General features: G+C 64.9%; 51 protein-coding genes, 1 tRNA gene and 1 pseudogene. 28 read left to right on the top strand and 25 right to left on the bottom strand.

The features are described from left to right. Positions 1-125: 125 nt before the first annotated feature. A tRNA-Leu gene (locus QNN99_RS12260) sits at positions 126-207 on the top strand. On the opposite strand, the pseudogene QNN99_RS17525 reads toward QNN99_RS12260, so the two are convergent. From QNN99_RS17525 to QNN99_RS12235, 5 genes and pseudogenes are all read right to left on the bottom strand, one after another. Then, a pseudogene (locus QNN99_RS17525) lies at positions 159-1,077 on the bottom strand (integrase core domain-containing protein); the annotation flags it as partial. The gene QNN99_RS12260 and the pseudogene QNN99_RS17525 sit on opposite strands and share 49 nt — an antisense overlap. Before the next feature lie 392 nt (positions 1,078-1,469). Next, positions 1,470-2,189 carry a sulfite exporter TauE/SafE family protein gene (locus QNN99_RS12250; RefSeq protein ID WP_229966742.1) on the bottom strand — a complete coding sequence of 240 codons (720 nt, stop codon included), beginning with the start codon at positions 2,187-2,189 and terminating at the stop codon, positions 1,470-1,472. A gap of 637 nt (positions 2,190-2,826) precedes the next feature. Further along, positions 2,827-3,081, bottom strand: a complete 255-nt coding sequence (locus tag QNN99_RS12245; RefSeq protein WP_229966741.1) for a hypothetical protein — start codon at positions 3,079-3,081, stop codon at positions 2,827-2,829. 15 nt (positions 3,082-3,096) lie between these two features. Further along, positions 3,097-5,712 carry a beta propeller repeat protein gene (locus QNN99_RS12240; protein WP_229966740.1) on the bottom strand — a complete coding sequence of 872 codons (2,616 nt, stop codon included), beginning with the start codon at positions 5,710-5,712 and terminating at the stop codon, positions 3,097-3,099. Then, on the bottom strand, positions 5,669-5,953 hold the full coding sequence (locus tag QNN99_RS12235) for a hypothetical protein (protein ID WP_229966739.1): 285 nt from the start codon (positions 5,951-5,953) through the stop codon (positions 5,669-5,671). The genes QNN99_RS12240 and QNN99_RS12235 overlap by 44 nt, the downstream gene beginning before the upstream one ends. Before the next feature lie 345 nt (positions 5,954-6,298). Between QNN99_RS12235 and QNN99_RS12230 the strand changes: the two genes are divergently transcribed. Next, positions 6,299-6,547 carry a hypothetical protein gene (locus QNN99_RS12230; RefSeq protein ID WP_229966738.1) on the top strand — a complete coding sequence of 83 codons (249 nt, stop codon included), beginning with the start codon at positions 6,299-6,301 and terminating at the stop codon, positions 6,545-6,547. A gap of 1,766 nt (positions 6,548-8,313) precedes the next feature. On the opposite strand, the gene QNN99_RS12225 is transcribed toward QNN99_RS12230, so the two are convergent. The 3 genes from QNN99_RS12225 to QNN99_RS12215 form a co-directional block, all read right to left on the bottom strand. Continuing rightward, on the bottom strand, positions 8,314-8,628 hold the full coding sequence (locus QNN99_RS12225) for a hypothetical protein (protein WP_229966737.1): 315 nt from the start codon (positions 8,626-8,628) through the stop codon (positions 8,314-8,316). A 204-nt stretch (positions 8,629-8,832) separates the two neighbouring features. Next, positions 8,833-10,095 (bottom strand): FG-GAP-like repeat-containing protein, encoded by a 1,263-nt coding sequence (locus QNN99_RS12220; RefSeq protein WP_269439218.1) that lies wholly within the window; start codon positions 10,093-10,095, stop codon positions 8,833-8,835. Between the two features lie 601 nt (positions 10,096-10,696). After that, the gene (locus QNN99_RS12215; protein ID WP_229966736.1) at positions 10,697-11,635 is read right to left on the bottom strand and encodes a 5'-3' exonuclease; all 939 of its coding nucleotides are present in this window, start codon (positions 11,633-11,635) and stop codon (positions 10,697-10,699) included. A 221-nt stretch (positions 11,636-11,856) separates the two neighbouring features. Between QNN99_RS12215 and QNN99_RS12210 the strand changes: the two genes are divergently transcribed. Continuing rightward, the gene (locus QNN99_RS12210; protein ID WP_229966993.1) at positions 11,857-12,342 is read left to right on the top strand and encodes an NUDIX hydrolase; all 486 of its coding nucleotides are present in this window, start codon (positions 11,857-11,859) and stop codon (positions 12,340-12,342) included. Positions 12,343-12,529: 187 nt separating this feature from the next. Next, positions 12,530-13,942 carry an ABC transporter permease gene (locus QNN99_RS12205; RefSeq protein ID WP_229966735.1) on the top strand — a complete coding sequence of 471 codons (1,413 nt, stop codon included), beginning with the start codon at positions 12,530-12,532 and terminating at the stop codon, positions 13,940-13,942. A 66-nt stretch (positions 13,943-14,008) separates the two neighbouring features. On the opposite strand, the gene QNN99_RS12200 is transcribed toward QNN99_RS12205, so the two are convergent. Both QNN99_RS12200 and QNN99_RS12195 read right to left on the bottom strand, forming a co-directional pair. Beyond that, complete coding sequence (locus QNN99_RS12200) at positions 14,009-14,596, bottom strand: helix-turn-helix domain-containing protein (protein ID WP_229966734.1); 588 nt, start codon at positions 14,594-14,596, stop codon at positions 14,009-14,011. A 145-nt stretch (positions 14,597-14,741) separates the two neighbouring features. Beyond that, a complete protein-coding gene (locus QNN99_RS12195; RefSeq protein ID WP_229966733.1) occupies positions 14,742-15,404 on the bottom strand; it encodes a TetR/AcrR family transcriptional regulator in 663 nt (220 codons plus the stop codon). A gap of 156 nt (positions 15,405-15,560) precedes the next feature. Between QNN99_RS12195 and QNN99_RS12190 the strand changes: the two genes are divergently transcribed. After that, positions 15,561-17,762 carry an ABC transporter permease gene (locus QNN99_RS12190; RefSeq protein ID WP_229966732.1) on the top strand — a complete coding sequence of 734 codons (2,202 nt, stop codon included), beginning with the start codon at positions 15,561-15,563 and terminating at the stop codon, positions 17,760-17,762. A 314-nt stretch (positions 17,763-18,076) separates the two neighbouring features. Here QNN99_RS12190 and QNN99_RS12185 read toward each other — a convergent pair whose 3' ends face one another. Beyond that, positions 18,077-18,625: a hypothetical protein gene (locus QNN99_RS12185; RefSeq protein ID WP_229966731.1), complete on the bottom strand. Its 549-nt coding sequence runs from the start codon at positions 18,623-18,625 to the stop codon at positions 18,077-18,079. Positions 18,626-18,903: 278 nt separating this feature from the next. Between QNN99_RS12185 and QNN99_RS12180 the strand changes: the two genes are divergently transcribed. The 7 genes from QNN99_RS12180 to QNN99_RS12150 all read left to right on the top strand — a co-directional run bounded on the left by QNN99_RS12180 (position 18,904) and on the right by QNN99_RS12150 (position 26,736). After that, on the top strand, positions 18,904-19,854 hold the full coding sequence (locus QNN99_RS12180) for an ABC transporter substrate-binding protein (RefSeq protein WP_231712861.1): 951 nt from the start codon (positions 18,904-18,906) through the stop codon (positions 19,852-19,854). 98 nt (positions 19,855-19,952) lie between these two features. Then, complete coding sequence (locus QNN99_RS12175) at positions 19,953-21,476, top strand: sugar ABC transporter ATP-binding protein (protein WP_229966729.1); 1,524 nt, start codon at positions 19,953-19,955, stop codon at positions 21,474-21,476. Continuing rightward, on the top strand, positions 21,473-22,504 hold the full coding sequence (locus QNN99_RS12170; RefSeq protein WP_229966728.1) for an ABC transporter permease: 1,032 nt from the start codon (positions 21,473-21,475) through the stop codon (positions 22,502-22,504). Before QNN99_RS12175 ends, QNN99_RS12170 begins: the two co-directional genes overlap by 4 nt. Beyond that, entirely contained in the window at positions 22,504-23,517 is a 1,014-nt protein-coding gene (yjfF, locus tag QNN99_RS12165) for a galactofuranose ABC transporter, permease protein YjfF (protein ID WP_229966727.1), read from the top strand. Before QNN99_RS12170 ends, yjfF begins: the two co-directional genes overlap by 1 nt. An 87-nt stretch (positions 23,518-23,604) precedes the next feature. Next, positions 23,605-24,573, top strand: coding sequence for a bile acid:sodium symporter family protein (locus QNN99_RS12160; protein WP_229966726.1), 969 nt, complete (start codon positions 23,605-23,607; stop codon positions 24,571-24,573). Positions 24,574-24,675: 102 nt separating this feature from the next. Beyond that, the gene (locus tag QNN99_RS12155) at positions 24,676-25,869 is read left to right on the top strand and encodes a hypothetical protein (RefSeq protein ID WP_229966725.1); all 1,194 of its coding nucleotides are present in this window, start codon (positions 24,676-24,678) and stop codon (positions 25,867-25,869) included. 39 nt (positions 25,870-25,908) lie between these two features. Continuing rightward, entirely contained in the window at positions 25,909-26,736 is an 828-nt protein-coding gene (locus QNN99_RS12150) for an SDR family NAD(P)-dependent oxidoreductase (RefSeq protein WP_229966724.1), read from the top strand. On the opposite strand, the gene QNN99_RS12145 is transcribed toward QNN99_RS12150, so the two are convergent. Further along, positions 26,733-27,737: a sugar-binding transcriptional regulator gene (locus QNN99_RS12145; protein ID WP_442860529.1), complete on the bottom strand. Its 1,005-nt coding sequence runs from the start codon at positions 27,735-27,737 to the stop codon at positions 26,733-26,735. The two genes, QNN99_RS12150 and QNN99_RS12145, sit on opposite strands and share 4 nt — an antisense overlap. A 112-nt stretch (positions 27,738-27,849) precedes the next feature. Here QNN99_RS12145 and QNN99_RS12140 point away from each other — a divergent pair, with 112 nt between their 5' ends. After that, on the top strand, positions 27,850-29,622 hold the full coding sequence (locus QNN99_RS12140; protein ID WP_229966723.1) for a glycerol-3-phosphate dehydrogenase/oxidase: 1,773 nt from the start codon (positions 27,850-27,852) through the stop codon (positions 29,620-29,622). Between the two features lie 223 nt (positions 29,623-29,845). Here the strand turns inward: QNN99_RS12140 and QNN99_RS12135 are convergent, their stop codons facing one another. Beyond that, positions 29,846-30,337, bottom strand: coding sequence for a CarD family transcriptional regulator (locus tag QNN99_RS12135; protein WP_229966722.1), 492 nt, complete (start codon positions 30,335-30,337; stop codon positions 29,846-29,848). A gap of 325 nt (positions 30,338-30,662) precedes the next feature. Between QNN99_RS12135 and QNN99_RS12130 the strand changes: the two genes are divergently transcribed. Both QNN99_RS12130 and QNN99_RS12125 read left to right on the top strand, forming a co-directional pair. Continuing rightward, positions 30,663-32,369: an MDR family MFS transporter gene (locus QNN99_RS12130; RefSeq protein WP_229966991.1), complete on the top strand. Its 1,707-nt coding sequence runs from the start codon at positions 30,663-30,665 to the stop codon at positions 32,367-32,369. Then, a complete protein-coding gene (locus QNN99_RS12125; RefSeq protein WP_229966721.1) occupies positions 32,366-32,863 on the top strand; it encodes a MarR family winged helix-turn-helix transcriptional regulator in 498 nt (165 codons plus the stop codon). Before QNN99_RS12130 ends, QNN99_RS12125 begins: the two co-directional genes overlap by 4 nt. Before the next feature lie 85 nt (positions 32,864-32,948). Here the strand turns inward: QNN99_RS12125 and QNN99_RS12120 are convergent, their stop codons facing one another. Both QNN99_RS12120 and QNN99_RS12115 read right to left on the bottom strand, forming a co-directional pair. Continuing rightward, positions 32,949-33,224, bottom strand: coding sequence for a hypothetical protein (locus QNN99_RS12120; RefSeq protein ID WP_229966720.1), 276 nt, complete (start codon positions 33,222-33,224; stop codon positions 32,949-32,951). Between the two features lie 12 nt (positions 33,225-33,236). Then, entirely contained in the window at positions 33,237-35,099 is a 1,863-nt protein-coding gene (locus tag QNN99_RS12115) for an ABC transporter ATP-binding protein (RefSeq protein WP_229966990.1), read from the bottom strand. 157 nt (positions 35,100-35,256) lie between these two features. Between QNN99_RS12115 and QNN99_RS12110 the strand changes: the two genes are divergently transcribed. From QNN99_RS12110 to QNN99_RS12085, 6 genes are all read left to right on the top strand, one after another. Further along, positions 35,257-35,736 carry a MarR family winged helix-turn-helix transcriptional regulator gene (locus QNN99_RS12110; protein WP_229966719.1) on the top strand — a complete coding sequence of 160 codons (480 nt, stop codon included), beginning with the start codon at positions 35,257-35,259 and terminating at the stop codon, positions 35,734-35,736. 593 nt (positions 35,737-36,329) lie between these two features. Then, on the top strand, positions 36,330-37,145 hold the full coding sequence (locus tag QNN99_RS12105) for an alpha/beta fold hydrolase (protein WP_229966718.1): 816 nt from the start codon (positions 36,330-36,332) through the stop codon (positions 37,143-37,145). Next, entirely contained in the window at positions 37,138-38,754 is a 1,617-nt protein-coding gene (locus QNN99_RS12100) for a PAS domain-containing sensor histidine kinase (RefSeq protein ID WP_229966717.1), read from the top strand. Before QNN99_RS12105 ends, QNN99_RS12100 begins: the two co-directional genes overlap by 8 nt. 25 nt (positions 38,755-38,779) lie before the next feature. Beyond that, positions 38,780-39,382 carry a GNAT family N-acetyltransferase gene (locus QNN99_RS12095; protein ID WP_229966716.1) on the top strand — a complete coding sequence of 201 codons (603 nt, stop codon included), beginning with the start codon at positions 38,780-38,782 and terminating at the stop codon, positions 39,380-39,382. Positions 39,383-39,386: 4 nt separating this feature from the next. After that, entirely contained in the window at positions 39,387-40,517 is a 1,131-nt protein-coding gene (locus QNN99_RS12090; RefSeq protein ID WP_229966715.1) for a serine hydrolase domain-containing protein, read from the top strand. Positions 40,518-40,662: 145 nt separating this feature from the next. Beyond that, the gene (locus QNN99_RS12085; RefSeq protein WP_229966714.1) at positions 40,663-42,216 is read left to right on the top strand and encodes an LTA synthase family protein; all 1,554 of its coding nucleotides are present in this window, start codon (positions 40,663-40,665) and stop codon (positions 42,214-42,216) included. Here QNN99_RS12085 and QNN99_RS12080 read toward each other — a convergent pair. Next, the gene (locus tag QNN99_RS12080) at positions 42,198-42,725 is read right to left on the bottom strand and encodes a luciferase domain-containing protein (RefSeq protein ID WP_229966713.1); all 528 of its coding nucleotides are present in this window, start codon (positions 42,723-42,725) and stop codon (positions 42,198-42,200) included. The genes QNN99_RS12085 and QNN99_RS12080 overlap by 19 nt on opposite strands. 117 nt (positions 42,726-42,842) lie before the next feature. Next, complete coding sequence (locus tag QNN99_RS12075; RefSeq protein ID WP_229966712.1) at positions 42,843-43,859, bottom strand: zinc-dependent alcohol dehydrogenase; 1,017 nt, start codon at positions 43,857-43,859, stop codon at positions 42,843-42,845. Between the two features lie 121 nt (positions 43,860-43,980). On the opposite strand from QNN99_RS12075, the gene QNN99_RS12070 reads away from it, so the two are divergent. Next, positions 43,981-45,195 carry a hypothetical protein gene (locus QNN99_RS12070; RefSeq protein ID WP_229966711.1) on the top strand — a complete coding sequence of 405 codons (1,215 nt, stop codon included), beginning with the start codon at positions 43,981-43,983 and terminating at the stop codon, positions 45,193-45,195. Positions 45,196-45,206: 11 nt separating this feature from the next. Here QNN99_RS12070 and QNN99_RS12065 read toward each other — a convergent pair whose 3' ends face one another. After that, positions 45,207-45,959: a glucose 1-dehydrogenase gene (locus QNN99_RS12065; protein ID WP_229966710.1), complete on the bottom strand. Its 753-nt coding sequence runs from the start codon at positions 45,957-45,959 to the stop codon at positions 45,207-45,209. A 203-nt stretch (positions 45,960-46,162) separates the two neighbouring features. Here QNN99_RS12065 and QNN99_RS12060 point away from each other — a divergent pair, with 203 nt between their 5' ends. After that, positions 46,163-47,008: an aldo/keto reductase gene (locus QNN99_RS12060; RefSeq protein WP_229966709.1), complete on the top strand. Its 846-nt coding sequence runs from the start codon at positions 46,163-46,165 to the stop codon at positions 47,006-47,008. Here the strand turns inward: QNN99_RS12060 and QNN99_RS12055 are convergent. From QNN99_RS12055 to QNN99_RS12045, 3 genes are all read right to left on the bottom strand, one after another. Continuing rightward, on the bottom strand, positions 46,995-47,567 hold the full coding sequence (locus QNN99_RS12055) for a hypothetical protein (RefSeq protein ID WP_229966708.1): 573 nt from the start codon (positions 47,565-47,567) through the stop codon (positions 46,995-46,997). The two genes, QNN99_RS12060 and QNN99_RS12055, sit on opposite strands and share 14 nt — an antisense overlap. Continuing rightward, positions 47,564-47,809, bottom strand: a complete 246-nt coding sequence (locus QNN99_RS12050) for a hypothetical protein (protein ID WP_229966707.1) — start codon at positions 47,807-47,809, stop codon at positions 47,564-47,566. Before QNN99_RS12050 ends, QNN99_RS12055 begins: the two co-directional genes overlap by 4 nt. A gap of 106 nt (positions 47,810-47,915) precedes the next feature. Next, on the bottom strand, positions 47,916-48,878 hold the full coding sequence (locus QNN99_RS12045) for an alpha/beta hydrolase (RefSeq protein ID WP_229966706.1): 963 nt from the start codon (positions 48,876-48,878) through the stop codon (positions 47,916-47,918). Between the two features lie 216 nt (positions 48,879-49,094). Here QNN99_RS12045 and QNN99_RS12040 point away from each other — a divergent pair, with 216 nt between their 5' ends. Together QNN99_RS12040 and QNN99_RS12035 are read left to right on the top strand one after the other, a co-directional pair. Then, positions 49,095-51,005 carry an FAD-binding monooxygenase gene (locus QNN99_RS12040; protein WP_229966705.1) on the top strand — a complete coding sequence of 637 codons (1,911 nt, stop codon included), beginning with the start codon at positions 49,095-49,097 and terminating at the stop codon, positions 51,003-51,005. Beyond that, complete coding sequence (locus QNN99_RS12035) at positions 51,002-51,703, top strand: IclR family transcriptional regulator (RefSeq protein WP_284015896.1); 702 nt, start codon at positions 51,002-51,004, stop codon at positions 51,701-51,703. Before QNN99_RS12040 ends, QNN99_RS12035 begins: the two co-directional genes overlap by 4 nt. 53 nt (positions 51,704-51,756) lie before the next feature. Here the strand turns inward: QNN99_RS12035 and QNN99_RS12030 are convergent, their stop codons facing one another. Continuing rightward, positions 51,757-52,542 carry a hypothetical protein gene (locus QNN99_RS12030; RefSeq protein WP_229966704.1) on the bottom strand — a complete coding sequence of 262 codons (786 nt, stop codon included), beginning with the start codon at positions 52,540-52,542 and terminating at the stop codon, positions 51,757-51,759. 261 nt (positions 52,543-52,803) lie between these two features. Here QNN99_RS12030 and QNN99_RS12025 point away from each other — a divergent pair, with 261 nt between their 5' ends. From QNN99_RS12025 to QNN99_RS12015, 3 genes are all read left to right on the top strand, one after another. After that, positions 52,804-53,619: a carboxymuconolactone decarboxylase family protein gene (locus tag QNN99_RS12025; RefSeq protein WP_229966703.1), complete on the top strand. Its 816-nt coding sequence runs from the start codon at positions 52,804-52,806 to the stop codon at positions 53,617-53,619. A 74-nt stretch (positions 53,620-53,693) separates the two neighbouring features. Further along, complete coding sequence (locus QNN99_RS12020) at positions 53,694-54,404, top strand: maleylpyruvate isomerase family mycothiol-dependent enzyme (protein WP_229966702.1); 711 nt, start codon at positions 53,694-53,696, stop codon at positions 54,402-54,404. Positions 54,405-54,460: 56 nt separating this feature from the next. Next, positions 54,461-55,180 (top strand): TetR/AcrR family transcriptional regulator C-terminal domain-containing protein, encoded by a 720-nt coding sequence (locus QNN99_RS12015; RefSeq protein ID WP_229966701.1) that lies wholly within the window; start codon positions 54,461-54,463, stop codon positions 55,178-55,180. A gap of 168 nt (positions 55,181-55,348) precedes the next feature. Here the strand turns inward: QNN99_RS12015 and QNN99_RS12010 are convergent, their stop codons facing one another. From QNN99_RS12010 to QNN99_RS12000, 3 genes are all read right to left on the bottom strand, one after another. Continuing rightward, positions 55,349-55,582, bottom strand: a complete 234-nt coding sequence (locus QNN99_RS12010) for a hypothetical protein (protein ID WP_229966700.1) — start codon at positions 55,580-55,582, stop codon at positions 55,349-55,351. 49 nt (positions 55,583-55,631) lie between these two features. Beyond that, on the bottom strand, positions 55,632-56,285 hold the full coding sequence (locus QNN99_RS12005) for a maleylpyruvate isomerase family mycothiol-dependent enzyme (protein WP_269439211.1): 654 nt from the start codon (positions 56,283-56,285) through the stop codon (positions 55,632-55,634). Between the two features lie 69 nt (positions 56,286-56,354). Then, on the bottom strand, positions 56,355-56,905 hold a 551-nt coding region (locus tag QNN99_RS12000), incomplete at its 5' end, for an oxidoreductase (protein ID WP_442860526.1).

Genomic DNA, 56,905 nt, shown 5'->3' with positions numbered 1-56,905 from the left:
TGCTCCTCAGAATGCGGTTGGACTGCCGTGTGCGAACTGACAGTTCACAGAAATAGCCTATCCGCATGTAGAGTAGATTCGCGCCCAACACGGATTGTGAACTTGTGATTCACGCCGCAGGGCTGGCCCGAATGGCGGAATTGGCAGACGCGCTGCACTCAAAATGCAGTATCGAGAGGTGTGTGGGTTCGAGTCCCACTTCGGGCACCGTTGGAATGAGTCGAGATCGTTTCCGGATGAGTCGCGACATAGGTAGCACCCCGGTCTTCGGACCGGGGTGTTTTCTTTTGCCTGGCTTGGTAGCCCCGGGGGTGGTCCAAGGTCAGTTCGCGCAGGATCTCTCCGGCGGCTGTTTCCGTGATGACGATGTCCGTTTCGTAGATGAGCATGAGGATGTTTTGCCCGGTGGCATCTAACCGGTCCACGCGTACCCGCCAATGACCTCCCTGCCTGGCTGTCAGCGGAACCGCTTTGACGGTGGCGTTGTAGGTCTGTGCGGGAGTTTGCCGGTCCAGCGCCCGGTGCGGGCGCTCATGGTTATAGATGTGGCGGAACTTCTACAGTTGGGGGGGATCCTCCAGGGTTTGTGCCCGGGGCTGTCCGCTGAGCCATTTCTTCAGGGTTTGCTGGAAGCGTTCGATTTTCCTGGGTTGCGGGTGTCCCGGTGAACCGTTTTTCTGGGTGATTTTCAGGGCGTGCAGGAGGTTCTCGAAGCTGTTGCGGCAGCCTTTGCCGCCGGCGAAGCGGGAGGTATAGACCAGGCCGTTGTCGGTCAGGGTGGAGGCCGGCAGCCCGTAGCGGTTGGCGGCTTTGAGAAAGGTCTCACTGACAGCGGCTCCGGTGACGGGCCGGTAGGCGGTGCAGGCGAGCAGATAGCGGGAGTGGTCATCGAGGAAATCCAGGATCTCGGTATCCGTGCCGTCGGCCAGCGGCCAGTGGATGAAGCCAGGTCTCCTTCGGCTGCGCGGCTTCGAAGCGGTGCAGCGAGGACTTGGAGCGTTTATTTGGTTCGGCGGTGATCAGTCCGGCGGCGGGCAGGAGTCGGCGAATGGTTGAAGTATGGGGTGGCGCTGAGCCACCCAGCGGTGAGAGCACTGAGTATGTCCTACGTATCAATTGTTTAGAGGGGCAGCAGTTGCCGTAGTCCTTGCCGTCAATCGCATCGTACGATTCCCGGCAGTCGAAATAGACATCGCTGGGGCGGATGCCAGGGGGTGCACGAAGTCTGCTTTCCCAGAAGCCCGATGAGATCCGTCGCTGACGACGCGTACGTCCCAGCGCATTCGCAGTGCAGCGAATTCCGTGGGGTCGACGATCCAGAATTTGACGTGGCCGACGATCAGGTAGACGGCCTGGTCCGATCGTTTTCGGACCACGCTGACATTCTCCCACTGCGCACCTTGACTTCCCTCGTCCCTGAAAAATGTGTGACCGTCCGTCGCACCGTGGGCCGTGACGACCGTCCGGGCCTACGGTGCAAAACCGAGCAGTCTCAGGGAGTAGCCGCCCATGACGGTCCAGAAGAGGACCGCATAACCGCGCTCTCCGACCCTTGAGTTCAGATACCGGCCGAAGAAGGTGCTGGCGATCATGACGGGGAAGAGCCCCGTCATCAACAGCAGGGACTGTGTGCTGAGCAGTCCTGCCCCGGCGTAGATGCCTGCCTTCATCGCGTCTCCGGCCAATGAAACAATCGACGCAGCACCGACCAGATGGCTTCGGTCCAAGTTAAGCAAGCGCAGGGCAACCCCTTTCAACGGTCCCGACGTTCCCGAGAACCCGGAGGTCGCGCCCGAGGCCAAGGCAAGTACGGGGGCTCCGACCTTCCGCACCGCGTTGAGTTTGAGACGCTCGGCACCCAACCCCAATACAATGCTCAAGACCACTGCGGCGCTGACCCATGTTTCGGGGGCGGCGATGAGAAGGGCAGCACCCACGGCGGAACCGATCACCACCAAGACCAAGACGATCAGAGATTTCCCCCAGGGGATGGTGCCACGGTAAGCAACAAGTTTGACCAGGTTGTTAGCCGCTAGCAGCAGGGCTGCAAGAGCCACGCCCTCCTTCGTGCCGATGGCCAGCGCAAGCATAGGCACCAGAACGAGGGAACCGCCCAATCCGGCCGAAGCGGACAGCGTGCAAGCCAGAGCAGTTCCCAACAGCGTTAGTAGAATGATCTCCGATGTCATGGCGTAGATCTCCGTGTCATTCCGACGACCCACCCCATTGGAGTAAGTCCCCTCATGGCAAGGGAGCTACTTCTTCCCATGGTCGGGTTCTTCTCCTGAAGTTCTGGCTTCCGCTCCGGGTGGCTCAGGCTCCTCGGCTGTCTCTTTTTCCGCGGTTCCGGTACCGGTTATGGTGGTCACATAATCATCGGTGCCCGGCTCCATGGGAGCGGGGCCCGCGGACATATCAACGGCGAGGTTTGGGAAGTGCCAGTCGGTGAGAACTTCGCCTTCGGCGAAGGCCGCAGATGGGGGCGCCCCGGTAAAAGATGGCGGCGCTGCATCAGGTGGCGGGGCACTCGGTGCTGGGCCGCCATCAAGCGCCCCCACAGTCTGCGCTCTGGCCAGCAGGCCGGACGACGGGGCCGGTCCCGGTTCTCCTTGTGCTCCGGCGGCCCCGCCGTTAAGCGCGTCCAGCTCAACGAAACCCCGGGCCATTGGTATCTGCGGGTCCGGAGCTGGCCAGGCCGGGACTGACCCGGCGGCCGTATCCCGGTTATCAGTCGGTTCCCGCGACGTATTCCCTGTATCCAGGCCAATGGCTGGTTTGTCGTCCCCGCTGTCAATTTGAATTACGACATACATGGGGCTGTTCTCCTTAGTTCAGGACCGCGTAGCGGGCTTCGAAGCTCACGGTCTGATTCGTGAGGTTCTTCACGGTGATCCAGTACGTGCATTGGGTGGCATTTGCCCGTTCAACAGCCACGTCCCAGTCCACCTGCGGATTTCCCCCTTGGGGCGAGGTGGGCATCAGGTACCAAATAACGTGCCAGGCCGTGGGCCAGTTGAACGTAAACCACCTGTTGGAGGCCCCAGGGCCTAGAGAACCGGTGAACTGGATGTTGGTCCACATATCTTTGTCCTTTGCTCAGTATCGGCTCAGAATGCTGTACCGGCCCTCAAAAGTGAGCGGGGCGGCGGTGAGATTGCGTACGGTGATCCAGTACGTGACGTATTCGGCAGTGGCGCGCTCCACCTGTACGGTCCAGTTGACCTGCGGTGAGCCGGGCCGGGGGGTTACCGGCATGACGGTCCAGATGATGTGCCAGGTGGCGGGCCAGTTGAAGGTGAACCAGCGGCGGGTCTCGTTGCTGGCGAGAGAGCCGGTGAACTGGGTGCCGTTGTGGGGCTGGGTCTGCCAGCCGTCCACGGGTATCTCCCAGATTCCGCGGTTCCGAGTGCCCGCACGGAGCACCCGTGCGTGCGGGTGGAATATCAGGTCGCCAATCATGGAGTTCGGCAGCGCGTTTGAAAAGTCGGCCCATGAGGCACCTGCATTGAGAGACTGGGACACGCCGACGTCCGCTGCCACCCAGATCCGGTTGGCGTCACCTGGGTCGATTTCGATGGCGTTGATCGGCAGCGGGGGAAGACCGGCGGACCGGTCGGTCCAGGTGGAGCCGCCGTCATCGGACCGGAACACGCGTCCGCCGCTTAGCGTTGTCGACGTCGCCCAGATCCTGGTCCCGCCCGGCTGGACGTGCAGATCGCTGACATTTGCATTGGCGCGGGGCGAGGCTAGTGCCGTGAGCGTGCCCCAGGACGTCCCGCTCCAATGGCTGCAGAATATGCCTCCATTGGTGGTTCCCACGTAGACATCATCAGGACCGGGAATGTACAGGGCGCTGGAACGGGCTGCCGAGGGGAACGCCAGGCGCGTCCAGGCGGTTCCGTTGTTCCGGGAGATGTACAGCGAGTCGCCTCCCATCGCTATGGTGTCTCCCGTGGTCGCGCTGGTTTCAAACGGAGGATAAAACAGGCTGCCCTCTCCAGCGGGTACTGGCGGGAAAATGTCGGTCCAGGTCCCGAAGCCGCCCCGCGTCGTGGACCGTTGGGGAGTCATGTTGTAGTAGGTGTGGAATACCGTGTTCGGATTTGTTCGGTTGACCCCGCAGTCACCGCCGTCACCGTCCGCCACGTGTTCCATAGTGGAGGGCCCAGTCCAGCGCTGAGTGCCGTTGTCCTGGGTGCCGCCGATCAGCCAGCGGGAGGATCCGTGGTCCTGACCGAGATACTCGAACTCGCTGATGACGAGACCGTTGTTGCAGTGCTGCCATGTGATGCCCCGATCAGCACTTCGAAACAGGCCACCGTCGTTGCCGATGTAGATCCTAGCGGAGGCACCCGGTTCGAATGCGATGGCATGCTGGTCAGGGTGAATAGACTGTCCGGTCGCGCCTTTATTGCTGAGGTTACGCCAAGACCAGTCTGTTCCGGCGAGGTCACCGCGGTGGACCTCAATGGCACCGCAATATATTTGGGTGTCTCGGTCTGGTGAGACAGCCAGAAACCAGTCATACCACGCCTGGTTGACCCTGACGCCGGGTGGGGTGCCGACCGCGGTCCATGTAGCGTTGGCACGTCGCCACAGGTATGCGGCAGCACCCGCGGCTCCCCACGCATAGGCGACGTTGGGATTGGACGGTGCGATTGCCACTTCGAGCCGGTCAAATGTACCGGGTGCACCCGGGAGAGCGACCGCATTCCACTCGGTACCGCCGTCTGTGGACCGATGCAGCCCGTCACGACAGGCCGCAAGTATCTCAGCCGCTGCACCCCCCGCGGGAGCCATCGACATCGACCATGTACGGACGGTGCGCCGGCGCGTCCAAGTGACGCCGCCATCTGCGGATACGTACAACCCGTGGGTCGTACCGGCCAGCAGATGGCGCCGGTCGGCACGGTCGATCACTAGGTCGTAGAACCCTTGTCCCACGAATGGCGTTGTACACAAGGGCGACCAGGTGCTGCCGCCATCGGTTGAGCGGAGTATCCCGGCCCCCAGCCACCAGTAGAAGTTGCCCTCACCCGTACCGCAGAATACTGTTCTTGAATCCGTCGGATCGAACACTACGGCCCCGACGGCGAGGGTTGCCGCGTAATCCGTACGGGGCGCCCAGCTGACACCGCGATTGAAACTCTCCCATACACCGCCCTGCGCTGCACCGACCAGAACATGAGCGGGATTGGCCGGATCAACGGCCATCGTGGACACACGCCCGGAAACATTCACCCTGTTGGAACCGTACGTCTGACCGTTCGGGATGGTCCAAGGACCCAGTGAACGCCATTGCGGCCCGACCGCAGTGGGTGGACCCATCAACTCGACCGCCTCCCCAAAGGCCTTGGCGAGGTTTTCCTGCTGGCTTCCGGCGGAGTCCCGGGACGTTCCTGCATCCCACTGCTCAGGATGCGCTACCGCCGTGTCGCCCGTGGGCGAGGACGTGAAACCTCCCAGTACCCGGCTCATTCGACTCTGCTCTTCCCCCTGCACGGCCATGGCAATGGTTTCGGCCGCCACGTCGTCAAGACCCTCGCGCTCCAAGATCTGCATGAGTCTCAGCAGCACCTTCCCTCCCGGCAGCCCGGTGTCGGCCGCATCCTGTTCCGCTCCTTCGTCATTGCCGAAATCCAGCCGCCCCTGGCCCGCGTCGTCCACTTCACCCTTCATCGGGTGCTCCTTCGTCTGATTGTTCTTCCTCATCAGGGGAAGACGCCTCTGAGGGCGGAGTTTCCGCCATTGATTCCTTGCCGGGCTCCTTTTCGGAACTCAGCTGGTCAGGCACACGGTGGGAGATCATCTCATCCAGGCGTCTCCGGGCGTGGCCGCCCTCACCGTCATCCTGCTGACTGCCGCTTTTACCGGCGTAATAGTCGCTGTCTTTCTCCGAGGCGCCGGTGCCGTTGCCGCCCTGATGCGATTCGTGTTCGTGCTTATCATTCATGGGCTCATACCGCCTTCAGGAAAACCGGTGTACCGATCGCAACGTTAGTCAGCAAGCGTTACATCTGCGTTACTGTGGCGTGCTAGGCCCACCCAGGGGGTGTGTCCGTAACTACGACTGCCCGGAACCCCGGGAAACTTCGAGGCTCACACTGGTCTGATTAGTTGTTTTCGATCACGAACGCAGAAGGGCGGAGCCCGTGCCGGAAAGGCGATAAGTCGAGACAGGCCAGCGCGTGGCCGCACTTACGGCCCTACCCAGGTTCTCCAACGCATTGAGCTTCTTCAATGCTTTACCGTGTAATGGCGCACTGCACTTTTTGGAAGCCAAGGTCAGGCTAATGTCATGACCCGCGGATACAGGTTCACACGGTTTCCATTGATCTATCATGTGCGCCGGATCTCAGGTGCTTCCCTCGAAGGGTTGACGGCGCTGCTTGGTCATGAAGACCATCCTGCAATCCGGTCTTGGCGGGTTTCAAAACCGCTTGGTGCCGAAAAGCAAGCGGCTAAATTTGATCTGCCAAACCTCGAGAGCCATGCCCTCGTGAAGGTCATGCCGCACCAGAAGAAATTGCCCAACTTCCCGGTATAAGCTTCCGAGAGTTCGAATGGCGCCGGCCACGCCAAATGGCTCCTTGTCGCTGCATGCCACTCACGCTTCGTCAAGTCCATCACGCAGTGTGGGGACGACCCTCCGACGCATTCGTCAGAACGGACAGCTTCGTCAAAACGTGATCCGGTTTTCCTCTTTCTCCGGCTAGGCGATAAACGTCGCTACGAGCACGCCCACCCGGGGATCGTCCATACTCGTTGAGCGCGTCGAGGCATCTAAAGACGACATAGTCCCGTTGACATCTTCTCCAGTGTGCGGCAACTATGCGCACGGCCTCTGCTTTCATAGCTGCCGCTGTCTCGACCAGCGCGCACACAACGCGTATGCGAAAGCCGGGCCGCATCATCCAGCGCAGGTTCCTTAGCATCGCGGGCAAAACCAGGTAGAGCGGAAACGCCAGACCTTGTCGCCGCGGTTAGTTCGGATTATCACCCCGGAGTTCCCCCGGATTGGAATCCTAGGACACTTGCCAACCGCATTCTGCCAATTCACCCGTCATTTCAGTGTTACTGGACGCACGAACGCGGATGGCAGCCCAACCACCATGCAGAAAACGCAACCCGACTCAGCGAAAAACCCGTTACCACCGGTGAACGTCGGCATGCCTCCTGAGCCGACATTTCCGTTCAGCACGCGTTCGTACTTCGCCGCCCCCTCAAAGACTCACCTTCGGTTGGCTGCACGACTCTGGGGCGGTAACGCAGTAGTAACGCCGGGGGAGGTCTACTTCAGGCTAAGAAGGCGTCGTAACACCTTCCAGAGTTCTGCACCGGACCTTCAGGAAGTGATAAATGAAAATGGAATGACCGTTGATGAGGCACTGTTTCTTTAAAGAAATGAGTACGTGCGGGCCAGCAGAGGAGGCACCGGCCCCGGAACAGTCGATCCTGGAACTGGGATGGCCCACCGAATTCGGTTCTTGATGAGAAGGGGATGACCTGTTTCCTCAGGCAGTGACGAAAAGATGATTTCTACTCGGGAGTAAAAATCTGGATGACAGCCGGCAGCGCTTTGGCATCTGCCCGTGTCCGTTGGGAGTTGTTCATGGCCGCGTCGCAGGAGCATGTTTCTGGTGCCACGCCAATGGGGGGTGGCTGGTGTGGCAAACGGCGCGACGTTCCGGGTTCGGGCCCCAGGTGCGGACCATTTGTACGTGGCATTAAACGGGGCGGACGACTACACGCCCCGGGACCAGGATCAACTGGTCAAGGACGTTGGAACCGGGCACTGGACGGGCTTCTTCCCTTCAGCTTCTGACGGCACGAAATACCGGTTCTACGTGGTGGGACAGGGCGGAAAAGGATTGAGGCGCAATCCTCGGGCGCGGGAGCTTGAGCTTTCTGCGTACCCGCCACGCTGTGACTGCATTCTCAGGCCAGTGGACAGTTACCCGTGGCGCGATCAGGAGTACCGCTCCCCGGCGTTCAGCGATCTTATCGTCTACCAGTTGCATGTAGGCCCTGCGGACGCCCGTCAATGCTCATTGACATCTTTCTTCTCTGATTGAAGGTACTTCGGGAGGTGTCGGGCACCGCTCCCCATCTCTGGATTACTCCTGCTGCGTTATTGCCGCGTTACCGTCACCGCAGCCGATTCAACTTTCCGGAACGGCACCATCTCTCCCACGGCACAACTGCCATCGACCCTCAGGGCGGATCCAGAGCGAACACGAATCAAATCACGGGGTGCAGGCGGATCCCGGAATCAACGCCACCACCAATGCCAGGCGGAAGATCCGGAGCGCGTCAGTGGCCTAGCACCAGCTTCTCCGGCGTGCAGTCCAGCACGCGGAGCAGCATAGGTTGAACGAGGCCTTCCTCCATGGTGAGGCTGACCCTGTCGGCGCCCTCAAGGACCCAGCGTCCAGGCACCTTGGTTGATCCATCGGCAGCCGCAATCCCCAAATAACTCGCCCGGCCGTCGGCTTCGAACTCATAACCTGTCCGGCCCCTAGCCGGTGGGAATGCGTAATCAGCCGGGCGATAAACCTCCATTCCATCGGAATCCTCCTCATGGGAGTGCATCCAACGGCCGAGGAGGCACGTGCGTAAATCGGTCATGGTGCGGCCCTTCTCTGATGGCGACTGTGCCGATGATACTGGCCCGCCGGTATCCGGCGTCGAGGGTGTGCCACAGCCGGCAGTGATCAAAACCAGGAGAAACAACGTAAGGAGACTTGAAGCTGAGGGAACTGATATATCGGGGTGATGGTGGAACCGCCGGTCTCGAAGTGGTGAGCTCATTCTGGTCTTCTGTCCGGGTTGTTAGCTGCCGATGGAGCCCGGGCCTGGGACGAAGCGGGGGTGTTTCTCGACCCGCCAGTCGCCGGCGGTGTAGGCGAAGTTATCCACTACCTTGGCCGGGGCCTTGAAGGTCCCGTCGCCGTTGTTCAGGGAGACCCAGACTCCGCCGTCGCCGAAACCGATAATGTCGGCCCGGCCGTCTCCGGTGAGGTCGGCCAGGAAGCGGGGGTGTTTCTCGACCCGCCAGTCACCGGCGCTGTAGGCGAAGTTATCCACTACCCTGGCCGGGGCCTTGAAGGTCCCGTCGCCGTTGTTCAGGGACGCCCAGACTCCGCCGTCGCCGAAACCGATAATGTCGCCCTTCCTGTCCCCGGTCAGGTCAGGGCCGGCACTGCTCACCCCAGGCACCACCTCAGCACCAATCGAGGCGCGCGGACCATCCAGTGTGGCCTGCGCCCGGATCACCTGCCCTGCGGTGAACATGAACATGCCGGCATCGTCGGTGTAGTCCATATAGTTCACGAACATGTCGCCGTCGGGACCGTTTGAACACGTAACGTGAGGAAAGACCGGCCGCCCAAAATTGGGCCCGGCGGCATTAGGAGTGTCATCGACCTCGTCGGAGCCGTTGCATCCGGTACCGTCATCGCCCCAAATATGAAACAGGTTCAGCCAATGACCGATCTCATGGGTCGCGGTCCGGCCGCGGTCGAAAGGTGCCTGCGCGGTGCCGGACGTTCCGAAACCTGAGTGAAGAATGACCACACCGTCAACGGCCGTCGGTGCTCCAGGGAACGTCGCGTAGCCCAACAGTCCACCCTCGAGTTGACACACCCACATGTTCAGATACCGGTCCGCAGGCCACGGATTGGCGCCACCCGTCGCTGCGGACTTAACGGGGTCTCCCACGTGACCGAACCCCTTCACCGTGGTTGGTGTTCGGGTTATCCCGCTCGTGGGGTTCCCGCCAGGATCCACTTTTGCCAATTCGAATTCAATCCGTGGGTCACCAATCCTGGATTGCCAGACAGCGGGAACGCCGCTGATGTCCGCATTGGCCGCCCGGAAGTCCCGGTTAAGCACATCAATCTGACTCTGGATTTGTTCATCGGAGATGTTCTCGTTCGGCTCATGCCACACCACGTGCACCGCGACAGGGATCCTTGTAATCCCTGGCCGCGCCGCTGTCCTTCGCTGTGCGAAACTTCGTGCTGCCGTCTCAATGCCCGCACGCGCCGAGGCGTAGGAAGAGTCTTCATTCAACAGACGACGATGCTCCTCCATGGTCGCGCAGGACCGTCGCAGGGGCTGGTCTGGGGTCATAACCTCGGTCACTTCTATCTCCTATCAAGTTCTGCCTCATGAGGGAGCGGAACGCTGTCCACTGATTAATTTGCGACTGCTGCTGTCACTTGAAGTTCCACGTACGAATGATTGATCACAGGTTGACAGAGCGACCGTTACTGACGCGTTATGGCCGCGTGGATCACGGGTACGGGTTTCGATGACCGCGAAGGCTGTGCCCGGCGCTCCGGGCGACCTTTCACCCGCCGATCTGGGGTGGAACGCTCACACCTACCATCGGGGAGCCGTTGCCAGCACAAGCCGGGCACTCCAGGGGCGCAATCCTTCTAGGTGCCTGCCGCGCCTGCAGCGGCCGATGACACCCCCGCTAAGGCGGGGTGCTTAAGAATTACGGGTAATGCCTCAGAAACACCAGCAAGCGCACGATTAACGACGCACGGACCGGTCATGCAGTTTCCGGATAGTGACCCCGGGGCAGCGCAAAGCTGGCCGACGCCGGTTCCCACCCTTTAGGGCTGCTGAGGTCAGAGGGGAAACGCGAGCCCCACGAGTGCACAAAGAGCGGGAAACCGTGCGGCGCTCACGCAAACCGGTCAAAGGCTTCAAGCAGGCGCGTCACCGAACCGCCCAGGTTCCACTCAGCGCCGAGCTTCTCCAGCTCGGCCCGCGCGTCGCCGGTGATCGGGCGCAGCTGGGCTCCGGCGTCGTCGGGCGTTGGCAGGTCCAGATCGCGGACCACCTTCACGACAGTGGGCGCGACCTCGAGGTAATCCGCTGCGGCAGCCAGCTTGGCCCGCACCGGCGACGACAGTGAACTTTCCGGGTTTCCGGCCGCAGCCAGCAGCGCATCGAGCGTGCCGTACTCGCCCAGCAGCGACGCCGCCGTCTTCTCGCCGATCCCGGACACCCCCGGCAGGCCGTCGGATGCATCGCCGCGCAGGGTGGCATAGTCCGCGTACTGGACGGGCAGCACCCGGTATTTCTCGACGATGGAGGCCTCGGTCAGGACATCGAGGTTTTTCATGCCGCGGGCGGTGTAGATGACGCGGACGGAGCGGTCGTCGTCGATCAGCTGGAACAGGTCGCGGTCACCGGTGACCACATCCACCGGCAGGTCGGCGGAACTCGCGTAGGTGCCGATCACGTCGTCGGCCTCGTGCTCGGGAGCGCCGACGACGGCGACGCCGGCCAGTTCCAGCGTCCGGCGGATCATCGGGATCTGTGCCTCCAACGGATCCGGCACCACCTCGACATCGGGTCCGGCGGCCACCACCTCGGCCACCCGGTGCGTTTTGTAGGTCGGGAGCAGGTCCACCCGCCATTGCGGCCGCCAGTCATCGTCCCAGCAGGCAATCAGGTGAGTGGCCTCGTAGTCGGTGGTGAGCCGCGCGATCATGTCCAGCAGGCCGCGGACGGCGTTGACCGGAGTTCCGTCGCTGCGGCGGATGGAATCCGGCACTCCGTAGAAGGCGCGGAAGTACAGGGACGCGGTGTCGAGCAGCATCAGGCGGGAGGGCATACGCCGATCCTTGCATGAAAAGGGGCAGGGAAGGGAGGAAGTTCCGCGGACGGTCCCGATGCTCGCAGCAGACGACGGCGCCGCCGTCGTGGGTTCCCTGGCGTCCCGGCGCATAGCGGGACGGCAAGCGTCGCTGTCATGCTGTCACCTACGATGGGACCGTCCGCGTGAGGAATTTGGCGACTAAACCCCAACACATCCAGCAGAACAGGGAGCACACCATCATGGTCACCAGCGCAGGCATCCTCCTGTACCGGCGGAGCGCTCCTTCCGGCGTTGAGGTGTGGATCGGACACATGGGCGGGCCATTCTGGGCGCGGAAGGATTCCCACGCGTGGTCCATCCCCAAGGGTGAATACCTCGACGAGGAGCCGCTGGCGGCGGCGAAGCGGGAATTCGCCGAGGAAATGGGCTCTCCGGCCCCGGAGGCTGACTACGTCCTGCTGGGCAGCTTCCGGCAGTCCTCGAAAAAGACCATCGCGGTCTTCATCGCCGAGGCCGACTTCTCGCCGGAGCGGATAACGAGCAATACGTTTGCGCTGGAATGGCCGCCGGGCTCGGGCACGGTGCGGGAGTATCCCGAGATGAATGACGCCGGCTGGTATGCCGAGCCCGAGGCCCGCAGCAAACTGGTCAAGGGACAGGCTCAGGTCCTGGACGCGCTGCTCCGCCGCCTGGCCGGGACCGCTCCGGCACCCGGGACGTAGCCTTCCCGCACTGGTTCCCATCGTAGGAGCACTCGCGGGGCCGGCGGGACCACGGCAGTGCACTTCTTTCACAAAGGGTGGGACCCAGTGCGCGGTTTTCCAGCCCAAGCGTTCCCGCGGCACCCCTCCGCGGATACGCTCACAGGACAGGACTGTGCGAAAACTCCGGCTTCTGGAGGTACGCCCCATGCCCGCAAGTACCGTCGACACCGGGTCCGGGAATCGAAGGACCCAGCACGCCACGGAATCTCCCCGCTACTGGTCTCCCCGGCTGTGGCTGCTGCCGCTGCTGGTGCTTCTGCTCCTGGGCGGAACCGGCGCCGCGCTGTACATCGGCGGTCTCGGCAGCCCGGGCGCAAACCTGAACCACTTTCCGATCGCCGTGGTGAACGAAGACGCCGGTGCCGAAGCGCCCGACGGCGGCGGCAGGGAAGACCTCGGCGCCACCATAACGGAGCAGATGCAGCAGGGCTTCGCGGCGAACGACGAGATCGACCTGCGGACGCTGTCCTGGGACGAGGCCCAGGACCAGATGCGCACCGGCCGCATCCATGCCGCCGTCGTTATTCCCCCATCCTTCTCGGCGGACGCACTCGCCCTGGTCAGCGGAGCCCTCACCGATACGGAGGTGTCCCGGCCAGCCGTGAGCGTCTACACCAATCCGCTCGCCGGACCGCTGGCCAGCAGCCTGGCGACCGCCGCCGTCGACCCCGCCCTGGAACAGGCCAACGAAAACCTGGGCGAACAGCTCACCCGCTCGGCGCAAGGCGCCCGGGCCGAGGCGCAGGAAGAACTGGACCGGCAGCTCAGCAGCCTCGACCTTCCGGCCCAAGTGGAGCAGGAGGTATCGCCGGACGTCTCCGGCACCGCGGCGGACCTGCTGGCCAGCCCGATCCAGGTCACCACCACTGCCTATCAGACGCCGCAGGAGGGGACCGCGCTGGGCATGGGAGCGTTCTTCTACTCGGTGCTGCTCATGATCGTCGGAATTGCCGGTTCGGTGTCGATCCACTTCCTCGTGGACTCCCGGCTGGGCGTGCTTCCGGTCGAACTGGGCCCGCGCTTTAGCCTGGGACCGCCGGCGCGGCCGGCCCGCTGGGCCACCTTCTTCACCAAGTGGGGGATCGTGGTCCTTGCCGCCCTCCCCACGGCCGGACTGATGATGTGGGTGGCAGCGGCCGTCGGCATGCCGCTGCCGCACGGCGGCTGGTACTTCCTTACCACCTGGCTGTCCATCATCACCGTGTCCGCGGTGGCCTTCGCGCTGATCACCGCGCTGGGCAGCGCGGGCATGATCCTGTCAATGATCTACGTGGTGTTCATGGGGCTGCCCTCGGCCAGCGGCGTGGTGCCGCTGCAGGCGCTGCCGGCCTTCTTCCGGTTTATTGCCCCCGGTGAACCGCTGTATCAAATGACCATGGCCAACCGCGCGGTCCTGTATTTCGACGCCGATGCCGACGCCGGACTGCAGAGTGGCATTATCGGCATGCTGATCCTCATCGGAATCGCCGTGGCGGTCGCCATGGTCTTCGCAGTGCTCTATGACCGGATGCTGGGCCGGCGGGGAGCGCAGCTGGCTCCCTCGGCGCCGGGCCGGTGACCTCACAGCCCGGCGCCGCGCAGGCAGCTCGGCGCGGCGCAGTTGACGAGCAGTTGACGCACAGAATCAGTGACCCTTCGCCGGGCGGGCCCGCAGGTGCGCACGCTCACCCTGCGGGCCGAAGAGGGCGATGAACTCGACGGCGCCGAGGTCGGCACTGCTCATCCAGTGGGGAAGGCGGGTGTCGAACTCAGCGGCCTCGCCCGGCTGCAGCACCAGCTCGGTGCCGCCGAGGATGAGCCGCAGCTTCCCGCTGAGGACGTAGAGCCATTCATAGCCTTCATGGGTGCGGGGTTCCGGCACCGCGGGCCTGCTGCGGGCCGGAAGGATGTACTTGTAGGCGCCGATTCCGCTGGCCTTTTCGGTCAGCGGAATGATCGTGGCACCGTGGCGCCTGATGGGCTGCATATGCACCCGGGGATCTCCGGTTGACGGCCCGCCCACCAGCTCATCAATGGTGACGCCGTAGATTTTGGCCAGGGGCAGCAGCAGCTCGAGCGTTGGGCGCCGCTGCCCCGACTCCAGCCGGGAAAGAGTGCTCACCGAAATGCCGGTGGCGGCCGACAACGACGCCAACGTGATGTTGCGGTCGGACCGCAGCGACCGCAGCCGGGCGCCGACGCCGTGCAGGGCGTCCTTCTGTTCATCCGTCATGGGTCGAGTTTGCCATAGCGGCAAAAATCGTTGCTGCTGCACCGGCACGGTTCCACACTGGAGGAACCGGCCCGGTGCCGCCACGGCTGGCCTCGGCGCGGCGGCGGCTATCAACGCGGATCTGATGGCCGAGGACACCCGGCGGTCAGGGCAGGTAGAGCGGCGACTGTTGGGTCAAAAAATCGCCGGGATGCGTCACCGGAGCCGAGAGCATCCCGGCACAGGAATCGATCAGGAAGTACCCGACGCCGGTCCAGTTGGCCGGCTCGGTGCCGTCCTGGATCCTTGCCTCATACTCGGAGCACACCCCGAGCACCATATTGCCGAGGATCCAGGACCGGCCATGGAGCACGGTCCGGGGCGTCGTGCCGAGCAGGGCCTCGATGCGTTTGACGAGGGCATCGGTGGCGGGACTGGCCACGGCGGACCGGGAGAGCACCTCGTGCATGGAGGGGACAGTCCGCATCTGGTGAATGAACCGCGCCCGCCAGCTCGGCACCGGCAGCGCGGCCAGATGTTCGGTCCAGGGCAGGACCAGGCACGCCAGCAGGTCCGACAGCCCGGCGTCGTCCGCCAAGGTGGAGACCAGCGCCGTCCTGCGGCGGTCCGTGTCAACGGTATGCCGGGTGATCAGGGCATGCAGCAGTTCGTCGCGGCCGCCGAAGTGATAGGCGACGGCTGAGTGGTTGGCGGTGCCGGCATGCTCGGCGATGCGTCGGTTGGAGACCGCATCGATGCCGAAACGGGCGAAGAGTTCCTCGGCTGCGTCCAGTAAAACCTCGCGTGCGTGCTCGCCGTGCTGACCCATGAACCGTGCCCCTCGTCCCGCGGCGTATGCGCCTCGATTAACCAAATTACGCCACATGGCGTAATTTTGACGAGTCGGCCCCACTGGCCGCGCATTTGGCCCAGCGGTCAGTGCGTTCCTCGCACCACCATCGAACCACAGCACAGGAGCACGACCTTGAGCCAGACTTCCCCCACGTCCACCGACTATCCACCGGGCGAGGATCCAGCGGCGCAGAGCGAGGCCCCGGCAACTGCTGACGCGGACCTCGAAGCTGCTGCCCTGAAGCGGGCCAAGGCAGAGAAGATCGGGCGCTACGTTGCCATGTTCCTCATGCCCCTTCTGATGGTGTCGATGCTGGTCGGCGGCTATCTGGCAGCCATGCACGCGCCGACCCCGCATGACATGCCGATTGCCGTCGCCGGCTCCGCGCAGCAGGCGGAGCAGTTCACCGATGCCCTGGAGTCCAGCGACCCGGATGCCGTCGAGGTGCGGATGGTCGACTCCGAGCAGGAAGCCCGCCAGCTCATCCTGGACCGTGAAGCATCCGGCGCCGTCTCGCTCTCGGAGGGCAAAGCCACCGTTTACACCGCCGGTGCCGCCGGCGCCTCCCAGTCCAGCAGTGTCACCGCACTGCTGGCGCCGCAGGTCCTCGCGCAGGGCCTGGCCCTGACGACCGAAGACCTCGCACCGCTGCCGAGCAGCGACATGGCAGGCCTGGGCGCAATGTTCATGACCACCGCGCTGATGCTTGCCGGCTACATGCCGCTGAGCCTGATCCTCTCCAACTCGCCGGAACTGCTGAAGTTCCGCCGCTTCGTTCCCCTGCTGGCCGGATGGTCGGCACTGATTGCCGCCCTGGTTTGGACCGTCGTCGGCCCCATCATGGGCATAGTTGAGGGGCACACCGCCGCCGTCCTGGGCATCTGCGCACTGGCCGTGTTTGCGGTCGGCAGCGTCCAGCTGTTCCTCACCCGCATCCTCGGCCCGATGGCCGTGCTTGTGGGCATGCTGTTCCTGATGGTCCTGGGCGTTCCCGCGTCCAACATGAGCATGTCGGTGCACACCATGCCGTGGATCTACCCTTACCTGCACGGCTTCCTGCCCGCGGCAGCAACCGGCGAATCACTCCGCGCAGTGCTCTACTTTGACGGAAACGGCGCCGGCGGCCACCTGTTGGTGCTGGCGATCGGCACCGTGGCCGCCCTGCTCCTCACGCTGGGGATCGACGCCCTCAAACGCCGCCGCAAGCCCAACGCGGCCCCGCCGGCGATCAACGTGGCGTCCCTGCACGGCGGACCCCGGCCGAAGAGCCGGACCTGGCGTTACATCGCCCTGGCCGGTTTCCCGCTGGCCATGGTCACCATGATGCTGTCCCTGATGCTCGGTGCCATGTACCAGCCGGAACCGCGGAACATGCCCGTCGCCGTCGTCGGCTCCACCGCCGAGCAGGCGGAACAGGCGGCCGCCGGACTGGACGAGAATATGTCCGGGCTCTTTGACCTGCAGCCGACCGACTCCGCCGATGAGGCCCGCGAGCAGGTGCAGGACCGCACGGTCGTGGCTGCGTTTGTGCTGCCGTCGGCGGAGAACCCCGCCGCAACCCTCATCACCAACGAGGCTGCCGGCATGAGCGCGCAGCAGGTTGTCCAGTCTGTCTTCGGCCAGATCGCCGCCGGACAGCAGGCGGAACTGACCACCGAGAACGTGGCTCCGCTGAAGGACTCCGACTCCATGGGCATGGCCACCATGTACCTGGCCATGGGCTGGATCATGGCGGGCTTCATGATCATTGTGGTGGGCTCGACGGCGGCTCCGGCCAGCCGTCCGCTGCGCCGGCTGATCCCCATCGTTGCGGCGTGGGCCGTCGGAATGTCCGCCTTCCTCTGGGTCATCGCCGAGGTCTTCGTGGGCGCCATCGACGGCCATTTCCTGCCGCTCTGGGGTGCCGGCGCCGTCGCGATCTTCTGCGTGGCCCTGTTCACCGCAGTCTTCGACCGGCTCATCGGCATGCTGGCGATCCTGCCGGTCATCGGCATCCTGATGTTCCTGGGCGTTCCGGCTTCCGGCGCGGCCATGTCCATCTACATGGAGCCGGAGATCTTCCGCTTCCTGCACGAATTCCTGCCGATGCCCGCCGCCGTCGAGTCGATCCGCTCGATCCTGTACTTCGGCGGGGACACTGTCGGCACGCATCTGCTGACGCTTGGAATCTGGGGAGCGGTTTCCCTGGTGCTGCTGGTCATCATTGACCGGTTCAAGCCGGTTCGAACGGAACCGTACCCCGTTGACGTGCCGGAGAGTGCAGCTGTCGGTGCGCCGGATGCTTCGGCCGGTGCCGCGAAACGGAAGCGCGGAAAGCACGTCGCTTCCGTATAGCCGGCTCCGCCGGAACCGGGCATGATCAAAACGAAGGGCCGCTGCAATCGCAGCGGCCCTTCGTTTTGGGGATTTCGCAGTACGCCCCCGATGGTCTCAAATCGAAGGTTTCCTGCGGGGCTGCACATCCAGGGTGTCCCAGGGGAAGTGCCACCGTTTTTTGCGGGTGTCTCTAGTTCCCGCAGGAATACACTCTGCCTTGCTTCTCTGCTGTTTTTCCTCAACTTTGGCTCAAGATTGCCGCAGGTGGATCTGGAAGGCAGTCTGCTGAGGTCCCAGCAGTGCCCGCGCTGCGAAGGCATTGGGTTTCGGCGCTACCTGTGCTGCAGCCAGGCCAGGCCGGCGTGCAGCGTATGCACGGCGGTGAAGACCGCCCCGGCAGCCAAATACATCCACGGCCGGTACCCGGGGACAAACCGCAGGCTCGAACCCCAGCCGATTCCCGCAAGCCAGAGCAACGAGGTCCACGCCGGCGCCGTGAAACCTATCAGGCCGGTGCTCCACGGGCTCTCCGGAGCCGCCATAACCGCCAGCCAGGCGCCGGCGTAGGCGGCCAGGCCTGTGCCGTAGAGCCAGAGGCCTCCCCGCCGAGGAGTCAGCGGCATGAAGGCCGGGGCTGCGCAGAGCAGGGCCCGCAGAACGTTTTCAGCGATGATCAGCGCCGCCGGAATGCCGGCCGAAAAGGCCTGCGGGCCGTAGGGCGGCGGCAGGTATGGGGCTACGGCGGCGTTCAGGGCAAGGACCGGCAGCACCAGCCAGAAGCGGTTCCAGAGCCAGGCAGATCCAGGGATCCGGTTCCTTCCAGCTCCATCACCTCTTCGGCGCTGGGAAGGGCCTGCAGCGGAATCGTCGGGTCCAGACATGGCGTCTCCTCGGACGGGGTACGTGCACAAAGTACCATTAGCGCCCGCTCCTGCCCGCCGGCCCCGCCCAATCGCCGCCAACGCCGCCAGCACCCCGAAACGGGCAGTTCTGCAGCGAAAACGGACACTTGCAAAATTGCATCAAAACACTCTTGACCGGCAAATTGTTAGCGTTCACAATTGCGCTCAGGGCGTTCAAGCCCCCGCAGCGATGATGGTGCAGTTGCTTGTGGCTGCGGTCCGAATTTCAGGAGGCAGCAGTGTTCAAGAAGACTCTTATGACAGCCCTGGCCGTCTCGGCCCTGGCTCTCTCTGCATGCGGTAGCTCGGACGCCGAAACCGGCTCGGACGAGGGCATCACCATGGGCTTCGCGCAGGTGGGGGCCGAGAGCGGCTGGCGAACTGCCAACACCAAATCCGTCCAGGACGCCGCCGAGGCCGCCGGCGTCGACCTCAAGTTCTCGGATGCCCAGCAAAAGCAGGAAAACCAGATCAAGGCGATACGTTCCTACATTCAGCAACAGGTGGATGTCATCGCCTTCTCACCGGTCGTCGAATCCGGATGGGACACCGTCTTGAAGGAAGCAAAGGACGCGAATATCCCGGTGATCCTGACCGACAGGGCAATCGATTCCGCCGACACGTCGCTGTACAAGACGTTCCTCGGATCTGATTTTGTCGAGGAGGGCAAGAAGGCCGGCGACTGGCTCGTCCAGGATTCAGCTGCAACGGACGGTCCGATAAACATTGTGGAACTGCAGGGGACCACCGGGGCGGCACCCGCTATTGACCGAAAGGAAGGTTTCGAAGCAGCCATCGCGGCCGATCCCGACCTCAAGATCGTGCAATCCCAGACCGGTGACTTCACCCGCAGCGGCGGAAAGCAGGTCATGGAGGCGTTCCTCAAGAACACTCCCGACATTGACGTTGTCTATGCCCACAACGACGATATGGGGCTGGGAGCGATCGAGGCCATCGAAGCTGCCGGAAAGGTGCCCGGCAAGGACGTCAAGATCATCACTGTCGATGCGGTCAAGGACGGGATGACCGCCCTCTCCGAGGGCAGGATCAATTACATCGTGGAATGCAACCCGCTCCTGGGAGTGCAGCTCATGGAGCTCGCGGAAAAAGTGGTTGCCGGCGAAGAAGTGCCAGCCCGCGTGGTGACGGAAGAGACTGCGTTTACCCCCGAACAGGCAAAGGAAGTCTTGGCAACCCGCGAGTACTAGTTCAGGACACACCGCACGCGATAAGAGTCCGGACCGATCAGTGACTGGAATGCGGTGAGTGTGCGCTCACCGCATTCCAGTTACAGGAAGACAGAAACATGAACGAGACCGTTCCAGTGGTGGAGATGCACGGAATTTCGGTTGAGTTTCCCGGGGTGAAGGCACTTGACCGCGTGGACTTCCGACTGTTTCCGGGTGAAGTGCATGCCCTCATGGGGGAAAACGGCGCGGGAAAATCAACGCTGATCAAGGCACTGACCGGGGTTTACGCCGTCGACGGCGGTGCCATCACCGTCCTGGGTGTGACCCACGAATTCGCCACGCCCGCCGAAGCGCAAAATGCCGGCATCAGCACCGTTTATCAGGAGGTGAACCTCTGCCCGAATCTGTCGGTCGAGGAGAACATCCTCCTGGGACGGGAGCCCCGCAGGCGGGGGAGCATTCATTGGAGGGAAGTCCGCAGAAAAGCCCGCGAAGTACTCGAACTGCTCCAACTCGGACACATTGACCCGGGCTCCGTACTTTCCACGCACTCCATCGCGATCCAGCAGCTGGTCGCCATAGCGCGTTCAGTTCAGATCGACTCAAGGGTGCTCATCCTCGATGAACCCACGTCCAGCCTGGACCTCGACGAGGTGCAGCAGCTCTTCACTGTTATCCGCACCTTGCGGAACAGGGGAGTCGCAATCCTCTTTGTGTCCCACTTCCTTGAACAGGTGTATGAAATCTCCGATCGCATGACGGTTCTCCGGAATGGGAAACTGGTGGGGGAATACCTGACCTCCGAATTGCCGCGGATGGGACTGATCTCGAAAATGATCGGCAAGGAATTGGAAGTCCTCGCTGAACTCGACCGGACCGAATCCCAACCCCGGCCGGAAAACGTGGACGCCGTCCCCTTCCTCCAGGCGAAGAATCTTGGGCGAAAGGGCTCCGTCGGGAACATCAACCTCTCCATCGAACCGGGGCGGATCCTTGGACTGGCGGGGTTGCTGGGATCAGGGCGAACTGAAACGGCGAGGCTGCTCTTTGGCGCCGACCGCGCCGACCAGGGTGAGCTGATCCTCGGCGGCACGAGCCGGAGCCTGCGGAACCCGCGTGCCGCGATCAACCGGGGAATTGGATTCTCATCGGAGAACCGCCAGGCGGAGGGCCTTGTCGGTGATCTCTCGGTTCGGGACAATCTGGTCCTGGCCATGCAGGCGAGCAAGGGATGGCTGCGGAAGATTCCCCGCCACCAGCAGGATCAGCTCGCCGGGAAGTTCATCGAAACTTTGGATATCCGTCCCGCCAACAAAGATGCCCTGGTCCGAAACCTCAGCGGCGGCAACCAGCAGAAGGTGCTCCTCGCGCGCTGGCTGATCACCAACCCCAAGCTTCTCATTCTCGATGAACCCACCAGGGGCATCGACATCGGCGCGAAAACCCAAATCCAGCTGCTGATCAGCAACCTGGCTGCCGAGGGCATGGCGATTGTCTTCATTTCCGCCGAATTGGAGGAGGTGCTTCGCCTGAGTGACCACATTGCGGTCCTCAAGGACCGGGAAATGGTGGCGGACCTGCCCAACGACGGCGTCTCCATGGAGGATGTCATGACGATCATCGCGGGGACTCCGGCATGAACGCCGTCATTCGGCACCGGCTTACCTGGCCAGCTCTGGCCCTGGTTCTGCTGCTGCTCCTCAACCAGGTGTTCAGAAGCGATTTTCTCGCGGTTCGGGTCCAGGACGGCCACCTCTACGGCAGCCTGATCGATATCCTCCGCAACGGAGCACCCACGATTCTGATCGCCCTCGGCATGACTCTGGTGATTGCATCGCGGGGCATCGACCTTTCAGTGGGGGCAACAGCAGCCATCGCCGGCGCCATCTCGTGCACCTACATCTACAATGCCGCGGATCCCGGGTCCGCCCAGACCGCACTCACCGGAGCGGCGATTGCGGTGGGTGCCGGCCTGGCCTTGGGAGCGTGGAACGGTTTCCTGGTCGCCGTGATCGGGATCCAGCCCATCATCGCCACCTTGGTCCTCATGACGGCGGGCCGCGGCCTGGCCCAGCTCGTCACCGACGGCCAGATCATCACCGTCTCCAATGACCCGTACCACGCCATCGGCGCCGGGTTTTTTCTGGCGCTCCCCATCTCGATTCTCATTGCGGCCGCCGTATGTGCCGCAGCGGGATTGTTAACCCGGCGAACGGCGCTGGGGACTCTTATTGAGGCCGTAGGCATCAACCCGGTGGCGAGCCGGCTGGCCGGGCTTAACGCCCGCACCATCACCTGGATCGTGTACATTTTCAGCGGCTTTTGCGCCGCGGTTGCCGGGCTGATGATCAGCTCCAACGTCACGGCGGCGGACGCGAACAATGCCGGGCTCTTTATCGAGATGGACGCGATCCTCGCGGTGGTGATCGGCGGGACCTCGCTGGCCGGCGGCCGGTACAGCCTGGTGGGGACACTCATCGGTGCGCTCATCATCCAGACCCTGACGACAACCGTCTACACCCTCGGCATCCCGCCTGAGGTGACGCTGGTCTTCAAGGCCCTCGTTGTCATCGTTGTCTGCCTGCTGCAGTCGCCGAAGGCTCGGACACTGCTCCGGCAGCGCAAACGCCCGGCAACTACAAGTTCGAAACCGAAGGTGGCCATCTGATGTCAGTCCTCACCAGCCCCTCGGCCCCCGCCACCCACAACCGAACGAGCGGTCTGCAGGGAAAGGCGAAATACGCACCGACCCTTGCAACCATCGGACTGTTCCTTGCCATGTTCGCAGCCGGCGCGCTCATGTACCCGGGGTTTCTCTCCGGGCAGGTTTTCCTTAACCTCCTGATCGACAACACCTTCCTGATTGTCCTTGCCGTCGGCATGACCTTTGTCATCCTGACCGGTGGAATCGACCTGTCGGTGGGGTCCGTCGTCGCCCTCTCGATGATGATCGCCGCAGCGCTGCTGCAAGCAGGGTGGAATCCGTTCGCGGTTATCGCCGTCGTCCTACTGACCGGAGCCGTCTTCGGACTGGTCATGGGAGCCATCATCCAAGTCTTTGAAATCCAGCCCTTCATCGTGACCCTTGCGGGACTCTTCCTTGCCAGGGGGCTCTGTTACGTCATCAGCCTCAACTCGATCACTGTCACGGATCCGTTTTTTACGTCCATGGCCCAGGCCCGCATTCGGCTGCCCGGGAACCTGTTCGTGTCGCCCGGTGTCATCATCGCGCTGCTGGTGGTCGCCGCCGCAGTCTATGTCCTGCACCAGACGCGTTTTGGCAGGACGGTTTACGCCGTTGGCGGCGGCGAAGCCTCCGCGGTGCTGATGGGCCTGGCAGTGCCTCGGACGAAAATACTCGTCTATACGATCAGCGGCTTCTGCGCCGCAACCGCCGGAATCCTCTTTTCGTTCTACAGCTTGTCCGGATACAGCCTGGCGGCCACCGGCATGGAACTGGATGCCATCGCGGCGGTAGTGGTTGGCGGGACGCTTCTCACCGGCGGATACGGCTACGTCGTCGGCTCCCTGGCGGGAGTCCTGGTTCTGGGAATTGTCCAGACCTTCATCTCATATGAGGGAACGCTCAGCTCGTGGTGGACGCGCATCGTCATCGGAGCGCTTTTGCTGGTCTTTATCCTTCTCCAGAAACTCTTCTCCCGGAAAGTGAAACTCGCCTAGCGCCCGCCACGCCCGGCCGGGCTGGCGGCAACTGTAGCGCCGCGTCACAAATCAGCTGGAGGGGGACGGAAGTGCCAGCATGTAGGGATGTCGCCGAACTCCGCCACCGCAGCTCCGAAACGTCTCCAAACCGCCGAAGAGCGCAGTGCGCGCATCGCCGTAACGGTCTTTCCCCTGCTGATCCTTGCCGGGGGAGCGGTGGCCCTGTTCTTTCCGGATCCATTCACCGGGCTGTCCGGATACGTCAATCCCGCCCTCATGCTCATCATGTTCGGCATGGGTCTGACCCTGACCTTGCCGGACTTCGCCCTGGTCGTCCGGCAGCCGCTCCCGGTGCTGCTCGGCGTTGTGGCGCAGTATGTGGTCATGCCGCTGCTCGGCCTTGCGGTCGCCTGGGCCCTGCAGCTGAGTCCGGAACTCGCTGCCGGCGTGATCCTCGTGGGCTGCGCCCCGGGCGGAACGGCATCCAACGTGGTGACCTATCTGGCGCGCGGCAATGTGGCCCTCTCCGTGGCGATGACCTCGGTGTCCACCCTGCTCGCGCCGATCTTCACCCCGCTGCTGGCCCTGTGGCTGGCCGGCAGGTACATGTCCGTCGACGCCGGCTCCATGGCCCTGTCCATCGTCCAGATTGTGCTGATTCCGGTGGTGCTCGGCCTGGTCATCCGGTACGTCATGCCGCAGCTGGTTGACCGGGTGCTGCCGGCGCTGCCCTGGATCTCCGTCATCGCCATCACCTTCGTTGTTGTCGCAGTGGTCTCGGGCAGCGCGGCCGCCATCTTTACCGCCGGCTGGCTGATCCTGCTGGCCGTGATCCTGCACAACGGCTTGGGCTTGGGCCTGGGCTACGGTGTGGCGAAACTGTTCCGGCAGCCCCTGGCCGCGCGGCGCACGATGGCCATTGAAGTGGGCATGCAGAACTCCGGCCTGGCCGCCGGGCTCGCCCGGGACTACTTCACTCCCGAGGCGGCCTTGCCGGCCGCGGTGTTCTCGGTCTGGCACAACGTCTCCGGCGCCCTGATGGCAGCTTTCTGGCGGCGCCGGCCGTCGGGCTGAGCGGCGCGGTACCGGACCAAGGTCACCGGGAGCGCCGGGCCGTAGGATTATGGCCGGGTGCCGGCCGGAGGGCTGGCCTGTCGTCACTGGGGGAACAGCGTCATGGTGAACATCTTCGACGATGAGAGTTTAAAGGCGCTGCGCCGCGAGAAGCGCGCGATGCAGATCAGGCTGATGATATCTTCATCGGTTATGTTCATGTTGGCCGGAGCCCTGGCATGGCTGATCTATTGGGTGAATCTGCTGGCCGCGTTTTCGGGTTGGCCGGAAACCGATGTTGATACTGTCACGTGGGGCTTTCTCCGATGGGCAGGAAATACCTCCTCCAACTTCCGCGACGATTTTCAACCCGGTGCGTTGCTGGTTGCCCTTGCGGCCTTGTCAATTGCACTCTTCTTGGCGCTCAGTGCCGTGCCGACGCCCCCTGAGGAAAACGATACGATAAATAACCGCGCAGCGAGGATGGCGCTGGACGACTTTTCCGTGGTGGTCGCAGGCGTGTCGGCGGTGCTCGCATGGCTGTCGCTGCTTAGCGTTGATCCGCTGCTACCGGCAAGTCTTCCCGATGTGATCATTGCCGCCGGCACGGGAATCCTCTGCTCGGCGATCATCCCGTTGCACAGGGTGCGCGCCGACGTCCATCGGCTGACGCTCTTCGAGGCCAGACAACAACTGGCCGTTTTTGAAGACGCGCTGAATAAAGTGAATGAACGGCCAACCAGCCTCAGCAACTTTTCCAAAAATCACGTTAAGGCATCGTACGCGTTATGGTGTGCGGGTGCCGGAATATTATCGGTCGTCTTCACCGTCTTGTGTGTCCGAATCGGCTCCACGGTTCAGCTGGAGTGGAATGCCCTCCTGTACCTGCTGCTGTGGTTTATTGCCGCAGGGTGGGCGCTTGTGACAACTGAGATGTATCTCGCCGTCGAGGAGTTCCGTAGGAAGAAGCAGTGTGCGTCCGCCGTTTTTTACGGTTTCTTTTACGTGTTCTTTGTGGGAATGATGTTTCTCGTTACTTGTTCCATATTGACCACGATGCTGGACTTCGCAGTAGCTTCGCTGGCGACGCTCTGTGGATTGGCAGTTCCTGCCTGCCTGTTTGCCTATGACGCCCGGCCCAGCGGGCCACGGCTTTTGACCGGTGTCAAAATTCGCCGCATCAAGTCAGCGGTCGGCCGGTTCAAGGGAACCATCTCGAATTCGGAACGACGGCTCGCCGAAGCCGCAGCTCCGGACGCAGCCCGGGATCCATCCAACGTGGACCACGAGGTATCGCTGGCAGAACAGCACCGCTAGGGTAATTGCTTCCGGGTCCTTCAAGGAAAGCGGGCTGCCGTGGCTCCCAAGACCATTGTGATCACCGGCGCGAGCGGGGGCATCGGCGCGGCCGCCGCGCGGCAGCTGGCCGGGGACGGACACCAGGTGGTGGTGGTCGGCCGCTCGCCGGAACGAACCGCGGCCGTGGCCGATGACACCGGCGGGCAGTACATCCTGGCCGACTTCGCCGATCTGAACAGCGTGCGGAATCTGGCCTCGGAGATCCTTCAGCGCTTCCCGCGGATAAACGTGCTGGCGAACAACGCCGGAGCGATGTTCGGCAAGGAACGGCAAGTGACCGTCGACGGGCACGAGAAAACACTACAAGTGAACTACCTTGCACCCTTCCTCCTGACCCGGCTGCTCACCGACCGGCTGCTGGAGTCCCGGGGAACGGTAATCAACACTTCCAGTTCCGCAAACCTGTTCGCACGGGTGGACCTGGAGGACCTGGAACAGGAAAAGGGCTACAAGCCCTTCCGGGCCTACGCTGCCACCAAACTCGAGCAGATCCTGTTCACCGGGGAATTTGACCGGCGCTACCGCTCGCACGGAGCAACGTCCACTGCCTTCCACCCTGGACTGGTGGGCTCGGCCTTCCTGAGCACGCAGAGCCCGCTCATCCGGGCCGCCTACCGCTCGCCCGTGCGCCGGCTGGCCCGGACTCCCGAAGCGGGAGCACGCACGCTCGTGTACCTCGCCGAGGGCACTCCCGGTGAGGACTACCCGACCGGCAAATACTTTCGGCGGAACAAGGTAGCCCGGCCCAACCGCCAGACCGGCGACGGCGTGCTGGCCCTGGGGCTGTGGAACCGGTCGGCGGCGATGCTGGAGGGCGCCGCCTAGCTGGAGGCCAGCCGGCGGGCGGAATTCTCGTCCAGGATCAGATCCGTCACCAGGCCCGCGCGGAGCGCACCCAGGAGACTGGTGGTTTTCGCTTCGCCGGCCACGACGCAGATCCGCCGCGGCACCTGGCGCAGTACGTGCAGATCCGGTCCGGTGCTGCGGTCATTGAGCCGGATGCCGTCCCAGGTGCCGTCGGCCCGGTAGAACATGGTGGCGACGTCGCCCACCACCTCCTCGGCCAGCAGGTCGTCCAGATCCTCCTCGTCCAGGTAGGCCCCGTTGTATACATGGCTGGGCACACCGGCCTCCATGGACCCGACGCCGAAGATGGCGGTGTTCATCCGTGCCTGCAGATCCAGGACACGCTTGACCGGCCGTTCCCGCCACATGGCCTCCTTGGTTTCGGTGTGGTCGAAGAAGGCGGGCACCGGGAACTGCACCACGCGGGCGCCGTAGGCGTGGCCGAACCGCTGCAGGATCTCGCTGGCGTAGGTGATGCCGGAGGTCCGGAAGTTGCCCGCCCCGTTCATCTGCACAATTGTGCTGTCGTGCGTGTTCTTCACGGAGAGGTGCTGGCTAACCGCGGTCAGCGTGGAGCCCCACGCAACACCGACGATCGCGTCGGAATCGATCAGCGGATTGATCAGGTGCGCCGCCTGCACGGCCACGCGCTGCAGGATCTGTGCGGGGGAGACCCCCTCGGCCACCGGAACCACCTTGGCCTGGATGCCGAAACGGGTGCTGATTTCCTTCTCCAGCGCCGGGGCCCGGTCTGCGGCGCTCTTGATCCTGATCTCCACCAGCCCGGTGCTCCGCGCATGGGACAGCAGCCGCGACACCGTGGAGCGCGAGATCCGCAGCTCCCTGGCAATCGCTTCCATGGTCAGGTTCTGCAGGTAGTACATCTGTGCGGCCCGAAGCGCGTCTCTGGTCCGGGTTTCCGACTCTGCCCGAACCGTCCCGCCGCCCGGCTGCTTCTCCGGCCGCGAACTGACACCAATGTTCACTTTTGCTCCGACTGAACCGCTGTGTTGGTCATGCATCCATTATGTCAGGCTGCACGTTTGTGCATCCGGTCGATCCGCGGGCCTCCCGGCTTCGAACATTGAGGGAATGGCAAAGCCGCCACAGAAGCGTTTGGAGATAGTCGTGGACAATTCCGTGAACCCCAATAAGGGAAAAACCGCCGCCCGCCCGGTGGTTCAGCAGCTGAAGGACCGCCCCCGGGCCTCGGTGCTGATCGTCGGCGGCGGCATTAACGGCGTCGGTACCTTCCGGGACCTGTCGCTGCAGGGCGTGGACGTTGTCCTCGTTGAGCGTGGAGACTACTGCCAGGGCGCCTCCGGTGCGTCCTCCCACATGATCCACGGCGGCATCCGCTACCTGGAAAATGGCGAGTTCCGCCTGGTGCACGAGTCCGTCGTCGAGCGCAATGCGCTGCTCCGCCTCGCACCGCACTATGTTAAGCCGCTGCAGACCACCATCCCGATCACCAGCACCTTTGCCGGCATCACGGCCGCGCCCATGCGCTTCCTGACGCACAAGCAGGGCAAGCCGAACGAGCGCGGCGCCCTGCTTATCAAGGCCGGCCTGATGATGTATGACTTCTTCTCCCGCGGTGGGCGCGTTGCCCCCAAGCACAACTTCGTGGGCAAGAAGAAGTCCCTGCAGGAACTGCCCAAGCTGCGGTCCGACGTCAAGTACACCGCCACCTACTTTGACGCCTCCGTGCACAACCCGGAGCGCCTGACCCTGGACGTGCTGCGCGACGGCCTCGAAGCCAACCCGCAGTCCCGCGCCAGCAACTACGTGTCCGCTGTGGGAACCACCGACGCCGGCACGCTGCTGCGCGACGAGCTGACGGGCGAGGAATTCCTGTTCGACGCCGACGTCGTCATCAACGCCACCGGCGCCTGGGTCGACGAGACCAATGACTCCTTCGGCAAGCGCACCTCCTTCATGGGCGGCACCAAGGGCTCACACATCGTGCTGGACCACCCGGAACTGCTGGAGGCCTGCGCCGGCCGTGAAATGTTCTTCGAGCACACCGATGGCCGCATCGTCCTGATTTACCCGATGGGTGACCGCGTACTGGTGGGCACCACCGACATTGACGCCGACATCAACGAGGACTCGGTCTGCACCGATGACGAGATCGAGTACTTCTTCGAACTCGTCGCCCACGTGTTCCCGAGCATCGACGTGCGCCGCGACCACATCGTCTACACCTTCTCCGGGGTTCGCCCGCTGCCGAAGCATGACGACACCTCGCCCGGCTTCGTGTCCCGCGACTACCGCATCGAGAAGCGCATCGACAGCCGCGGCGGCAAGAACGTCACCACGCTGAGCCTGGTGGGCGGCAAGTGGACCACGTTCCGCGCCCTCTCCGAGACGCTCGCCTCCGACGCGATGACCGCTCTGGGCATGCCGCGGAAGACGACGACGACGGAACTTCAGATCGGCGGCGGCAAGAACTTCCCGCGCACCGACGCCGAGGAGCGCCTCTGGGTGAACCGCACCGCAAACGAGGTTGCCGACCGCGACCGCGTCCGCGTGCTGCTGACCCGCTACGGCACCCGTGCCACCGATGTGCTGGCCTTCCTGGCCCAGGGCGGAGACCAGCCGCTGGCCTCCACCCCTGAGCTGAGCACCCGCGAGCTGACCTACATGGTGGAAAACGAGCAGGTCACGCGCCTCTCGGACATCCTGATCCGCCGCACGTCTCTGGCCTTCCGCGGCCTGGTGACCGCAGAGATGCTGAACGAAATGGCTGACCTGCTGGCTCCGCAGCTCGGCTGGGACGACGCCGAGGCACACCGCCAGGTCAAGGCTTGCCGCGACCTGCTGGTGAACATGCACGGCATGAAGATCGCAGCAACGGTCTAAGTACGACCGATTGATCGAAAGGACCGGCCGGAGCAGATGCTCCGGCCGGTCCTTTTTGCCGTCAAGCAGGTTGGTTCTGCGCCGCGCACGCCGGTGGAAATCATCCGGGTCCGGCGGCGATCCGGGGCTCCCGGGCCGCCATGGGGCGGGGGCGACCCACGAGGAGCCTAAGCTACCAGCCGGATTGCCCGGGGACGCCGCGTTTGTCCTGTCCGGAATGCACCTAGGCCAGCGCCCGGAACGGCGGCCATGTGCTGTCGAGCCGCACGCCGGCGTCGTCCTGGGAAATGCCCAGAGCCAGCGAAATTTCGGTCAGCAGGGGCCGGCGTGCCTGGCGGAGCATGTCCCGTTCGGCTTGGGAGAGTCCGTCGGCGGCGTTCCGGAGCATGAGATTGCGGACGACGGCGGCGATCACCAGCGGATCCCCGGTGGCGATTTTTTCGGTGTTGTCCTTAAACCGCCGGGACCACTGGGTGTCCTCCTGGTCAGCGGGTGCGCCCAGGACCCGGAACAGGGCCTCCAGCCCGGCGGCATCCAGCACCGGCCGCAGGCCAACGCGTTCCACCTGATCCACGGGGACCCAGACCATCAGGCGGGAGGACTGCACCTCGAGGACAACACATTCCTTTTTCAGGCGCGGATGGATTTGAAACGCGGTGACGACGGCGGGGCCATGGTGGGGATGGACCAGAATCTGGCCCTTGGAAAGTGGCAATGCGCTACCTCCGACCACACGATATCCGCAGGACGGTTCGGACGGAACTGTCATCATCTGCGGGTTGGTGAGTCTCCATTTTACTCCGTCGGGCTCCGCGGTCACCGGTGCGGAGCCCCTGGGTGCCGGGCGAGAGGAGAAAAATGTGCCCGGGGCTGTGGGTTTGGACACTTAATAGTTGATGGTTGGCAACTACTTATATAGTTGACGTAAATCAACTATTAGCAGGAGCCAGATGTCCCCCGAATCGCGTCACGTGCAAACCAAGCCCAAGAAGGAACGGAAGGGCAAGGCGCCCAGGCCGACGGCGTCGCCCGACGGCTCCATGACGCACAAGCAGGTGCTGGAGTCGCTGTCCGGCCTGCTGCTCGGCATGTTTGTCTCGATCCTGGCCGGCACCGTGGTCTCCACGTCGCTGCCGCTGATCATCTCGGACCTCGACGGCGACCAGTCCGCCTATACCTGGGTGGTGACCGGAACGCTGCTGGCGACCACGGTCTCCACGCCGCTGTGGGGCAAATTCGCTGACCTGTTCAACCGCAAACTGCTCATCCAGCTGGCCCTGGGCATCTTCGTGCTCGGCTCGGCGCTGGCCGGCTTCTCGCAGGACACCAGCACCCTCATTGTCTTCCGCGTTTTCCAGGGCCTCGGTGCCGGCGGACTCGCCGCATTGAGCCAGATCATCATGGCCGACATCATCAGCCCGCGTGACCGCGGCAAGTACGCCGGCCTGTTCGGCGCCGTGATGGCGCTCGGCACCGTCGGCGGTCCGCTGCTGGGCGGCGTCGTCACCGATGCGTTCGGCTGGCGCTGGAACTTCTTCATCGCCCTGCCGGTCGCCGTCGCCGCTATCATCCTGCTGCAGCTCACCCTGCACCTGCCCAAGCACCCCAAGCGCAAGGTCCACATCGACTACTTGGGTGCGGTCCTGATCGCCGGCGGCGTGTCGCTGCTGATGATCTGGGTGACCCTGGCGGGCAGCCAGTTCGAATGGGCCTCCCTGGCCTCGTTCCTGATGGTCGCAGGCTCGGTGTTGCTCCTGATCGCCGCAGTCCTGGTCGAATTCAAGTCTCCGGAACCGATCATTCCGCTCTCGATGTTCAAGAACCGGACCTTCACGCTCTCCGTGGTGGCCAGCATCGCCGTGGGTGTTTCCATGTTCGGCACGTCGGTCTTCCTGGCCCAGTACATGCAGCTGGCCCGCGGCGCCACGCCCACCGAATCCGGGCTGCTCACCATCCCGATGATGGCCGGCCTGCTGATCTCCTCGACCTACTTCGGCCGGGTCATCAGCCGCACGGGCAAGTGGAAGGCAGTGATGATTTCCGGCGCCGTCCTCACCCTGGTGGGCACCGTCATGCTGAGCACCCTGGCCTATGACACCAACCTGGTGCTCGTGGGAATCTACATGGCCCTTCTCGGCGCCGGGCTCGGCATGCTCATGCAGAACCTGGTGCTGGTGGTCCAGAACTCCATCGAGGTCAAGAACCTCGGCGTGGCCACCAGTGCTGTGACCTTCTTCCGCAGCCTCGGCGGCACCGTCGGAGTTTCAGTCCTCGGTTCCGTCCTGGGCACGATTGTGGCCTCAGAAATCAAGAACGGCATCATGACACTGGCACCGGCGGATCAGGCCGCTGCCGCTGCGGCACTGGGCAGCGGGACCATTCCGCAGGTTTCGACCCTGCCGGATGCCATCGCCGTCGTGGTGGAAAGCGCCTACGGCGTGGGTGTGGGCTCGGTCTTCCTGTACAGCGTTCCGCTTGCCGCCATCACGCTGCTTGCCGTGATCTTCCTGCCCAACGCTCAGCTCGGACGGAAGAACGCCGTGCAGCTGAAGAATGCTGCCGCCGGACGCGCGGGGGCTTCCGCCGCCGGAACGGCCGTTGCGCCGGAGGAGGCTGCCCGCCGCCGGGATGTGGAAAAAACCGCTGCGGACCTCACCCTGGCCGACGTGGCCACGGGCGCCGTGGGCCTTGTGGATCCGCTCTCACCGGTCGCCGGCTCCGGAACGGAAAACGGGCGCCGGCCGTGACAGCCCTTGCCGAAGGCCAGGGCGACCGGAAGCGTGAGGAAGACGCCCGGGCCTCAGCGATCAGTGATGTGGAGGAGTCACTGCGGCTGCTCACCGAAAGCGTCCGGGCCAGCATGCGTGACGCCGCCAAGGGTATTGACCCGGCGCTTCCGCTGTTTGGGCTGAAGATCCTGCAGCTGCTCAAGCGCGTTGGGGCCACCCAATCCGGTGCCGTGGCCGAGATGATGATGGTCGACAAGAGCGTCATCAGCCGGCACTCACGGCATCTGGAGGAGCTGGGCCTCATTGAGGTCAAGCCGGATCCGAAGGACGGCCGGGCCCGGCTGCTGGAGCTGACTCCGGCGGCCGCCGAACGGGTCCAGGCCATTCAAACCGGGATCATGCTCGACCACGACATCCTGCAATCCTGGTCCGCGGCCGACCTCCGCCAGTTCTCCGGGTATCTCTCCCGGCTGGGTGGGCGCAGCGGCCCGCCTCCGGACGGCTCAGAATAGGCCGTACTTAGGTCATCAACAGACAAGCCGGACCCCGCGGGGTCCGGCTTGTTGTTTCTGCGCAGTCTTACTCCGCAGTGTTTTCTTACTCCGCGCTGTTGTGCGGGTCGGTCCGCGGGCTGGCAGGCTTCGGCTTCTTGCGGCCCTTGCCCGCCAGCATCGAGTAGGCGGTGCTGAGCACGAAGATCTCGCTGACGTAGCCCATGGGGCTGGCCGGCAGGGGAGCGAACTGGTGAAAAAGCACCAGCGCTGAGACCGCGAGGATGACCGGATGGGCCTTCAGGATCCATGCGGCGGGTACTTCCCGCGGCCAGGGGAAGAAGCCTTCTTCGGCGGCGGTGTCGGCACGGGATGTCTTCATGTCTCCATCCTCTCAGAGGGAGCGGGTTCCCGCCGTGTCCATCCGCGCGGCAAGTCGGGCAAAGGCACCGTGCCCGGCCCGCAGTTCCTGCGCGGTTCCGCGCTCCACGACGCGGCCGGCGTCAAGGACCACCACCTGCTCGGCGTTCTCCACGGTGGAAAGCCGGTGCGCGATGGTCAGCGTGGTCCGCCCGGTCGACAGCCGTTCGAGCGCCTGCTGCACCTGCGCCTCCGTGGTGTTGTCCAGGGCGCTGGTCGCCTCGTCCAGCACGAGCACCGGAGGGTTGCGCAGGATGGTCCGCGCTATCGCCAGGCGCTGCTGCTCACCGCCGGAAAACCGGTGCCCGCGCGCGCCCACGAGGGTGTCCAGGCCCTCCGGCAGCGCGCCGATCGCATCGGCAATCCGCGCGGCAGCGAGAGCCTGCCAGAGCTGGTCGTCGGTGGCGTCCGGGGCGGCCAGCAGCAGGTTCTCGCGCACCGAAGCGTGGATCAGATAGGTCTCCTGCGACACCACTCCGACAATCCGGGCCAGGTCTTCCGGCGCGATCTCGCGCACGTCGACGCCGTCAATGGTGACCCGCCCGGAGCTGACTTCATTCAGGCGCGGCAGCAGTGAGGCCAGGGTGCTTTTGCCGGAACCGGTGGGCCCGACGACGGCGGTGGTGGTGCCGGCGGGCAGCGTCAGGTTGATGCAGCTCAGGACTTCAGTGCCGCCTCCGGGACCGTCCCCGGTCCCGCCGTCGTACGCGAACCGCACGCCCTCGAACCGGACCTCGCCGCGCACGGTGGCCGGATCCAGCCGGACCGGATCCGTCGGCGCCGTGATGGCGGGCACCAGGTCCAGGTATTCAAAGATCCGGCTGAAGAAAGCCAGTGCGGTCACCCACTGAACGCCGATGTTCAGCAGTCCCATGACCGGGCGGAAAATGGTCGCCTGCAGCCCGGTGAACGCCACCAGGGTGCCGACGGTCATGCCGCCGCTGGTGGCCGGGAACCCGGCCGCGAGGTAGATGACCGCCGGAATTGCCGCGAAGACTATCTGCATGGTGGCCATCCGCCAGCTGCCGGCGAGCTGGCTGCGCAGCTCCAGGCCGACAAGCTTTTCGGAGCGGGTGCGGAAGCGGTCGGCGTCGCGCGGGATGGTGCCCAGCGTCTTGGCCAACCGGACGCCGGAGACCGACAGCCCCTCCTCGACCTGGGTGTGCAGGGCGGCGAGTTCGCGCTGGCGCTCGTCAGTGACGGTTCGGCGGATCTGCGCCACGCGCCGTGACAGCCAGATCGCCGGCGGCAGCACCACCAGCGAGATCAGGGCGAGGCCGGGGGAGAGGGCGGCCATGGCAACGGCGGTGGCCACAGCGGTGGTGAGGTTGGACGCGACGCCGGTTGCGGTGGTGGTGACCACTGACTGCATGCCGGAAATGTCGTGCGTGAGCCGGGACTGCACCTCACCGCCGCGGGTGCGGGTGAAGAAGCCCAGCGACTGGGCCTGCAGATGCGTGAACAGGTTCACGCGCAGGGTGTGCATCACGCGCTGGCCCATCGCGGTCGCCATCCAGGTCTGCACCACCCCGACCACTGAGGTCAGTGCCGCCACGGCCACCATCGAGGCGGCCAGCACGAGGAGCAGGCGGATGTTTCCGGACGGAAGCGCATCGTCGATCACGGCCCGGACCAGGAACGGCTGGGCCAGGTTGATCACCGAGGCCAGACTGATCAGCAGTACGACGACGGCGATGGTTCCCTTGTGCGGGGCGAACAGGGCGGCGATGCGGCGCAGGCTGACCGGATGCCGGGAGAGCTGCTTCTTGTCGGCCGGGTTCAGCCGGGCGGGGCCGCCGCGGCCGCCGCCGGAGCCGGGACCGCCGGCCTCGGGCATGCCGCCGCCGCGATTGCTGTTTCCGCCGTTTCCGGTGCCCGTGCGGACGCTGTTGGGAATAGCCATGGTTCCTCCTGACGGTGCCGGTATGGTGCACGGCAACCAATAGAGAGGTTACCTCACTATGTGGCTACCACAAAATGGGTAGACTGGTGACATGCCGCTTACAGATGATGCCGACTCGGCCCTGGACAACTCCGCCGGACTGGGCGAGCTCATGCATGCGACGTTCCGCGGGCTGCGCGGGCGCTGGATGCAGCAGCTGGCCCCGTTTGGTCTGACGCCGCATCAATTTCGCGCCCTCAACGGCGTGGGACGGAGCGCCGATGCCTCGGGCCCCGGCGTGCGCCTCAAGGACCTGGCAGAGTGGCTCCGCATCGCCCCGCGGTCCGCGACGGAAGTGGTCGATCAGCTCCAGGAAAAGGGTCTGGTGGAACGCACCCCGGACCCGAACGACCGCCGTGCCACGCGAATCTCCCTGAGTGAGGCCGGACAGGAGCTGCGGACCCGGATCCGCAGCGCCCGGCGCCGGGAAGCGGACGAGTATTTTTCAGTGCTCTCTGCTGAAGACCGGACTCAGCTGGCGAGGATCCTCGGGCAGCTGACGACCGACGGGCGGAGAGGGATTCAGGGTTGAGCTGATTTTCGGTATTGCAATGGATGGTTCTTCTCGGGCCGGCCAATTCGAAACTCGAGTTCTTCTCGAGGAAGGACCGATGGGTCATTGATGCGGGCATGCGGGAATCGTTAAGGCATGGGAAGTGGGAACTCCATCCAGTTGCCGTGCCGTTGATCACAGGGACCGTGCACCGAGTGGGCTCCGTCTGAGAAACGCAGCCCACTTTGAAGCTTGCGTCCCATGTCAGAGGGCTTTTCTGGTTTAGGCGTGGATAATTCTTTCGCAGAGCGGCCGGAGTATGCAATTACCGGGATTTCACCTCGAGCGGATTCCTCTGTTACGTTTCCCCGGGGAATCAAAGCGCTTCTCACGCGCCGCTCCGCGCCGGTAATCTCATCGGTGACAAACAAAATCGAATTATTAGGTCTCTGCTTCCATGCGTAGAACAACGCGTATTCCTCTTGCCTTCGGCACGCCGGCCGCTCTGCTCTGTTTGGCTGCCTTTACCGCTTCGGCAGAAGTCTGATGACCGCAGGTTTTTCTTCGGTAAAATCAGGCAGTGAATCCAACCGGCAGCATGGGTGCAATCAGTCAAGATCGGAAAACAGGATATGAACACCAGCGCAGTCATTGAACGCAACAACGTCCGCGTGCTGGGACGCGCGGACGGACCGGTGCTGGTGCTGGTGCAGGGCTTTGGCTGCGACCAGGTGATCTGGAACCGCATCCTGCCGTTCTTCACGGAGACCTACAAAGTGGTGCTGTTCGATCATGTGGGAACCGGCGGAGCCGATCCCGAAGCTTACGGCGCTGCCAAATACGCCGTCCTGGAAGGTTACCTGCAGGATCTGATCGAGCTCCTGGATGCCTTGGACGTGCAGGATGCCACCGTCGTCGGGCACAGCATCGCTGGCACCATGGCGCTGGCTGCCTCGACGCGGAGTCCGCGGATTGCGCGTCTCGTCCTGCTCTGCACCTCACCCTGCTATGTCAATGACGACGGGTACGTCGGCGGCTTCCGGCCGGAGGACATTGAGGGTGTCCTGGCTGCTGTGGAGGCCAATTACCCCCTTTGGGCCAGGGCGATGGCCCCGAACATAGCGGGAGAGGACCCTGATTCCGAGATCAGCACCGAACTGGCCGAGGACATGTGCCGGTTGCGCCCAAAGTACGTTCGCGACTTCCTGCAGATGTCCTTCGCCGCGGATGTCCGGCAGCTGCTGCCCCAGGTTCCCGTCCCGGCCTTGATCCTGCAATCGCGGGGCGATCCGCTAACCCCGGAATCGGCCTCGCTGTTCCTGGACAAACAGCTTCCCAGCAGCACCCGTGTGGACCTGAAAGCCCTCGGAAACATGCCGCACCTCAGCTCACCCCGGGAGACGGCGGACGCCATTCTCGGTTACCTGAAGGCGAGTGCCAATGCCTAGCGCTCCCAAGCACGGCAAAGTCCCGGAAAGCGCCGCCACAGCGGGTGGCACCGACTATGAGGCACATTTCCATCACGCGGCCTGCGGATATCTCGTCTTGACCACGGATGGATTCATTCTCGATGTTAACCGGACGCTTCTGACCTGGACAGGGCATTCCCGGGAAAAGCTGTTGGGCACAAATGTCGTGGATCTCCTGCCCATTGGAGATCAGGTGCTCTACGCCGCCTACGCGGTGCCCCAGCTGGCGGTGTCGGGGTGCTACAACGAAATGGCGGCGGAACTGGTGTCCGCGGCCGGAGAGCACATTCCGGTGCTCCTGTCCGGTGTGCGCTCGAAGAGCGAAAACAAAGGCGACGACATCGACGTCGACCGGATCGCAGTCTTCAACGCCTCCGAGCGCAGGCGCCATGAGCGGGAACTGCTGGCAGCCCTGCGGAAGGCTGAGGCGGCAGAGGCGGCGCGTGCCGCAGCCGAGGAGGAACTGCGGGAAAAGCAGAAGGCCCTGGTGGAAAAGGACCGCGTCCTGAAGGCCAGCCTGGCTGCGAGCAAGGAACGTGAGGCCTTGCTGAACACGGTCCTGAACGCTGTGGACGTGGGCCTGCTCGTGGTGGATAAGGACGGCGACGTTGTGCTGACCAACGCCCATCTGAAGTCCGCCTGGACCAGGGTCGCGGGGGAAATCGCCCCGGGCCGGGCACGGCCGTTTTTTGGTCCGGACCGCGTGACACCCCTTTGCGACGCCGAGAGCCCGCTGCGGCGGGCCGCCGCAGGGGAGTCCTTCTCGAATCAGCTGCTCTGGTTCGGCCCCCTCGACGGGGGACACCAGACTGCCCTCAGCGTGTCGGCCCGTCCCATCAAAACGGACGGAGCGCTCTCCGGATCGGTGGTGGCTTACACCGACGTTAGCCCGCTGGTCACCGCCCTCGCAGCGCAGGAGGAGTTCGTGGCCAGTGTCTCCCATGAGCTGCGCACCCCGCTGACGTCGATCATGGGCTATCTGGACCTCGCGTTGGACGAGGAGGGCTCGTCTCCGGAGGTGACCTCCGCGCTTCAGGTTGCACTGCGCAACTCCGAACGGCTGCTGGCCCTGGTTTCCGATCTGCTGTCGGTGGCATCCGGAGCTCAAAAAATCGACCGTCGGCCGGTGAACCTGGCCGAAATTGTCCGGTCCGGTATCGTCTCGATGGCGCCGAAAGCCCGTGCCAACCAGGTCGACCTGGTGACGGAGATTCCCGAGACCTTGACAGTGGAAGTCGATCCGCAGCGCCTGGCCCAAGTGGTGGATAACCTGCTGTCCAACGCCGTCAAGTATTCGCCCGACGGGGGCACCGTGAGGGTGGCGCTGTCCGAGGAGGGACAGGAAATCCGGCTCGAGGTGAGCGACACGGGGATCGGGATGGATGAGGGGGAACAGGACAAGGTTTTCACCAAGTTCTTCCGGGCGCACCGGGCTGTGACCTCGGCTGTTCCCGGTGTGGGACTGGGGCTGGTGATCACCAAGAGCATTCTGGAAGCACACGGCGGGGGCTTGAGTTTTGTCAGCAGTCCCGGGCAGGGAAGCGTGTTCACGGTTTCCCTGCCCCTGACCGCGGAAGGGCGGACGTAAGGCGCAGCCGTGCAAAGCTGTGACCATGGATCCGAAGACCGCAACTCTGCTCTGGCCCGCCGTCGACCCGGCTCACGGCAACGTGCGCCTGCGCAGGTTTCGGGACGAGGACGCGGGAATGGCCCGGGAGCTGTCCCTGGACGACTACGTCCCGACAATCGGCACCCTTCCGCCCCGGGCCACCGCGGACCAGGCGCTGGCGTGGGTGGAACGTCAGCGCCGGCACCATGTTCGGGGAACCGGGTTTGCCTTCTGCATCGCCGACGCCGAATCCGACCGGCCCCTGGGGCAAATCGGACTGTGGACCCGGGAGCTGGCCGCGGGCCGCGCCCATGCCGGCTACGGCGTCGCACCCTTTGCGCGCGGCCGCCGTGTTGCCGCCAGTGCGCTGCTGGCCCTGCTGGACTTCGGCTGGACGATTCCAGGGCTGCATCGGGTGGAGCTGTTTATCGAGCCGTGGAACACAGCTTCCACCAGGAGCGCTGAATACGCCGGTTTTTCCCGGGAAGGCCTGCTCCGCAGCCACCAGGAAATCGCAGGTGAGCGCAGGGACATGCTCCTTTATGCGGCCATACGGGATGCGGGACGGCCCGCCATTGACTCCCCAGCCGCAACTCCCGGACAGTAGGTCCATGCCGGAAACCGCCGCACCGCTGTGGGACAGCCTGGCCGCGGCCGTGCGCTCGGGCTGGTGCCCGGGGCTGGTGGCCGGGGTCCGGATCAATGGACGAACCGAAATCTTCGCCACCGGATCCCTGGACCTGAGCCGAACGCAGCCCATGGCCGAGGACACCCCCTTCCGCATCTCCTCGCTCAGCAAGATCATCGGCGGCGCACTCGCCCTGACCCTGGTGGCGGACGGCACGCTGGGACTGGACGACGACGTCGCCCGCTGGCTCCCGGCCCTGGCCAACCCCCGCGTCCTCGCCACCCCGGATGCCCCGCTGTCGATGACCGTTCCGGCGCGCGGACCCATCACGCTGCGGCACCTGCTGACCTTCACCGCCGGCTTGGGCATCGACTACGCGGCCACCCCGTACGCCGCGGCCACCCGGGACCTGCTGTGGGGCCCCGCTCCGCCGGCCATGACCCCGGAGGAGTACCTGACCCGGGTAAGCGAGCTGCCGCTGGCCCACCAGCCGGGGGAGCGCTGGATGTATCACGCCAGTGCCGACGTGCTCTCGGTGCTGCTGCCCGCCGCAGCCGTTCAGCCGCTGGGCCAGCTCGTGCAGGAGCGGATCAGCGGCCCGTTCCGGTTGACCGCCACCGGCTTCCCCACCGGAACCGAACACTTTCCGACGGTTTATGAGGCCGACGACGACGGTCGGCTGCGCGAGGCAGTGACCTACCGCGACGCGCTGGCCGGCCCGCCGCGGTTTGAGTCCCTGGCCGGAGGAATGGTGTCCACGGTCCCTGATTTCCTGCACTTCCTGACCGCCCTGGCGAAAGACACGGTGCTGCCGCCGGCACTGCGGCAGCAGATGACCGCGGACCAGCTGACCTCTCCGCAGCGGGCCGGCATGGCGGAAATGGCAGGGCCCGACGAGTCCTGGGGCTTCATGACCGCCGTCCAGGTCGGTCTGGGGGCGCCCTGGTCTGAACCGGGAATGTGGGGCTGGGCCGGCGGCTCCGGCGTCAGCGCCGCGGTCTATCCGAACGGAGATATCGGCGTCATCTTCACCCAGCGCTTCCTTGGCGGCCCGCAGGACACCTTCGGCCTCTTCTGGGAACCGTTCAGCGCCCTCCGGAAGGGTCTTCGCTGAGCGGCTTTCCGAGGAGCGGGCGACTCAGCATGAACCTTGGTTGAACCTTCAGCAAAACGGTATTAGTCTTCTAAGGACCCAAGACCGGGTTGAATGTCAAGGGTGTTTGGCGAAAAACGCGGCATCAGGAAGGCGAGGTGTTGCCATGTCTGGCCGGATTCTCAATGCGACCCGGCGGGTCGCCGTCGCCATGGGACAGATCCTCGTCTATGTCCTGATCTGGGCCGGGCTTGCGCTGCTCATCGCCGCCGTCGGCATCCGTTTCTACTGGGGCGAAATCTCCGTTAACCAGATGCTCCTGAACCTCGTGTCCGTGGAAATCGACGGCGGGGGCGGAGCCATCGTCTGGGCCGGCATTCTGGGGATCGGCGTCGCACCAGTGCTGATTACTGCCGCGATCGCCCTGTGGCACCAATCCCGCGGCCGCAAGCGCCGCCGCAACGGCGACGACATGCGTCCCCGGCACGCACCGTGGCTGGTGCGCACCGTCTCTGCCGTCCTGGTGGGCGCGGTGGTCGTCGGCGGCACCACGGCCTTCACCACCACGGTGGGCATGGGGGATTACCTAAAGGCGGCGAACTCTCCGTACAACGTCGGCGACTACTACGTGGAGCCAACAATCACCGGCGACGGAGCCAAACGCAATCTGGTCCTGATCTATCTGGAGTCCGGCGAAGCCACCCTGGCCGACGACCAGCTCTTCGAAAAAGACGCGTTCGCTCCTCTGAAGGAGGCCACCGACGCCGCAGACGGCTGGCAGAGCGTGGACAACTTCCAGCAGTACAACGGCGGAGGCTGGACCATGGCCGGGCTCGTCTCAACGCAGTGCGGCCTGCCGCTGAAGGGCACCGGTTCGGCGGGCAGCAGCGGCGCCAGGGAGGTCGACGAGGACGGCGACACCTATCTGGGCGGGTCCACCTGCGTCGGTGACGTTCTCGAGGAGCACGGCTACAACAACGTTTTCCTGGGCGGCGCCAATTCCTCCTTCGCCGCGAAGGACACCTTCCTGAGCAGCCACGGCTACTCCGAGGTCAAGGGCCTTGCCGATTGGCGCGCGGCCGGCGAACCGGAGGAGAGCTTCCGCAGCGACTGGGGCCTGAGCGACGAACGCCTCATGGCCCAGGCCAAGGACAGGATTGACCAGCTGCACGCCGAGGCCGAACAGACCGGCCGGCCGTTCAACCTCTCCATGCTGACGCTGGACACCCACGAGCCGGTGCACATTTACGATTACTGCAACGTGGACACGCAGAACAAGGTCACGTCGGCGTTCTCCTGCTCCCTGACCCAGGTCGCCGGGTTTGTGGACCACATGAAGGAGAAGGGATACCTCGAAGACACTGCCGTGGTGATCATGGGCGACCACCTCAAGCACATGAGCGCCGGTGACGCCTTCCACGAGCAGCTGGACCACCACGGGAACCGCACCATCTTCAACCGGATCTGGGTTCCGGGCGGGGAAAACAGCATTGAACTGCGCTCCGGCGGCGACCAGCTGAACATGTACCCCACAATCCTGGAAGCCGTCGGCTTGACCCTGAAGAACCATGAGGCGGGGCTGGGCGTGTCCGCGTTCGCCCCGGCGGTCCCGGAGGGGTCGGCCCAGGCGATGGAGCCCGAGGCCTATGCCGAACTGCTGGAATCGCTGTCCCCGCAGTTCTACGCGGAGGCCTGGGCCGGTCAGGACCCCGCCCAGTAGCTCCCGCCGAGGCCCAAGATGCGGCCGCGCTGGTCGGCGGGGGATCCGCCGGCTGCCAGATAGGCTTCCTCCACCACCGCAGCACAGACGGCGAAGTCGTCCGCGTCGCGCGGCCCGTAGAGCATGATCACGATCGGCGGTATCACGCCGGGGGCCACCAGGCAGTGGTACTCAGCCCAGCCGGCGGCGATCAGTCGCTCGGCCAATTCGGTGGGAACGTTCAGGTGCAGACTGCCGTCGGAGGGGGGATGGATGTGTCCCCACTCGCCGCCCAGAATGGCAGGCAGCGTCGGCGGCTCCGGCGGCGCGTTGAGGTAGAAGGCGACGGCGCCGGGAACCGAGACCTGACTGGATCCGCGGCTGACCCCGGGCAGCGCCAGTGCATGGTCGCGCAGCCGGTCCTGCAGCTCGACCGGCGCGATCTGATCAAGCTGGGTGTGCGGGCTGGTCGGCGTCGTCGCGGGCCGCGGTCCGTGCCGCAGGGGCACATGGAGTTCCGGAGCGTTCATTGTTCTCCCTGTTCGGTGGGCAGGTCTTCGGGCCCATGGGTGTTTTGTGGCCACTGCTGACAGTCAACACGATCGACCGATGCCATGGCGGTTTGTCCTGGTCTTTATGGCACTGCCCTACTCGAACGTTACGACGACCTTGTCCGCGGCGCCCGGAGTCTGCGCCAGAGCGAGGGCATCCAAGGCCCGGTCGAAGGGCAGCTTGTCGCTGATGATCAGCGCATACTTCTGCCAGTTTTCGATGATGTCCTCGGTGACCTCGAAGATCTCGGTCGGATAGCCCATGGCAAACACGATGGTCAGCTCCGTGGTGAGGATGGACCCGAAGTCGAGCTCAACCGGCTTCTTGTGGACGGCGACAATGCCGAGCGTTGCGCCCTGCTTGGCGATGCCGGCAACGGTGGCCGGGATGACCGGTGCGCCGGCGGCATCGAGGAAGATGTCGGTGCCGGAGCGCACACCGCGGACCATCATGCTCGATCCGTCCCCGTGCAGCTCCACGAGCCTGGCGGCCACGTCTTCGTCAGCGGAGTTGATGACGGCGTCAGCGCCGATTTGCAGGGCCTTCTCCAGCCGGGACGGAATGAGGTCTACGACGACGATGTGACTGACTCCGCGGCGGCGGTACCCCAGGAGCGCCCCAAGCCCGATCGGCCCGGCGCCGAAAATGACCACTCTGTCACCGGGCCTGGGCTCGGTGCGGTTCACGGCATGAAGGGCCACCGCCATCGGTTCGTTCAGGGCCGCCACCTCCCACGGAATGTCCTTGGGGATGACCTTGAGCTGGCGTCCGGGCTCTGCGTCCCGGACCACCACATACTCGGAGAGCGCGCCCTGCGCGCCGCCGCTGCCCAGCAGGCCGTCGGTGAAGGCCATCGTGTCGATGACCACGTGGTCGCCCACGGTGAGACCGTCGACGTCGGCCCCTGCCTCGGCCACCTCGGCGGCAGGTTCGTGGCCCAGCGGCGTGGCGCCCTGCCGCGGCGGAATCCCGCCTATCTGGCTGTACATGGCATCGGAACCGCAGATTCCACAGGCCTTGATCTTCAGCAGGACATCGTGGGGGCCGACCGCGGGCCGGTCCACCTCAACCCATTCGTTGGTGTTTGGACCGGTGACGTAAACAGCCTTCATAGCGGTGTTCTCCTTTGGTGCTCCCGGGAATGTCCCTGACCAGAATATTACGCGGGGGTTGAATGGGGTCTCCGGCGTTGTGTCCACCACAGGCAAGGGGCTGGCCGTGTGAGTATTGCCCATGACTAATTCGCAACGGCGGGCAGCGCATGGCTGGGCCGTGGTTTTGGCGGCGACAGCACTGATCGCGTTTATTGTTGCCACCGGATTGTTCCTGGGCGATGCCATGCTGCTCCCCGGCGTCAATATGCTCCGGTTCCTCCTGGCGGCGTTTGTTGGGCCACTCGCCTTCGCCGTCTCAGTTGTCCTGGTGCTGTACTCATCCGAGCGGCTCTCCGGCGCGGCGGCATTCCGGACCGCGGCAGGTGCGGCAGCGGCCTGCGGGCTGGCGGCCGCGAGCGTGGCCAGCTGGTCGGTTGGTTTCGACGCGGCCGATGCGGGACGTGAACTCAGCTGGTTTGCATCATCGACGTTTTTGTTCTTTTTTCTCGCCTGGGCTGCCGGCACGTTCAGCCTGTACACACCGGTCAGATCGGTGCTGAACGAGATGCGCCGCCGGCCGGTTCCACGTCTGCAGGGTGTGGTCCTGGCAGCTGTTTCTGCCTTTGCCCTCGGGGGACTGCTGCTGCTGGCACAATTGGTCGGCTCCCTGGCGGCGGTCCTGCTGCTGGTCCTGGTCCTGCGCTCGGGCAGCACGGCTCAGCCCGCTGCGGCTCCCCGGCCTTCCCCGGCGGAGAGGCCGTCGTTCTCGCCGGGGCGCACCTTGGCAGAGACCCGGCGGCGAGATGCCGCTGTTGGTGCCGCGGCGCTGGCCAGCGCTGTCGTGGGACTCGGCTGTGCCGTGTTTGCCCTCACCGGCAGCAGCTGGGCATCACTGGCCACCGATGGCACGCAGGCCATGAACATTGGCCTGGCCGGCGGCGCACTGGCAGCCATTCCCGCGGCCCTTGCTGCGGGCGCGGCTCTGGCCGCGGGTTTGGGCAGCGTCATGCACTGGTCGGCCGGGTTGCTGTCCGCGGGTCTTGTCCTGGAAGCGGCCGCCCAATTCGCAGGTGCCGGGCATCCCGCGCAGTGGCCGCTGACCCTGGCGGCGGCAGCCCTGGCGGGTGTCGCCCTGGCCCTTCCCTGTGGGCGGCTCCTGCCGGGCGGGAAGCGGCTCCGTGTGGGTGTGACCGCCCTGCTCGGCCTCGGCGGTCTGGTGCCCGGACTGTTCCTCGTGGCGGCCGCTGGATTCACCGCACCGCTGGCCGCCGTCGCACTCTTTGCCTGGTCCTGGCGGCGCCTGTCCGGGCGGGACGGACAGGCCGGCCCGCGCAGCGTTACCCAGGGGGCCTGACCCCGGGCAGCCTAAACGTTGTAGATCTTGCCGGCCGTGATTCCGCCGTCGACAACGAACTCCGCCCCGGTGGAGAAGCTGGACTCATCGCTGGCCAGGAAGAGGACAACACTGGTCACCTCTTCCGGTGCGGCCGGCCGGGTGAGGGTGGTTTCGGTAAAGTCGATCGGCTTTTGCCTGCCCATCACGGCGGTCATCGGGGTCTGGATGGACCCCGGGTGCACCGAGTTGACCCGGACGTGGGATGCGGCCAGCTCCAGTGCGGCCGACTTCGTCAGCCCGCGCAGGCCGAATTTCGACGCCGTGTAACCGTGCATGCCGGCAACGCCCTCCAGCCCGGCGGTGGAGGAAATGTTAATGACCGACGACGGCGCGGACGCCTTCAGCGCCTCGACGGCTGCGGACATGCCCAGGAAGGGGCCGGTCAGGTTGATGTCCAGTGCCCGCTGCCAGCGCTCCACCGGGTATTGGCCGAGGGGGCCGCCGTCGAGGATGCCGGCATTGTTCACCAGGACGTTGAGCCGGCCGAAGGTATCCAGCGTGGTCGCCACGGCCTCGGCCCAGTCCTCGGCGCTGGTGACATTCAGATGCACGTAGCGGGCGGCGTCGCCCAGTTCCGCGGCCAGGGCGGCACCGGCGTCGTCATTGATGTCCGCAATGATCACCTTGGCGCCTTCACGCACGAAGGCCCGCGCGTGGGAGGCCCCCATGCCGCTGGCTGCGCCGGTAATCAGGGCTACTTTGTCTTTGAGTCGTTCGCTCACGGTTGCATCCTCCTGTTGAATCGCCGGTTTGTCCGGCATGTCCCGCTGGGTGGGGCGGGGGGCCCATTCCGACAGGATCCATAATGTCACCGTCCGGCAGACGGGACCGCGGGGAGACCCTCCCGCCTGCCGCTCACCGCTTGTAACCTCAAAGGGGCGAGGGCGGCGCCGATCGCCGCACGTCACCGACGAAAGGAAAACCGATGGAGAGTGTTTCCCTGAACAACGGCGTCGAAATGCCGATCCTGGGCTTCGGCGTGTACCAGGTTCCGCCGGATGAGACCGAAGAGGCAGTGACCAACGCGCTGGCCGCCGGATACCGCTCGCTGGACACCGCCGCGGCCTACCAAAACGAAGATGCAGTGGGGCGGGCTGTGCGGAAGAGCGGCCTGGCGCGCAGCGAATTGTTCATCACCACCAAGCTCTGGATCCAGGACAACGGCGAGGCCACCACCGCCCGGGCGTTCGAAACCTCGCTGCAGAAACTGGGCATGGAGTACGTGGATCTGTACCTGATCCATCACCCCTTCGGTGATGTGTACGGCGAGTGGCGGGTGATGCAGCAGATCTATAAGGACGGCGCCGCCCGGGCCATCGGGGTTTCGAACTTCACCCCGGACCGGCTGCTGGATCTGATCCTGCATAACGAGGTGGTTCCGGCGGTGAATCAGATCGAAACGCATCCGTTCTGCCAGCGGGCGGTGGAAAACCAACTGATGACCGACCGCGGGGTCCGGCATGAATCCTGGGCACCGTTCGCGGAGGGGAAGAACAACCTCTTCTCGGATCCGACGCTGACCGCCATCGGCGGCGCGCACGGCAAGTCGGTGGCCCAAGTGGTGCTTCGCTGGTTGATCCAGCGCGGAGTGGTGGTGATCCCGAAGTCGGTCCGGCCGGACCGGATGGCGGAGAACTTCGACGTGTTCAACTTCGAGCTCAGCCCCCAGGAAATGGCGTCGATCGCGGATCTGGACACCGGGCAGTCCATGTTCTTCGACCACCGGGATCCGGCAGCCGTCGCCCGGCTCAGCGGAGTCACTCTGGAGTAGGGCCGGGCGACGGCGTGCCCTGCTTGGTCTCGGGCGCCTTCTGCAGGTCCCGCACCAGGTAGAGCCAGGGGAAGGATCGGCTGCCCACCTGCCAGCCGTCCGTTTCGTAGTGGGAGGACGGCCGGGTCCAGAGCACGCGGCGGTGTTCCCACTGGGTGTCCGTCTGCAGCATCCGGTGCCGGAGCATGTCGACGCCGATGGTGCGCCAGCCCAGCCGTCCGGCCAGTTCCAGCTCGGGCATTTCATCGAAGGCCGTGACCGGGCCGAGCCAGCGCTCGCGGGAACCGGGGGCCTGTTCCTCCGGGCGGGCGCCGAAACGCTGCTGCACCGCCTGCCGGGTCATCCCCAGCTCGCGGCCCAGTGCGGCCCAGCTGACTCCCGCGCTCCGGGCCGCCGCGACGGCTCGGTGCTGCAGCTGCTGGCTGGCCTGCTCGGCTGCGCCTGCCCGAGCCACTAAGGCGAGGTGGTCCTCCTCGGTGAGGGTCCCGGCGTCGTCGTAGTCGCCGAGGATCAGTGCGCCGATCTGCTCCTGCAGGTCGGTAACCGGACCGCGGATCACGGCTGTTCCCCGGCATCGCGGCTGGGCAGCCAGTACTCCTTGCCGCTGCTGTCCGAGTTTCCCCGCCAGACGTACGTGACGGCAAGGTACACGCTGCCCACGATCAGGGTGCCGCCGGCGCCCTGGCACAGGCCTTTGGGGAAACCGTGCAGGTCGAGCAGCAACCAGGTGGCAAACAGTCCAACCCCAACCAGGAACATCAGTGCGGCGTAAACGGCGGTGAAGATGCGGAAAGTTCTCATGGTGTCAATCAAAGCTTGACACCATCGAAACGTCAAGGATTTCTTGACACTTTCTTTTTAGGGTCGGGGTTATGGCCTTCGGCAATCCCTGGCCGAAGGGTACGGGCTACCGCACCGACGCCGGAGTCAGCTGCCGCCGCAGCTCGGCGGACAGCTCCGCCAATGCCTGCGGAGCGCTGCGGCACAGCCGAGGGAAGGCAAGGTAGCCGTGCGGCATGCCCACGTAAGTGGTGACGCGGACCGGGACTCCGACTGCACGCAGGGCAGCGGCGTAGCGCAGTCCGTCGTCGCGGATGGGATCATGCTCGGCCACCTGGATCAGTGCCGGCGGCAGCCCGGTGTGGTCCGGGGCCAGCAGCGGCGAGGCGTACGGGTTGCTGCGGTCTGCCAGGTCGGGGACGTAGAGGCTGCCGTAGCGGAGGATGTCCTCCTTGGTGAGGATGGGTGCGTGGGCGTTCTCCTCGATGGATGCGCTGCCCAGGGTCAGATCGGTGGCGGGATAGATCAGGCCCTGAAAAGCGATGGCGGGGCCGGAGCGGTCCCGGGACATCAGCGTCAGCACTGCCGCGAGGTTGCCGCCGGCACTGTCGCCCACCACGGCGAGCCGGCCGGCGTCGGCCTCCCACTCCGCAGCGCGTTCGGCCACCTCGAGCAGCGCGGCATAGCAGTCCTCGGCGGCAGCGGGCCAGGGGTGCGCCGGTGCCAGCCGGTACTCGAGGGAAACGACGACGGCGCGCGCGTCCCGGGCGATGGTGCTGGCCAGTCCGTCATAGATGTCCAGGTTGCCGACCGTCCAGCCGCCGCCGTGGATCAGGACCACCAGCGGCAACGTGTCGGCGGCATCTTTTGGCCGGTACACCCGGACGGGGATCCGGCCCTCGGCTCCCGCGGCGGTCTCGTTCCTGATCTTCACGCCCGGGGCCATGCCGCCCAGCACCCAGTCCACCACCGGGTTGTGCTTGATGGTGCGCTGCTGGTCGGCCAGGATCTGCTCCTCGCTCTTGTGCGCCACAGAGGTTCTGGCCAGCACCTTGCCGACCAGCCGCACTCGGAGATCCAGCTTTGCCATGGTGGTGCCTTTCCGTCGGTCCTGTCGCACTAGGCCTGAATATAGTCCTCCACAGCCTGCCGCGCCGGGCGGCGGGCAGGCCGGCGCCGCTCTGCTTGTGATGCGTGCCATATCCCAGTATGGTGACTACACCGCTTGCGGTTCGACTATCGAACGTAGTGTTCAAATAACGAACACCGTCCGGCGGGCACCATCCACGACGAAGTGAGGACACCCGTGCAGTTCCACCACCACGGCTACGTATCCGGCGATCCGCGCATCCAGCCGGCCGCCGGCGTCGGCATCAACCGCCCCGGCGACCTTCCGGCGGAAGTCGACGTGCTCATCGTGGGCTCCGGACCCGCCGGCATGCTCGCCGCAGCCCAGCTGTCGCAGTTCCCGGACATCACCACCCGGATTGTGGAACGCCGGGACGGGCGGCTGGCCATCGGCCAGGCCGACGGCATCCAGGCCCGGAGCGTGGAAACCTTCCAGGCCTTCGGGTTCGCCGAGGAGATCACCGCCGAGGCCTACCGGATCACCGAAATGGCGTTCTGGCGGCCGGACCCCGCGGATTCCTCACGCATCATCCGGTCCGGCCGGGCCCTCGACGACGAATCGGGCATCAGCGAATTCCCGCACCTGATCGTCAACCAGGCCCGCGTGCTGGATTACTTCGCCCGGTACATGGCCAACTCGCCCACCCGGATGGCGCCCGACTACGGCTTCGAATTCCGCAGCCTGGAGGTCGACGACGACGCCGAGTATCCGGTCACCGTCACCCTCCTGCACACCGCCGGCCCGGACGAGGGCACCGAGCGAACGGTGCGCGCCAAGTACGTGGTCGGCGCTGACGGCGCGCGCAGCAAGGTCCGCCAGTCCATCGGCTGCACCCTCGCCGGCGACAAAGCCAACCACGCCTGGGGCGTGATGGACGTCCTGGCCGAAACTGACTTCCCCGACATCCGCACCAAGTGCGCCATCCAGTCCGCCGACGGCGGCAGCATCCTGCTCATTCCGCGCGAGGGCGGCCACCTGTTCCGGATGTACGTGGACCTGGGCGTGGTTCCCGAGGATGACAACGGTGCGGTCCGCAAAACGACCGTCGAGGAAATCATCGGCAAGGCCAACGAGATCCTGCAGCCCTACACGCTCGATGTCCGCCACGTCGCCTGGCACAGCGTCTACGAGGTGGGCCACCGGCTCACCGACCGGTTCGACGACGTCCTGCCGGCCGACCTGGGCACCCGGACCCCGCGCGTGTTCATCGCCGGCGATGCCTGCCACACCCACAGCGCCAAGGCCGGGCAGGGCATGAATGTTTCCATGCAGGACGGCTTCAACCTGGGCTGGAAGCTCGGCCACGTGCTCGACGGCCGCAGCCCGGAAAGCCTGCTGTCCACCTACTCGGCCGAACGCCAGGTGGTGGCCAAGAACCTCATCGACTTCGACAAGGAGTGGTCAACACTCATGGCCAAGCGGCCCGAGGAGTTCGAAAATCCCTCGGACCTTGAGGACTTCTACGTGAGCACCGCCGAATTCCCGGCCGGATTCATGACCCAGTACACGCCGTCCATCCTCATTGCCGAGCCCACCCACCAGGACCTGGCCACCGGCTTTCCCGTCGGCAAGCGCTTCCGGTCGGTACCGGTGCGGCGGGTCTGCGACGCGAACACGGTCCACCTCGGCCACCTGGCGCAGGCCGACGGCGCCTGGCGGATCTATGTCTTCGCCGATCCCGCGGCGGCCGGAACCTCGTCGGCGGTGACCGATCTCGCCGACTGGCTGGCCACCGCGCCGGAGTCACCCCTGGCCGCGGTTCCGGAGGGTGTTGACCGCAGCGCCTGGTTCGATGTGAAAGTCATCTACCAGCAGCCGCACACCGGCATCGAGATCGGCGCCGTGCCGGCGGTGTTCAAGCCGCAGACCGGACCGTTCCAGCTCACCGACCTCGCGAAGGTCTTTGGCACCAACCCCGGAGAGGACATTTTCGACCAGCGCGGCATTGACCGGTCCGGCGTCGTCGTGGTGGTCCGCCCGGACCAGTATGTTGCCAACGTCCTGCCGCTGACCGCGACGGCGGAACTCGCCGAGTTCTTTGCCCCGCTGCTGCCGGCCCGCCGGATCGCCGCCGTGGAATTGCCGTGAGTCCGACGGCGTCCACCAGCCAGACGCTCTCCCGCGGCATCCGGGCGCTGGAAGTGATGGCTGATGCCACCGGCGGCCTCACCATCGCCGAGATCGCGGCCGCGCTGGACGTCCACCGCTCCATTTCCTATCGGATTCTGCGCACCCTGGAGGAACACTCGCTGGTGCTGCGCGACGACGCCGGCAGGTTCTCCATCGGTCCCGGCATGGCAACGCTGGCCCGCGGCGTGGGCAACCGGCTGCAGACAGTGGCCATCCCGGAGCTCACCGCCCTGTCCTCCGCCCTGCAGATGACGGCCTTCATCTCCGTGTGGGACCGGCGCCAGTGCGTCACGCTGGTCTCGGTGGAGCCGCCCCGCGGCGACGGCACCATTGTGCAGCGCCCGGGAACCCGGCACTCCTTCGCCGCCGGAGCGACCGGCATCGCGATTCAGTCCGCCGTGACGGAGGCTGAGTGGGAGGAACTGGCGCCGGGGGAGGCGTACCGGGAGGAGTCGCGCACGGCGGCCCGGCTCGGCTACGCGTTCAGCCGCGATGAGGTGATTCCCGGCGTCAGCTCCGTGGCCGTGCCCGTTCTGGCCAGCGGCCAGCTTCCGGCCGCCCTCGCCGTCGTTTATCTGACCAGTGATGTACCGGCCGAACAGCTGGCCGCCCGCGTGCTGGAGTCGGCCGCCGCCATCGAGCAGCTGCTGCGGTAGGTTCGGCGTCCGCGTCAGCGCACCGGGATGCACCCTGAGCACGGCGGGACCATCTACTGCGGTTCCTGGGGGCCGGGGGACACGTTCGACCAGGTGGCGGCAGCCCCGGAGCCGGGAAAGACGGCTTGCTTCGTGGGGCTGTCCCCGGCCACCCCGTCTGCGACGTAGTAGGTCAACAGGTCAGGGATGTTGGGATCGTAGGGCGCGTACAGCCCCGGTGCCAGCGCAACAACCTGGCCGTCCACGAGCTTGCCGTCGAACCAGGCAGCGACGCGGTAGTCCAACGACTCGACGTTCACGACCAGGGGATAGCCCGGGTAGGCGGCGCCGATCCCCTCCACCGCTGACGGGGCGGGCGCCGCGGGCGATGCCGCGCTGCCCGCGCCGGTCTCATAGGACGCGCAACGGGTCAGGAGCTGTGCGACGGCGCCTGTCCAAGTGGCGACGTTCAGGCTCCAGGGAGAATCGGGGTGTTCGGCCCGCAGCGCGGCGTTCTCCATGGGGGAGGACAGCTCCTCCAGCAGCGCATCCATGCCCTCCGGGGCGTTCCGAGCTATGCCGGCAATTTCCTCGTTGAGGAGGCTTGCGGTCTCGGCCGTGCCCAGGAAACCGCTCGTGCCGTCGCCGATTTTAACGAGGTAGATGGCGTCGTAGAGGGGTCCTTTGCCATCGGTCCCGAGGAGCTTGATACAGGTCTGCTCCTCCGCGTTCAGCGCCACCGGTTCGACGGAAGGCTCGGAAGTTGCCGTGGCAGCTGGCGCACCGCTCTCCGCGGCCTCCGCGCTGCAGCCGGTGACGAGCAGCAGGGCGATGGCAGCGCTGGTGACAGCTTTTCTCATGGTTTCCCCCGGAAATCCTAGACAGTAGTCTCACCCTAGCGGTTCCCCCGACCTGCCGAGGCATAAGCGCTCCGCAGCGATTTAATCCCGTGAGTGCCCCCGGGGCCTCACTTACGGCCGGGAACCGTATTCTTCGTCGGTGACGTGCAAGCGCTGCCGGCCGTTGGGAGGGTCAGCTCGCATCGGAAACCGCCGGCACTGCCGATGGGTGAGGAAGTGGTGTTGAGTTGATACCAGCCGACAAGACGAAGGAGACCTGCGATGGCCCCGACAGAAGCGGCGCGCAGCCAGTACGAGGAACGGTTCCCCGGGAACACTTCCACATTGAAAGACACCGATCCGGAGCTCGTTGATTATTTTGGCAACTTCGCCTTTGACGAAGTGCTGCGGCACAGCAGGCTGGACGCCCCGACCCGCCTGATGGTGCAGCTGGCAGCGATGATTGCCTGCCAGGCGGTGCAGGAGTACCGGGTGATGCTGGGAGTGGCGCTGCGGGTGGGGGTGACCCCGGTGCAGGTGAAGGAGCTTGTTTATCAGGCAGTGCCCTATGTGGGGATGGCCAAGGTCTTTGACTTCCTCCATGCCACCAATGAGGTTTTGACTGAGCACGGCATTGCCCTGCCGCTGCCCGGACAGTCAGCCACCACGCCGGAGACCCGGCTGGAGGAAGGCCTCCGGGTACAGAAGGCCGTCATCGGAGCCGACCGGGTGGAGGGGCTCTACGCCGCCGCAGCCGCTGACGAGCTGCACATCCAGGGTTTCCTGTCGGACAACTGCTTCGGCGACACCTACACCCGCACCGGCGTCGACCTGCGCACCCGGGAGCTGCTCACCTTCGCGATGCTCGTCTCGCTCGGCGGCTGTGACCCGCAGGTCAAGGGGCACATAGCCGCGAATGTCCGGGTGGGCAACGACCGGGAACGGTTGATCGACGTCGTCACCCAGCTGCTGCCGTACATCGGCTACCCCCGCACGCTCAACGCGCTCGCGGACATCAACGAGATCACCGATCCGCCGGCAAAACCGTCCCAAACGGGTGGGCACCGTGGCGACGGCGGGAGCGCGGGAGTAGCGTGAGCGTTCGCTGGACGGTTTGTGAGCGGAACGGCTGAGGCAGCTGAAGAGGCAGGCAACTGAAAAGACGTGGGGGCATGGAGGACACGACCGATGTGAACAGCAGCGACAAGGACCCGCTGTGGGCGCTGATCCACGCCGAGCGGGCAAAACTTGCGGAGGACCTCGCCGGCCTCACCGCCGAACAATGGCGGCACAGCACGCTGTGCGAGGAATGGAATGTGGAGCAGGTTCTCGCCCACCTCACCGCGGGGGCAAGCCTCAATCAGCGGCGGTGGCTGCAGAGCATGCTGGCCGCCCGCTTCCGTCCCGACGTCCACAACCAGCGTCGCCTCGTTGAACACCTGGGCAGCACTCCCGCCCAGACGCTCGACCGGTTCCGCGCCGTCATCGGTGCCACCACCGCCCCCTCATCCCACACGGCGGCGTACCTGGGGGAAGTTGTGGTCCACGCCCAGGACATCCGCCAGCCGCTGGGGCTGCCGCGGACCCCGTCGGTGGAAGCGCTGGTTCCGGTGGCTGAGTTTTTTACCGCCCGTGACTTCACCGTTCCCAGCCGGTCCTACTCCGACGGCCTGCAATTGCGGGCCACCGACTGCCGCTTCACCGCGGGATACGGGCTGTTGGTCAACGGCCCCATCCTCGCCCTCGTCATGAGCATAGCGGGCCGCTCCGCCTACCTGGATCAGCTTGGCGGACCCGGTGCATCGACGCTGCGGTCCCGCGTGCAACGCGGCCGCGGCAACAGCGGCCGGGGCGGCAGGAACCTGGCCAAAACCGGCGAGTAGCGGCTCCCGGCGCGGAGCCTAGGCCCGCCGGGTGGCCTGAACGAGAAGGTGGCCGCTTGGCACAGGAACCCAAGGACCGGCAGCCGGAACCGGCCGCACGCCGACCGCGGCTGAACCGGGAAGCCGTACTCTGCGCCGGCGTCGAACTGGCCGACCAGGTGGGCATCGAGGGTTTCACCATGCGCACCCTCTCCCAGGAGCTCGGCGTGGTGCCCATGGCGCTGTACAAGCACGTGGCAAATAAGCAGGAACTGCTCGAGGGCATGGTGGATCTCGTCTGGAACGAGGTCACGGAACCGGACAGCGGACACGGCTGGAAGCAGGCCATGCATGATCGGGCCGCCTCGCTCCGGGCCGCACTGGTCCGGCACCGCTGGGCGGTGGGGCGGATGGAGGCCGCAGGACGCCCGGGCCCGGAGAGCCTGCGACAGCACAATGCGATGCTGGGATGCCTGCGGCAGAGCGGGTTTTCGTTCCGCACCACCGTCCACGTGATGAGCTTGCTGGACGCCTACGTGTACGGCTGCGCCCTGCAGCAGAAAACACTCTCCTTCGAGACGCCGGAGGAGTCTGCGGAGGCGGCGGCCGCTACCCGCGACGCTGAATCCGCAGAGACAGCGGCCAGGTATCCGTACCTGCTCGAAGTAGTGGGCGAGCTGGCGAAGCACGGCTATGACTACGACGCCGAATTCACCGTCGGGCTCGACGTCCTGCTGGACGGCATTGACACTCTGCGGGGTTCCTGGCACAGCGGCGGCGCGACGCCAAACGGTTAAGCCGGGCCGTATTACGGCGCCGGGGGAGGGCAGAAATGCGTGCATGGAGGGAAACGCGGAGGCTGGGCGGCGGTGCCATTGCCGCAGCTAAGGCGCGCTCGGATGCGGCTGTGAGGCGGCGGGCCCGGCGCATTCAGGCGTCGTGGTGAAGCTGCCGTCCCGGGCAGCCTAGGCGCCGGATTCCGGAGACGGATCGGGGTTTGTCCAGCCTCCGCGGTGCGTCATCGACGGTTCAACCGGCTCCGGCGCCCGCCACACGACAATTAACACGGTGGCTATCGGTCCCAGCAGCACTGAAAGCAGGAACCAATTCCAGCGGGAACGGTTCTTTTGCTCAGCGAGACCGGCATTAATTATGGCAACGGTAAAGCAGAACCAGCCTAAATCAACATAGGTATCCATTGGCCCACCCAACCACAGTTGAGAGGGGACTGCCGATTCGCGGGTCCGCTCATTGAAACGTTTGTTTTAGCTTTTGTACGAATTTTGCGGCACCTTCACCTGAGAAATCTTCGTGATTGACGGGGCGACCCGAGATGGCCATGAGGAGTGCCAGCGAGTTTCCTCTGACCACCGGTCCAGAACCGTGCTCAAACCCTGTGTCGGAAGCTTGCAGACAAAATCCAGCTGCGCGTTCCTTGCCGCCGCCCATAAAGACACCGGTTCCAAGCTGATAACGCAAGGCCGAATCGACTGCCTCACTGGGATACGAATGCACGAACCCCAGGGGACGCCGAATGTCCTCACCATGCACGATCGCCTCGACGAGCCGAGTTGCCAGAGCAGCGGGCGGCGTCTTGGTTGCTTCGCGTACGCGGCGGAACTCAGCCAGGGTGGCTTCCGGGGTCGCAGCGCGTTCCCTGATGATGCCGTTCGCGTTTTCTTTGTCGAAATCGAACTTCACGGTGATCATCCGCCGGAGAAAACTAAGACGAGTTGTCTTCGCGGAATCCACGAGATGAGCTACGACATCGTGAATGTCCCAGCCGGGGCAGAGCGAGGGTTGGGTCCATTGCTCCGGGGTCAGCGACTCAAGTTCCCTGATGAGCATTTGGCGTTCCTTGTGAACGGCTCGCCACACTGCGGACGAAGATCGGGAAGGCATGGAGCAATATAACCACGTTCGACGGCGGGCCCCCGCTCTATGCGGAGGGCCCGCCGTCGTTTCTTTCGACTAGGAGACCGGAGCAAGTTCCGGGTAATCCGTGTAGCCGGCGGCGCCGTCGGTGTAGACGGTGCTCTGGTCAATCTCATTCAGCGGGTGGTCCTCCTGCCAGCGGCGGGCCAGGTCCGGGTTGGCGATCACTGGACGGCCGACGACGGCGGCGTCGGCCAGGTCCTCCTCGAGCACCATGATGGCGTCCTCGCGGCTGGTGACCGTGCCGAAGCCGGTGTTCATCAACACCGGTCCGCCGAAGCGGCGGCGCAGGCCCTGGACCAGCTCGTCGGCCGGATCCGCGTGCAGGATGGACAGGTACGCCGGCTTCAAATCGGCGATGCCGTCCACCAGGGCGGTGTAGGTGGCGGTCACGTCCTCACGGTCGGTTTCCAGCACGCCCTGGATGTTGTGTTCCGGGGAGATGCGGATGCCGGTGTGCTCGGCGCCGACGGCCTCGGCCACGGCACGGACGGCCTCGATGACCAGCCGGGCCCGGTTCGCCGGCGATCCGCCGTAGTTGTCGGTGCGGGTGTTGGAGACGGGGGAGAGGAATTCCTGAAGCAGGT

It is taken from the genome of Arthrobacter sp. zg.Y820, from assembly GCF_030125555.1.
Lineage (GTDB): Bacteria > Actinomycetota > Actinomycetes > Actinomycetales > Micrococcaceae > Arthrobacter_B.
Note: the sequence above shows the minus strand (reverse complement) of the source record. Positions and strands in the feature narration are given on the sequence as shown.

Coding starts and splice junctions, on each gene's coding strand:
- QNN99_RS12250 (WP_229966742.1), bottom strand. CDS start 2,189: ATGACATCGGAGATCATTCTACTAACGCTGTTGGGAACTGCTCTGGCT.
- QNN99_RS12245 (WP_229966741.1), bottom strand. CDS start 3,081: ATGTGGACCAACATCCAGTTCACCGGTTCTCTAGGCCCTGGGGCCTCC.
- QNN99_RS12240 (WP_229966740.1), bottom strand. CDS start 5,712: ATGAGGAAGAACAATCAGACGAAGGAGCACCCGATGAAGGGTGAAGTG.
- QNN99_RS12235 (WP_229966739.1), bottom strand. CDS start 5,953: ATGAATGATAAGCACGAACACGAATCGCATCAGGGCGGCAACGGCACC.
- QNN99_RS12230 (WP_229966738.1), top strand. CDS start 6,299: ATGACCCGCGGATACAGGTTCACACGGTTTCCATTGATCTATCATGTG.
- QNN99_RS12225 (WP_229966737.1), bottom strand. CDS start 8,628: ATGACCGATTTACGCACGTGCCTCCTCGGCCGTTGGATGCACTCCCAT.
- QNN99_RS12220 (WP_269439218.1), bottom strand. CDS start 10,095: ATGGAGGAGCATCGTCGTCTGTTGAATGAAGACTCTTCCTACGCCTCG.
- QNN99_RS12215 (WP_229966736.1), bottom strand. CDS start 11,635: ATGCCCTCCCGCCTGATGCTGCTCGACACCGCGTCCCTGTACTTCCGC.
- QNN99_RS12205 (WP_229966735.1), top strand. CDS start 12,530: ATGCCCGCAAGTACCGTCGACACCGGGTCCGGGAATCGAAGGACCCAG.
- QNN99_RS12200 (WP_229966734.1), bottom strand. CDS start 14,596: ATGACGGATGAACAGAAGGACGCCCTGCACGGCGTCGGCGCCCGGCTG.
- QNN99_RS12195 (WP_229966733.1), bottom strand. CDS start 15,404: ATGGGTCAGCACGGCGAGCACGCACGCGAGGTTTTACTGGACGCAGCC.
- QNN99_RS12185 (WP_229966731.1), bottom strand. CDS start 18,625: ATGTCTGGACCCGACGATTCCGCTGCAGGCCCTTCCCAGCGCCGAAGA.
- QNN99_RS12180 (WP_231712861.1), top strand. CDS start 18,904: ATGACAGCCCTGGCCGTCTCGGCCCTGGCTCTCTCTGCATGCGGTAGC.
- QNN99_RS12175 (WP_229966729.1), top strand. CDS start 19,953: ATGAACGAGACCGTTCCAGTGGTGGAGATGCACGGAATTTCGGTTGAG.
- QNN99_RS12170 (WP_229966728.1), top strand. CDS start 21,473: ATGAACGCCGTCATTCGGCACCGGCTTACCTGGCCAGCTCTGGCCCTG.
- yjfF (WP_229966727.1), top strand. CDS start 22,504: ATGTCAGTCCTCACCAGCCCCTCGGCCCCCGCCACCCACAACCGAACG.
- QNN99_RS12160 (WP_229966726.1), top strand. CDS start 23,605: ATGTCGCCGAACTCCGCCACCGCAGCTCCGAAACGTCTCCAAACCGCC.
- QNN99_RS12155 (WP_229966725.1), top strand. CDS start 24,676: ATGGTGAACATCTTCGACGATGAGAGTTTAAAGGCGCTGCGCCGCGAG.
- QNN99_RS12140 (WP_229966723.1), top strand. CDS start 27,850: ATGGCAAAGCCGCCACAGAAGCGTTTGGAGATAGTCGTGGACAATTCC.
- QNN99_RS12130 (WP_229966991.1), top strand. CDS start 30,663: ATGACGCACAAGCAGGTGCTGGAGTCGCTGTCCGGCCTGCTGCTCGGC.
- QNN99_RS12120 (WP_229966720.1), bottom strand. CDS start 33,224: ATGAAGACATCCCGTGCCGACACCGCCGCCGAAGAAGGCTTCTTCCCC.
- QNN99_RS12115 (WP_229966990.1), bottom strand. CDS start 35,099: ATGCCCGAGGCCGGCGGTCCCGGCTCCGGCGGCGGCCGCGGCGGCCCC.
- QNN99_RS12110 (WP_229966719.1), top strand. CDS start 35,257: ATGCCGCTTACAGATGATGCCGACTCGGCCCTGGACAACTCCGCCGGA.
- QNN99_RS12105 (WP_229966718.1), top strand. CDS start 36,330: ATGAACACCAGCGCAGTCATTGAACGCAACAACGTCCGCGTGCTGGGA.
- QNN99_RS12100 (WP_229966717.1), top strand. CDS start 37,138: ATGCCTAGCGCTCCCAAGCACGGCAAAGTCCCGGAAAGCGCCGCCACA.
- QNN99_RS12095 (WP_229966716.1), top strand. CDS start 38,780: ATGGATCCGAAGACCGCAACTCTGCTCTGGCCCGCCGTCGACCCGGCT.
- QNN99_RS12090 (WP_229966715.1), top strand. CDS start 39,387: ATGCCGGAAACCGCCGCACCGCTGTGGGACAGCCTGGCCGCGGCCGTG.
- QNN99_RS12085 (WP_229966714.1), top strand. CDS start 40,663: ATGTCTGGCCGGATTCTCAATGCGACCCGGCGGGTCGCCGTCGCCATG.
- QNN99_RS12080 (WP_229966713.1), bottom strand. CDS start 42,725: ATGAACGCTCCGGAACTCCATGTGCCCCTGCGGCACGGACCGCGGCCC.
- QNN99_RS12075 (WP_229966712.1), bottom strand. CDS start 43,859: ATGAAGGCTGTTTACGTCACCGGTCCAAACACCAACGAATGGGTTGAG.
- QNN99_RS12070 (WP_229966711.1), top strand. CDS start 43,981: ATGACTAATTCGCAACGGCGGGCAGCGCATGGCTGGGCCGTGGTTTTG.
- QNN99_RS12060 (WP_229966709.1), top strand. CDS start 46,163: ATGGAGAGTGTTTCCCTGAACAACGGCGTCGAAATGCCGATCCTGGGC.
- QNN99_RS12050 (WP_229966707.1), bottom strand. CDS start 47,809: ATGAGAACTTTCCGCATCTTCACCGCCGTTTACGCCGCACTGATGTTC.
- QNN99_RS12045 (WP_229966706.1), bottom strand. CDS start 48,878: ATGGCAAAGCTGGATCTCCGAGTGCGGCTGGTCGGCAAGGTGCTGGCC.
- QNN99_RS12030 (WP_229966704.1), bottom strand. CDS start 52,542: ATGAGAAAAGCTGTCACCAGCGCTGCCATCGCCCTGCTGCTCGTCACC.
- QNN99_RS12025 (WP_229966703.1), top strand. CDS start 52,804: ATGGCCCCGACAGAAGCGGCGCGCAGCCAGTACGAGGAACGGTTCCCC.
- QNN99_RS12020 (WP_229966702.1), top strand. CDS start 53,694: ATGGAGGACACGACCGATGTGAACAGCAGCGACAAGGACCCGCTGTGG.
- QNN99_RS12010 (WP_229966700.1), bottom strand. CDS start 55,582: ATGGATACCTATGTTGATTTAGGCTGGTTCTGCTTTACCGTTGCCATA.
- QNN99_RS12005 (WP_269439211.1), bottom strand. CDS start 56,285: ATGCCTTCCCGATCTTCGTCCGCAGTGTGGCGAGCCGTTCACAAGGAA.